General features: G+C 65.5%; 50 protein-coding genes and 1 pseudogene (1 of these 51 running past the window's edge). 29 read left to right on the top strand and 22 right to left on the bottom strand.

What is annotated here, in order from left to right:
* The 3 genes from KBW95_RS15045 to KBW95_RS15035 form a co-directional block, all read right to left on the bottom strand.
* Positions 1-305: the start of a reverse transcriptase domain-containing protein gene (locus tag KBW95_RS15045; protein WP_211528638.1), read on the bottom strand. 709 nt of this gene lie to the left of the window's left edge; only the first 305 of its 1,014 coding nucleotides appear in the window; its start codon is at positions 303-305; its stop codon lies off the left edge, out of view.
* Positions 306-566: 261 nt separating this feature from the next.
* Positions 567-806, bottom strand: a complete 240-nt coding sequence (locus tag KBW95_RS15040) for a hypothetical protein (RefSeq protein WP_211528637.1) — start codon at positions 804-806, stop codon at positions 567-569.
* A 106-nt stretch (positions 807-912) separates the two neighbouring features.
* Positions 913-1,737: a hypothetical protein gene (locus KBW95_RS15035; protein WP_211528636.1), complete on the bottom strand. Its 825-nt coding sequence runs from the start codon at positions 1,735-1,737 to the stop codon at positions 913-915.
* 362 nt (positions 1,738-2,099) lie between these two features.
* On the opposite strand from KBW95_RS15035, the gene KBW95_RS15030 reads away from it, so the two are divergent.
* Positions 2,100-3,161 (top strand): NADP-dependent oxidoreductase, encoded by a 1,062-nt coding sequence (locus tag KBW95_RS15030; protein ID WP_211528635.1) that lies wholly within the window; start codon positions 2,100-2,102, stop codon positions 3,159-3,161.
* A gap of 1 nt (position 3,162) precedes the next feature.
* Here KBW95_RS15030 and KBW95_RS15025 read toward each other — a convergent pair whose 3' ends face one another.
* A complete protein-coding gene (locus KBW95_RS15025; RefSeq protein ID WP_211528634.1) occupies positions 3,163-3,726 on the bottom strand; it encodes a hypothetical protein in 564 nt (187 codons plus the stop codon).
* Between the two features lie 181 nt (positions 3,727-3,907).
* Here KBW95_RS15025 and KBW95_RS15020 point away from each other — a divergent pair, with 181 nt between their 5' ends.
* The 6 genes from KBW95_RS15020 (at position 3,908) to KBW95_RS14995 (ending at position 10,447) form a co-directional block, all read left to right on the top strand.
* Entirely contained in the window at positions 3,908-5,749 is a 1,842-nt protein-coding gene (locus KBW95_RS15020; protein WP_373888809.1) for a glycoside hydrolase family 13 protein, read from the top strand.
* Positions 5,743-6,639, top strand: coding sequence for a carbohydrate kinase family protein (locus KBW95_RS15015; RefSeq protein WP_211524146.1), 897 nt, complete (start codon positions 5,743-5,745; stop codon positions 6,637-6,639). Before KBW95_RS15020 ends, KBW95_RS15015 begins: the two co-directional genes overlap by 7 nt.
* Positions 6,640-6,699: 60 nt before the next feature.
* Positions 6,700-8,397 carry a PQQ-dependent sugar dehydrogenase gene (locus KBW95_RS15010; RefSeq protein WP_229429768.1) on the top strand — a complete coding sequence of 566 codons (1,698 nt, stop codon included), beginning with the start codon at positions 6,700-6,702 and terminating at the stop codon, positions 8,395-8,397.
* Between the two features lie 166 nt (positions 8,398-8,563).
* Positions 8,564-9,055, top strand: coding sequence for a type VI secretion system tube protein Hcp (locus KBW95_RS15005; protein ID WP_211524147.1), 492 nt, complete (start codon positions 8,564-8,566; stop codon positions 9,053-9,055).
* 31 nt (positions 9,056-9,086) lie between these two features.
* On the top strand, positions 9,087-9,590 hold the full coding sequence (locus tag KBW95_RS15000) for a lysozyme (protein WP_211524148.1): 504 nt from the start codon (positions 9,087-9,089) through the stop codon (positions 9,588-9,590).
* A complete protein-coding gene (locus KBW95_RS14995) occupies positions 9,587-10,447 on the top strand; it encodes a hypothetical protein (RefSeq protein ID WP_211524149.1) in 861 nt (286 codons plus the stop codon). Before KBW95_RS15000 ends, KBW95_RS14995 begins: the two co-directional genes overlap by 4 nt.
* Before the next feature lie 31 nt (positions 10,448-10,478).
* Here KBW95_RS14995 and KBW95_RS14990 read toward each other — a convergent pair whose 3' ends face one another.
* Together KBW95_RS14990 and KBW95_RS14985 are read right to left on the bottom strand one after the other, a co-directional pair.
* Complete coding sequence (locus tag KBW95_RS14990; protein ID WP_211524150.1) at positions 10,479-11,135, bottom strand: outer membrane beta-barrel protein; 657 nt, start codon at positions 11,133-11,135, stop codon at positions 10,479-10,481.
* A gap of 9 nt (positions 11,136-11,144) precedes the next feature.
* Positions 11,145-15,833: a Calx-beta domain-containing protein gene (locus KBW95_RS14985; protein ID WP_211528633.1), complete on the bottom strand. Its 4,689-nt coding sequence runs from the start codon at positions 15,831-15,833 to the stop codon at positions 11,145-11,147.
* A 313-nt stretch (positions 15,834-16,146) separates the two neighbouring features.
* Here KBW95_RS14985 and KBW95_RS14980 point away from each other — a divergent pair, with 313 nt between their 5' ends.
* Entirely contained in the window at positions 16,147-17,796 is a 1,650-nt protein-coding gene (locus KBW95_RS14980; protein WP_211524152.1) for a glycosyltransferase family 4 protein, read from the top strand.
* A gap of 108 nt (positions 17,797-17,904) precedes the next feature.
* On the opposite strand, the gene KBW95_RS14975 is transcribed toward KBW95_RS14980, so the two are convergent.
* Complete coding sequence (locus KBW95_RS14975; protein ID WP_211524153.1) at positions 17,905-18,336, bottom strand: DoxX family protein; 432 nt, start codon at positions 18,334-18,336, stop codon at positions 17,905-17,907.
* 140 nt (positions 18,337-18,476) lie between these two features.
* Between KBW95_RS14975 and KBW95_RS14970 the strand changes: the two genes are divergently transcribed.
* Positions 18,477-19,373: a LysR family transcriptional regulator gene (locus KBW95_RS14970; RefSeq protein WP_211524154.1), complete on the top strand. Its 897-nt coding sequence runs from the start codon at positions 18,477-18,479 to the stop codon at positions 19,371-19,373.
* A gap of 252 nt (positions 19,374-19,625) precedes the next feature.
* On the opposite strand, the gene KBW95_RS14965 is transcribed toward KBW95_RS14970, so the two are convergent.
* The gene (locus tag KBW95_RS14965; protein ID WP_211524155.1) at positions 19,626-19,850 is read right to left on the bottom strand and encodes a hypothetical protein; all 225 of its coding nucleotides are present in this window, start codon (positions 19,848-19,850) and stop codon (positions 19,626-19,628) included.
* Between the two features lie 21 nt (positions 19,851-19,871).
* Between KBW95_RS14965 and KBW95_RS14960 the strand changes: the two genes are divergently transcribed.
* Both KBW95_RS14960 and KBW95_RS14955 read left to right on the top strand, forming a co-directional pair.
* Positions 19,872-21,140: a transcriptional regulator gene (locus KBW95_RS14960; protein ID WP_211524156.1), complete on the top strand. Its 1,269-nt coding sequence runs from the start codon at positions 19,872-19,874 to the stop codon at positions 21,138-21,140.
* A gap of 123 nt (positions 21,141-21,263) precedes the next feature.
* Entirely contained in the window at positions 21,264-21,788 is a 525-nt protein-coding gene (locus KBW95_RS14955; RefSeq protein ID WP_211524157.1) for a YggT family protein, read from the top strand.
* 112 nt (positions 21,789-21,900) lie between these two features.
* Here KBW95_RS14955 and KBW95_RS14950 read toward each other — a convergent pair whose 3' ends face one another.
* The 8 genes from KBW95_RS14950 to KBW95_RS14915 form a co-directional block, all read right to left on the bottom strand.
* Entirely contained in the window at positions 21,901-22,842 is a 942-nt protein-coding gene (locus tag KBW95_RS14950; RefSeq protein WP_211524158.1) for a carbohydrate kinase family protein, read from the bottom strand.
* Between the two features lie 13 nt (positions 22,843-22,855).
* Positions 22,856-24,235, bottom strand: a complete 1,380-nt coding sequence (locus tag KBW95_RS14945) for a DUF3426 domain-containing protein (protein WP_211528632.1) — start codon at positions 24,233-24,235, stop codon at positions 22,856-22,858.
* A gap of 3 nt (positions 24,236-24,238) precedes the next feature.
* Positions 24,239-25,195, bottom strand: coding sequence for a 50S ribosomal protein L11 methyltransferase (gene prmA / locus KBW95_RS14940; RefSeq protein WP_211528631.1), 957 nt, complete (start codon positions 25,193-25,195; stop codon positions 24,239-24,241).
* 2 nt (positions 25,196-25,197) lie between these two features.
* The gene (gene accC, locus KBW95_RS14935; RefSeq protein WP_211524161.1) at positions 25,198-26,592 is read right to left on the bottom strand and encodes an acetyl-CoA carboxylase biotin carboxylase subunit; all 1,395 of its coding nucleotides are present in this window, start codon (positions 26,590-26,592) and stop codon (positions 25,198-25,200) included.
* Between the two features lie 102 nt (positions 26,593-26,694).
* On the bottom strand, positions 26,695-27,171 hold the full coding sequence (accB, locus tag KBW95_RS14930; RefSeq protein ID WP_211524162.1) for an acetyl-CoA carboxylase biotin carboxyl carrier protein: 477 nt from the start codon (positions 27,169-27,171) through the stop codon (positions 26,695-26,697).
* A gap of 96 nt (positions 27,172-27,267) precedes the next feature.
* Entirely contained in the window at positions 27,268-27,699 is a 432-nt protein-coding gene (aroQ, locus tag KBW95_RS14925; protein ID WP_211524179.1) for a type II 3-dehydroquinate dehydratase, read from the bottom strand.
* Between the two features lie 165 nt (positions 27,700-27,864).
* Positions 27,865-28,425, bottom strand: a complete 561-nt coding sequence (locus tag KBW95_RS14920) for a TlpA disulfide reductase family protein (RefSeq protein WP_211528630.1) — start codon at positions 28,423-28,425, stop codon at positions 27,865-27,867.
* Positions 28,422-29,066 carry a hypothetical protein gene (locus tag KBW95_RS14915; RefSeq protein ID WP_211524180.1) on the bottom strand — a complete coding sequence of 215 codons (645 nt, stop codon included), beginning with the start codon at positions 29,064-29,066 and terminating at the stop codon, positions 28,422-28,424. The genes KBW95_RS14920 and KBW95_RS14915 overlap by 4 nt, the downstream gene beginning before the upstream one ends.
* A gap of 81 nt (positions 29,067-29,147) precedes the next feature.
* Between KBW95_RS14915 and mpl the strand changes: the two genes are divergently transcribed.
* The 8 genes from mpl to corA all read left to right on the top strand — a co-directional run bounded on the left by mpl (position 29,148) and on the right by corA (position 37,506).
* Positions 29,148-30,533 carry a UDP-N-acetylmuramate:L-alanyl-gamma-D-glutamyl-meso-diaminopimelate ligase gene (mpl, locus tag KBW95_RS14910; RefSeq protein ID WP_211524164.1) on the top strand — a complete coding sequence of 462 codons (1,386 nt, stop codon included), beginning with the start codon at positions 29,148-29,150 and terminating at the stop codon, positions 30,531-30,533.
* The gene (locus KBW95_RS14905; RefSeq protein WP_211524165.1) at positions 30,530-31,123 is read left to right on the top strand and encodes a YqiA/YcfP family alpha/beta fold hydrolase; all 594 of its coding nucleotides are present in this window, start codon (positions 30,530-30,532) and stop codon (positions 31,121-31,123) included. The genes mpl and KBW95_RS14905 overlap by 4 nt, the downstream gene beginning before the upstream one ends.
* Positions 31,120-31,701 (top strand): chorismate lyase, encoded by a 582-nt coding sequence (locus KBW95_RS14900; RefSeq protein ID WP_211524166.1) that lies wholly within the window; start codon positions 31,120-31,122, stop codon positions 31,699-31,701. The genes KBW95_RS14905 and KBW95_RS14900 overlap by 4 nt, the downstream gene beginning before the upstream one ends.
* Before the next feature lies 1 nt (position 31,702).
* Complete coding sequence (locus tag KBW95_RS14895) at positions 31,703-33,730, top strand: RNB domain-containing ribonuclease (protein ID WP_211528629.1); 2,028 nt, start codon at positions 31,703-31,705, stop codon at positions 33,728-33,730.
* Between the two features lie 311 nt (positions 33,731-34,041).
* The gene (locus tag KBW95_RS14890; RefSeq protein ID WP_211524181.1) at positions 34,042-34,896 is read left to right on the top strand and encodes a TonB family protein; all 855 of its coding nucleotides are present in this window, start codon (positions 34,042-34,044) and stop codon (positions 34,894-34,896) included.
* Positions 34,893-35,714 (top strand): shikimate dehydrogenase, encoded by an 822-nt coding sequence (gene aroE, locus KBW95_RS14885; protein ID WP_373888808.1) that lies wholly within the window; start codon positions 34,893-34,895, stop codon positions 35,712-35,714. The genes KBW95_RS14890 and aroE overlap by 4 nt, the downstream gene beginning before the upstream one ends.
* 8 nt (positions 35,715-35,722) lie before the next feature.
* Entirely contained in the window at positions 35,723-36,433 is a 711-nt protein-coding gene (mtgA, locus tag KBW95_RS14880; RefSeq protein ID WP_211524168.1) for a monofunctional biosynthetic peptidoglycan transglycosylase, read from the top strand.
* A gap of 107 nt (positions 36,434-36,540) precedes the next feature.
* Positions 36,541-37,506, top strand: a complete 966-nt coding sequence (gene corA, locus KBW95_RS14875) for a magnesium/cobalt transporter CorA (RefSeq protein WP_211524169.1) — start codon at positions 36,541-36,543, stop codon at positions 37,504-37,506.
* Between the two features lie 63 nt (positions 37,507-37,569).
* Here corA and hemL read toward each other — a convergent pair whose 3' ends face one another.
* Together hemL and KBW95_RS14865 are read right to left on the bottom strand one after the other, a co-directional pair.
* Positions 37,570-38,868, bottom strand: a complete 1,299-nt coding sequence (hemL, locus tag KBW95_RS14870; protein ID WP_211526942.1) for a glutamate-1-semialdehyde 2,1-aminomutase — start codon at positions 38,866-38,868, stop codon at positions 37,570-37,572.
* A gap of 32 nt (positions 38,869-38,900) precedes the next feature.
* Complete coding sequence (locus KBW95_RS14865) at positions 38,901-39,635, bottom strand: hydroxymethylpyrimidine/phosphomethylpyrimidine kinase (RefSeq protein WP_373888807.1); 735 nt, start codon at positions 39,633-39,635, stop codon at positions 38,901-38,903.
* Positions 39,636-39,793: 158 nt separating this feature from the next.
* On the opposite strand from KBW95_RS14865, the gene KBW95_RS14860 reads away from it, so the two are divergent.
* From KBW95_RS14860 to KBW95_RS14835, 6 genes are all read left to right on the top strand, one after another.
* Entirely contained in the window at positions 39,794-39,946 is a 153-nt protein-coding gene (locus KBW95_RS14860; protein WP_029755924.1) for a rubredoxin, read from the top strand.
* A 119-nt stretch (positions 39,947-40,065) separates the two neighbouring features.
* The gene (locus KBW95_RS14855) at positions 40,066-40,464 is read left to right on the top strand and encodes a PleD family two-component system response regulator (RefSeq protein ID WP_211526940.1); all 399 of its coding nucleotides are present in this window, start codon (positions 40,066-40,068) and stop codon (positions 40,462-40,464) included.
* A gap of 19 nt (positions 40,465-40,483) precedes the next feature.
* Positions 40,484-40,894, top strand: a complete 411-nt coding sequence (locus KBW95_RS14850; protein WP_373888806.1) for a PleD family two-component system response regulator — start codon at positions 40,484-40,486, stop codon at positions 40,892-40,894.
* Entirely contained in the window at positions 40,891-41,418 is a 528-nt protein-coding gene (locus KBW95_RS14845; RefSeq protein WP_229429765.1) for a chemotaxis protein CheW, read from the top strand. Before KBW95_RS14850 ends, KBW95_RS14845 begins: the two co-directional genes overlap by 4 nt.
* A 27-nt stretch (positions 41,419-41,445) precedes the next feature.
* Positions 41,446-43,761, top strand: a complete 2,316-nt coding sequence (locus tag KBW95_RS14840) for a methyl-accepting chemotaxis protein (protein ID WP_211526939.1) — start codon at positions 41,446-41,448, stop codon at positions 43,759-43,761.
* Positions 43,762-43,774: 13 nt separating this feature from the next.
* On the top strand, positions 43,775-48,988 hold the full coding sequence (locus KBW95_RS14835; protein ID WP_211528628.1) for an Hpt domain-containing protein: 5,214 nt from the start codon (positions 43,775-43,777) through the stop codon (positions 48,986-48,988).
* Positions 48,989-49,128: 140 nt separating this feature from the next.
* Here KBW95_RS14835 and KBW95_RS14830 read toward each other — a convergent pair.
* Both KBW95_RS14830 and KBW95_RS14825 read right to left on the bottom strand, forming a co-directional pair.
* Positions 49,129-49,785 (bottom strand): annotated as a pseudogene (locus KBW95_RS14830) (deoxyribodipyrimidine photo-lyase); the annotation flags it as partial.
* Between the two features lie 159 nt (positions 49,786-49,944).
* Positions 49,945-50,514: a DNA-3-methyladenine glycosylase gene (locus tag KBW95_RS14825; RefSeq protein WP_211526937.1), complete on the bottom strand. Its 570-nt coding sequence runs from the start codon at positions 50,512-50,514 to the stop codon at positions 49,945-49,947.
* Positions 50,515-50,656: 142 nt separating this feature from the next.
* On the opposite strand from KBW95_RS14825, the gene KBW95_RS14820 reads away from it, so the two are divergent.
* From KBW95_RS14820 to KBW95_RS14810, 3 genes are all read left to right on the top strand, one after another.
* Positions 50,657-51,514, top strand: coding sequence for an HDOD domain-containing protein (locus KBW95_RS14820; protein WP_211528627.1), 858 nt, complete (start codon positions 50,657-50,659; stop codon positions 51,512-51,514).
* Between the two features lie 68 nt (positions 51,515-51,582).
* Positions 51,583-52,752 (top strand): tetratricopeptide repeat protein, encoded by a 1,170-nt coding sequence (locus KBW95_RS14815; protein ID WP_211526935.1) that lies wholly within the window; start codon positions 51,583-51,585, stop codon positions 52,750-52,752.
* Between the two features lie 68 nt (positions 52,753-52,820).
* Entirely contained in the window at positions 52,821-53,825 is a 1,005-nt protein-coding gene (locus KBW95_RS14810) for an alpha/beta hydrolase family protein (RefSeq protein ID WP_211526934.1), read from the top strand.
* On the opposite strand, the gene KBW95_RS14805 is transcribed toward KBW95_RS14810, so the two are convergent.
* Both KBW95_RS14805 and KBW95_RS14800 read right to left on the bottom strand, forming a co-directional pair.
* Positions 53,817-54,368, bottom strand: a complete 552-nt coding sequence (locus tag KBW95_RS14805; protein ID WP_211528626.1) for a DNA-deoxyinosine glycosylase — start codon at positions 54,366-54,368, stop codon at positions 53,817-53,819. The genes KBW95_RS14810 and KBW95_RS14805 overlap by 9 nt on opposite strands.
* A gap of 48 nt (positions 54,369-54,416) precedes the next feature.
* Positions 54,417-55,022, bottom strand: coding sequence for a PH domain-containing protein (locus KBW95_RS14800; protein ID WP_211523479.1), 606 nt, complete (start codon positions 55,020-55,022; stop codon positions 54,417-54,419).
* 247 nt (positions 55,023-55,269) lie between these two features.
* Here KBW95_RS14800 and KBW95_RS14795 point away from each other — a divergent pair, with 247 nt between their 5' ends.
* Complete coding sequence (locus tag KBW95_RS14795; RefSeq protein WP_211528625.1) at positions 55,270-57,531, top strand: TonB-dependent receptor; 2,262 nt, start codon at positions 55,270-55,272, stop codon at positions 57,529-57,531.
* Positions 57,532-57,671 lie beyond the last annotated feature (140 nt).

The raw sequence follows: 57,671 nt of genomic DNA, 5'->3' as shown, positions 1-57,671 counted from the left end.
TTTTCTAAAATATTTTTTAATATCCAGCGTTGAGCTAGAAGCAACGATTCATGTGGGGCGCATATGTTTCGCTTTCCGCCACTGCGTTTCGGAATCGCAAACTCACGATAGAAACTACTAGGAGACGCTATCATTCGAGCCAGCGGTTCAATATTCAAGCCGAGCAAAAGTGATAAGTGCTCAAACTCAAATATTACGGGGAGATTTTTCTTTTGAAGGGAACCAGCATAACTTACATAAGATTTTGTAAGTTCATTCGGTATTCCGCGATCCCTAAAATACGATCGCCATTGGGTAGATTCCATAAATTCGGAGATTTTTTGAGGGAACGTTGTGCTGGAGCTACCTACTGTACGCTAGCTGCATATTAGAGTGGCTTTGTAGGTCGGAACGACCTACAAAGTCAATCAAATACGTGATAATTGGCGAAGCCAATTTCACACCGGGAAAATGGCGAAGCCAATTTCCCGGTGCTGGCATATTTCCGCCTCAGCAACCGGAGCGACACCGCTCCTAAACACTAGCTACTGCGCACTCGTTCCCTCACGTCGAACATTAACACAAGTTTACTTGCTAAGCAAGCTAGCATCTAGCCTTGATCTCGAGGGAACATATGGTTCGCCAGGTGATAATCTAAATTGGCGCAAAAAACCACTTGGAATTCCTTTTTTGTTGTCGCGTTCAGTCTTTGGTCTGCTTTGAATTAAAAATTCTTGTCCAGTGCGCGTGATGCAAAGCCAATCTCCATCAAACTCAAGAAATTTTTCCTCTTCCAGATGAAAGATAGTCTTCATATAGTCGGCCATCGGAATTTTCAACTTCTTGTACACAGAGTAGTTGCCAGCCCGCCCGTTCGCGCTAGATAGATTTCTAAGAATTGCTATTTTTGTCGACTCAAAATTATCCAAATTCCTAATCTCCCAAATAACGAGTAAATAAAGGATTTCTTGATTTTCCTTCGCTGCGCCCTGGCCACCAAAATATCGGGAAAACATTATTTGGAATATTAGAGTTTTCGAATCCAATAAGGCTCTCTGTTTTTCCGTATCCTAATGAATAATCACTAAGCTTATGTTCTCCGTGTTCGGGTGAAAGTTGCTTTTCTATATTTAACATAGACTTCACTTTCTCTTCTATTTTCTCGGTTGTCTCAAAGTCACTAATTCCTCGACTCACGGATTCAATATATGAAAGCCTAATTCCTGCCTCTTCGATTTTCTTTATTCCAGATATTGAGGCGAAAATAACGTTAACAAAAACATTGATATCTATTTGAGCAGTGTTGAATTGTCTTTTGATTTCCGCAACCCGACTCAAAACGGTTTGACCAGAGCCAATGAATTCGTCAACAAGAATGACGTTTCGTCTTTTAAAGTTGTCAGCTTTTAGCTTTTTAAATGCGGCGCCAAATGCGTTGACAATCTGAACTTCTTCCCATCCATTTTGTTGCAGCTTGATTTTAATATTTTGAACTAAGGCTTGCGAACTATCGGGCGAAGAGTTTGCGGCCATTGCGGCAATAATTGTATCTTTGGCTTCGATTCCCGGAATGGTTACGATATCTAGAACCAAGTCATTTATTTTCTGAACAAAATTTTCGGCCGAAATATATTTAAACCTAGACAGCAACTCCGTAATGAGAGTCTGCTCATCAACTGAACTACAGTCATCCATTAGCAATTCGACAAGACTATCTGCCTTACTGCTAAGCCAGCTATTAGCTTTGATGAGTGTCATCACCGCTGAGAACTGCATTTTAGATACGCTATGCACTATTAACTTCCCTCTTGCTAGCTATGCAAGTAATTCCAACCTACAATCATACAATAGAAAGTTTACCAAAAGAACAACTTATTGCAAGTAGGGAAAGTATCAAAATTCCGGTTCGCAAAAGCGTGAGACGGGGGGGAAGGGGCACCGTTGAGGGTGACAGCATTAGATCTTTGCAGGTCGCGGCACGTTGAGCTGGCATTGCTCAGCGTTATTTCTTGTCCCCACCTGTTTGATCGCGGTCAGCCTGGCGGTATCTCAGGCAGGAGGGGGAAAAGAATGCCGATCCGGCGTACCATGTTCGATCCAGCTCTTCAGGAGGACCAACGATGAACCCCGCGCTGAACCAGAAGATCGTGCTCGCTTCCCGTCCGCAAGGCCTGCCGCGGCCGGAGAACTTCCGGCTCGTTGAAGAATCGATTCCCGTTCCGGGCCACGGCGAGCTGCTCCTGGAAACCCTCTACCTGTCGCTCGACCCCTACATGCGCGGACGGATGGACGACGCGAAGTCCTACGCCAGGCCGGTCGGCATCGGCGAGGTGATGGAGGGCGGCACGGTGGCGCGCGTGGCCGCCTCGCGTCATGGCGGGTTCGCAGTCGGCGATATCGTCCTGTCGCATTCGGGCTGGCAGCACTATGCGCTGTCGAATGGCGAGAACCTGCGCAAGCTCGATCCGACCATGGTCCCGCCCAGTACGGCGCTGGGCGTACTGGGCATGCCGGGATTTACCGCCTGGGCAGGATTGCGGGAAATCGGCCGCCCCAAGCCCGGCGAGACGGTGGTCGTGGCCGCCGCGAGCGGCGCAGTCGGCTCGGTGGTGGGACAGATCGCCCGCATCCGGGGCGCCCGCGCGGTGGGCATCGCCGGCGGGCCGGACAAGTGCGCCTTCGTGCACGACGAGCTGGGCTTCGATGCCGTGGTCGACCACCGGGCGCCCGACTTCGCCGCCAGGCTGGCCGATGCCTGCCCGCAGGGCATCGACGTGTATTTCGAAAATGTCGGCGGCAAGGTATGGGACACCGTATTCCCGCTGCTGAACGATTTCGCGCGGGTGCCGGTGTGCGGCCTGATCTCCCAGTACAACGAACTCCCGCAAGCCGCGCCCGGCCCCGACCGGCTGGCCCTCGTCATGCGCGACGTGCTCAAGAAAAGCCTCACCCTGCGCGGCTTCATCCAGCGCGAATTCGCCGACCTGCGGCCCGAGTTCCTGCGCGAAGCCCAGCAATGGATTGCCGACGGCCGGCTGCGCTACCGCGAGGACATCGTCGACGGCCTGGAAAGCGCGCCGGCGGCCTTCATCGACCTGCTGCAAGGGCGGAATTTCGGCAAGCTGGTGGTCCGGGTGGCGGACTGGCAGGACCGCAGCAGCAGCCTCCAGCCGCGCGGCTGAATTACTCGGGCAGGGCCCGGCGCAGCGCGCTGCGCTCCTGCGCGAAGATCGCGAAGGCGAAACCCAGCTCGATGGCGGCGCCGGCGAAGGCGCCGTTCGTCATCGGCGCACCGTTCCCGGCCAGCAGGAAACCGGCAGCGGCCAGGACGCCGCCGCAGGCCCAGTAGATCCGCATCCCGTACACCGTCGCGAACGTGAGGTAGCGTCCGCCGATGGTCAGCAGCATCGCTGGGAAGAACAGTTCGCTGCGCCACTGCGACAGGCTGTAGGCCAGCGCGAAGCCCAGCAGCATCCAGACCGTGCTCGCCATCGCCAGCGATCCCAGCGGGTTGCCCCTGGTGTGATTGCCTGGCCTGCCCAGCAGTTGCGCCAGCAGCATGCCGAGCGGATGGATCGCCATGCCGCCCACGAACAGGGCCAGTACCGCGTGCCGGGCCGATCCGCCCATGGCGACCAATCCGGCGACAATCCATACGAGGCCTGAGACCAGCATCCCGGGCGCGCCGCCGGCATAAGCGTGGCGCATGTCGCGCTGGGCATCGGCGAAAGTCGTCGTCTGTTCCATGCAGGCTCCTGATGAGTAAATACAGCCTACGATAGCAGCATTCGGACTGGCACAGTAATGTTTTGACAATACTCACGATGAATAGGGAGTTTTACTACAAAGTAGGCTGAAAGAAGGTGGATATCGGGTTTATTTCATGTTACTTTGCTACAAGTTATTAATAAAGTAACTTGGGGGAGCCGTGTTCAAACCTGTTTTCGTCATCTCAGCCCTCATGGTCGCCCTGTCGGTCCAGGCAGCGCCCTACCAGATCCAGCACGTCGAGCCGCTGAACTGGTGGACAGGCATGAAACGCACGGACCTCCAGCTGATGGTGCACGGCGAACGGATCGCCGAGCTGCAGCCGACGCTGTCCTACCCCGGCGTGCGCATCGTCGGCACCGAGCGCACCGACAATCCGAATTTCCTGTTCGTGAACCTCAAGATCGAGCGCTGGGCCAAGCCAGGCGAATTCAGGCTCCAGTTCATGCGCGGCAAGGAAGCCGTGGCCAGCCATCCCTACCGGCTCGAACAGCGCCGCCCCGGCTCGGCACAGCGGCGCGGCTTCGATTCCACCGATGCGATCTACCTGATCATGCCGGACCGCTTCTCCAACGCGAACCCGGCCAACGACCAGGCGGGCATGCTGGAAGGCGTCGACCGCAAGCAGCCTAACGTGCGCCACGGCGGCGACCTGGCCGGCATGCAGGCCCAGCTCGACTATATCCGCGGCCTCGGCTTCACCATGATCTGGCCGACGCCGGTGTTGGAGAACAACCAGCCGACCTACTCCTACCACGGCTATTCGCTGACCGATTACTACAAGATCGACCCGCGCTTCGGCAGCAACGAGGACTTCCGCAACTACGTTAAGGCCGCCAATGAACGCGGCATCGGCCTGATCCACGACGTGGTGCTGAACCACATCGGCACCGGTCACTGGTGGATGCAGGACATGCCGGCCAAGGACTGGATCAACCACGGCAAGACCTTCAAGCCGACCAACAACCAGCACACCGTCGCCCAGGACATCCACGTGGCGCCGGAAGAGAAGGCGCGCTTCTTCGACGGCTGGTTCGTCGAGACCATGCCGGACCTGAACCAGCGCAACAAGCTGGTGGCGCGCTACCTGATCCAGAACACACTGTGGTGGATCGAGTACGCGAACCTGGCAGGCATCCGCGAGGACACCTATTCCTATTCCGATCCGGCCTTCCTCAACGAGTGGAACCGCGCCGTGTTCGACGAATACCCGAACCTGAACATCGTCGGTGAGGAGATGGATGCGCGGCCGCACATGGTCGCCTACTGGCAGAAGGGCGTGGTCAACCGCGACGGCTACAAGTCCGAACTGCCGACCGTGATGGACTTCCCGCTGAGCGACACGGCGCCCCTGGCCCTCACCGCGCCGGAGTCCAGCGGCCAGGGCCTGATCCGGATCTACGAGATCCTGGCGGCCGACTACCTGTACGCCGATCCGATGAAGCTGATGGTCTTCCCGGACAACCACGACCGCCCGCGCATCCTGGCGCAAGTCGACAACAACATAGATCTGGCCAAGACCAATCTGATCCTGATGGCGACCACGCGCGGCATCCCGCAAATGTTCTACGGCACCGAGATCCTGATCGGCAGTCCCAAGCAGCGCGAGGACGGCGTGCTGCGCGCCGACATGCCGGGCGGCTGGGCGGGCGATACGACCAATGCCTTCACCGGCGCGAACCTGTCCCCCAGCCAGCGCGACATGCAGCAGCTGGTGCGCACTCTGTTCAACTGGCGCAAGACCAGCTCCGCCGTCAAGCACGGCAAGCTGACCCATTACCTGCCCGCCGACGGGACCTATGTCTACTTCCGCCACGACGGCAAGCAGACGGTGATGGTGGTGCTGAACAAAAACGCGGGACCAACCCAGCTCGACCTGAAGCGTTTCGCCGGCGTGATCGGCAAGGCGCGCCAGGCGCGCAACGTCCTGACCGGCGCCAGCGTGGACCTCAACGCGCCGCTGGCCCTGCCGCCCATGACCTCGGCGGTCATCGAATGGTAGACGTGCTGGTGGCGGGCGGCGTAGGCATCGACACCATCGTGCGCGTGCCGTCGCTGCCGCTGGCGATGGCCGACTCGATCCACGTGCCGCCCGTGATGGATTACGTGGCGCATACCGGCAACGGCGTGGCCCTGGGCTTGCTGGCCCTCGGCCACCGCCCCCTGCTGATCGACTTCATCGGCGAGGATCCCCAGGCGGAGCTGATCCTGGCCCGCTACCGCGAGCGCGGCCTGGAATTCGATTACCTGGTCCACGAGAGCGGCACCCGGCGCAGCGTCAACCTGGTGGGCCCGGACGGACGCCGCCTGTCGCTGTACGACGGCCGCCATCCGGACACGCTGCGCATGCCGCGCGCGTTCTACCTGCCGCGCATGCGCGAGGCGGAGCACGTCCACCTGAGCATCGTGCCCTGGGCGCGCGAACTTTATGACGATGCCCAGGCGCTCGGCCTGCCGGTATCGACCGACCTGCACGACTGGGACGGCTGCAATCCCTATTACCACGACTTCGCCTACCGGTCCGACCTGGTCTTCCTCAGCAGCGCCGTACTGGGCGCGGGCGTGTTCGAGGTGATGCGCGCCATTCTCCGGCAGGGGAGGGCGCAGGTGGTGGTGGCCACGGCCGGCGCGGACGGCAGCTATGTGCTGGAACGCGGGAGCGAAGAGGTGCGCCATACGGCGGCCGCCCGGCTCGACCTGCCGGTCGTGGACAGCAACGGCGCGGGCGACGCTTTTTCGTCCGCCTTCCTGCACGCCTGGCGCGCCGGCCAGCCGGTGGACGCCTGCATGCGGGCCGGCGCCATCAGCGGGGCCTTTGCCTGCGCCTTCCACGGAACGGCCGAGCGGAGCCTGAGCAGGGACGAACTGGACGGCTATCTGGCAAACGGCTGACGGACTGCGCGATCTGTCCTATCATGACGGATTGCCATTTATTCAAATCAGGAGACGTCTTTGCAAGCCAAGCCTTCGCCGTCGCACGCCCTGCTGCTCGCCAGTATGATAGCGGTAACTAGCGTCCACGCCGCCCCGCAATCCCTCAGTGGCCGAACTGTCTTCGACAACAACTGCGCCAGCTGCCACAGCGTCGACGCCAACCTGTCCTCGCGCGCCGGTCCGGGCCTGTTCGGCCTCGTCGGACGCAAGGCGGCGGCCGTCCCCGGCTATAACTACTCGGCCGCATTGAGCAAGGCCGGCGCCGCCGGCAAGACCTGGACCCGCGAGGAGCTGGACGTCTTCCTGCTCGATCCGGGCAAGGCGGTGCCGGGCACCACGATGCCGGTCGGCGTGCCGGACAAGCAGGCCCGCGCCGCGCTGACCGACTACCTGGCGAGCCTGCAGGGAGCGGTGACCGCCGCAGCCGCACCGGCAGCCGCCGCGCCGGCCGAACGCGACGGCGCCTGGGACGAGAACCAGCCCGGCAAGATCCACCACATCAAAGTCAGCGACCTGGCCAAGCCATTCGCCACCGCGAGCGCCGGCAACGGCCCGCGCGTCGAAGCGCGTCCGAACGGCTCCATGCCCGTCGTTCCGAGCGGCTTCACGGTCGGCGTGTTCGCCAGCGACGCCGACAAGCCGCGCCTGCCGCTGCGCGCTCCGAACGGCGACATCTTCCTGGCCGCCACCGCCAAGGGCGAGATCAAGGTGCTGCGGTCGAAGAAGGGCGACAAGGCGGATACGTCCGAGGTGTTCGCCAGCGGCCTGTCGCGCCCCTACGGCATGGCCCTCTACCCATCGGGCGCCAACCCGCAATACTTGTACGTCGCCAACGTCAACTCGATCGTCCGCATCCCTTACCGCAACGGCGACCTGAAGGCGCGCGGCGAGCCCGAAGTCGTGGTGCCGCACCTGAGCGACACGAGCGGCGGCCATACCACCCGCACCTTGGCCTTCTCGAAGGATGGCAAGACCCTGCTGCTATCGATCGGCTCGGCGACCAACATCGCCACCGAGATCGGCGCCACGCCGCCGGAACCGCTGCCGCAATGGGAAGCCAAGCATGGCGTCGGCGGCGCCTGGGGCGTGGAAACCGACCGCGCCACCGTGATGGCTTTCGATCCGGACGGCCGCAACCGCCGCACCTACGCCACCGGTCTGCGCAACTGCGTCGGCATGCTGGTCTATCCGTCCACGGGCGATTTGATGTGCAACGTCAACGAGCGCGACGCGCTGGGCGACAACCTGCCGCCGGACTACGTCACGCGCGTGAAGCAGGGCGGCTTCTACGGCTGGCCGTGGTACTACATCGGCGACCACGAAGACCCGCGCCTGGCGGGCCAGCGTCCCGACCTGAAGGGCAAGGCCATCGCGCCGGACGTGCTGCTGCAGGCGCACTCCGCGCCGCTGGGCATGGCGGTCTATCACGCGCCGAAAGGCGCGAAGAACGCCTTCCCGAAGGAATATGAAGGGGATGTGTTCGTGGCCCTGCACGGCTCGTGGAACCGCGGCGTGCGCACCGGCTACAAGGTGGTGCGGGTGTTCATGAAGAACGGCGTACCCACCGGGCAGTACCAGGACTTCATGACGGGCATGGTGCTGAGCGACCGCGACGTGTGGGGTCGACCGGCCGGCGTGGAAGTGGCGGCCGATGGCGCGCTGCTGGTGGTCGACGACGCCGGCGGCGTGGTGTGGCGCGTGGCGCCGAAGCGTTGACGCCGCTGAACTGATCATCGTTTCACCGGGTGCTGCAGGTGACCAGCACCGTGCACCCGGCACCCCTCAATGGCGCTCACTCATCATTGACGCGCACCAATCTGCTTCCCTTCCAATCGAATAACAATCTCTGCCGGTCATTGGACTTTCTGATGGGGTGGCAGCGATGGCAATCGACGTGTATCTGCAAATCGACGGTATCAAAGGTGAGTCGAGTGACGACAAGCACCACGACTGGATCGAATGCACCTCAGCCGAATGGGGTGTCTTGCAGCCGAGAAGCGCCACCGCTTCGACGGGCGGTGGCCACACCGCCGAAAGGGTCGTCATGGATGAAGTGACCCTCGTCAAATACGCTGACCTGGCATCTCCCATCCTCATGCAGACCTGCTCGATGGGCAAAACCATCCCAAAAGCGAGACTCGACTTCATGCGCGCCGATGGGCAGGGTGTGCGGATTAAATATTTCGAAGTCGAGTTGGAGAATGTGCTGATCGGGCACGTGCAAGCGGCGATCCAGCCCGGCGACATCCTGGCCGAGAGCATTGGACTGAAGTTCTCCAAGATCAGGTGGAAATACACGCAGCAGAAAATCGGCGGAGGTTCCGGCGGTAATACTGCCGGGGGCTGGGACCTTGCCGCCAACAAAATAGTCTGATCGCCGTGCAGCGCGAGCACAGGAGGGCATCATGAACATGAGTAGCGCCGGAAAACTGAGATTGCAGAATCGCGAGAAGAAAGTCATGGCCTATTACGACGACATGGGGCCGGGCAAGGGTAACTGTACTGTCGGCTACGGTTCTCTGGTCCATAAGAATCCATGCACAGATGAAGAGTTAAAGACGCCCGTAACCCACGAGCTGGTGATGAGCCTTTTTTCCGCCAACCTGAGGGAGGCGGAACGGGCGGTCGAGAGGAATGTGCAGGTATCGCTTACGCAGGCTCAGTTTGATGCACTGGTGAGCTATACCTTCAACCGCGGCCCGACCGGAGCGCGACCGGTCTATAGGCTGATCAACCGTGGAGAGTTGCATGCAGCTGGACAGGAGATGCTCAAGAGTACAGCAGTCAGAGTCCGAAAGAAGGGGAAGTTAGTCTCGATCGTTGCACGTGGTCTGATAGACCGTCGCAACGAGGAGAGTGCGCCTTTCTTGACGGCGCCGACCCAGAAGCAAAGGAACCTTACACCATGAGAATCTTTTGGGTGCGGCTACTCCGGATCTTCCTGCTGCCGCTTTGCCTCGTCGGCTTCGGCTGGGCCAAAGCCGACGAGGCAAATGAAGGCGTTTACGGCAAGTGGCGAGTCATCAAGGATCTGACTCCGGAAGGTTCGATCACTTCAAAGAGCGAGCAGCAGATCCGTGCCGTGATTGGAAAAACAGCTGCGATCGGTCCTGATAAATTTGCGTTCAATGGCAGCGAGTGCCGTCGTCCGGAATATAAGCGCAGTGTCGACGATACCGTTGAGTATTTTTATAGAGAGTGGCGTGTGAGTTCCAGCGACTTCCCCTTGGGTGACAGGGTCACTGTTGTGGATGTCACGTGCGATCACTATCTCATATACCCGATAGACAAGAATCGCCTGATCATCGCGATGGACGGCGTTTTCTTCGAGGCGGTACGGCTTGGCGCTGCGGCTGGCGGCGGCACCGCATCGGCCATGCGAGCCAAAGCGGACAGCGGTGTGAATGCCGATATCTTCGGCGCCTGGACTATCGATGGGGTGACGTGGGAAAAGGGACGTGTACTGACTCAGAAACAGGCGAAGATGCTGATGGGGATGCCGGTGTATATCGATGCCGGCAGATTCGTCTACTACGAGCACGTCTGCGACCGGCCATCCTACAAGCGAAGCCAGGAGACAAAGAGCGCGTATTTCCGCGGCGACTGGCGGAGCGACTTTGCGAGACTACCGTTGCCCGACAAGCTGACTGCCGTCGCAACGGAATGTGGGACCATCTATCCGGTCAGCCGGAAGCGCATCCTTATCGAAGATAACAATGGCCTGTTCTTTTCTGCTGTACCGCTACAGGGGAACGAAGCCAGGTGATATCGACAAAAGGAAGACGGTCCGCCGTGCGTCAGAACTGCCGCGAGTAGCCCAGCGAGACCGCTCCGAAGCGCTTGCGTTCGTAGCGGATCTCCGGCGGCCCGCCCGCTTCCGGGGTCGGCAGCTTAAGCAGCGTGTACTGCAAGGACACGCTGGCCTGCTCCGATACCCTGTACCCCAGCCCCGCGCGCACTTGCCAGGCGAAGCCGCTCTTCGAGGCCGGTCCGAAGCAGTCGCAATTGGCGCCCAGCCCCAGGCGCGGCAGCTTGATCCTGCCCCAGCCAATGCCGGCGCCGAAGAAGCTGTCGATCGAATCGCTCAGCCGGTCGGTGCGGTAGGCATTGGCGAACAGCACCTGGTAGCGCCCGCGCGCATCCTTCGGCTCGCTCACCGCGCCCAGGCTCAGGCGCTCCACCTTGAACAGTCCCTGTTCGACCTCCAGCTCGTAGCGCGCATGCTCCGACTGGCGGCCGACCATCAGGCCGCCGTGCAGGCCGCGCTTCAGGTCCGCGTGGCCGTCGAAGGGCGTGCCGGAACCGAAGTCGATCCGCGCATTCATCTCGTCCAGCGTGTTCGCGCCCGCGTGCACGCCCCAGTACTTCACCGGCTCGGCCGCATTGGCCTGCACGGAGACCAGCGCAAGTAGGGAGACCACCGGCGCCAGGCCTGCAAGTTTCAAGTTGCTCATCCGTCCTCCTTAGATACCGAAACCGGTGCCGAACATCGCGTTCAGGTCCGCGGCAGTGGCCGCGGTGCCGTGGGCGACACCGACCAGCTGGATTTGCTGGAAGTAATTTTGTTCGACCGCGTCGATGAAGCCGGCCGCGCTGGTCGACTGGTAGGTCGCCGCCAGCTGCTGGACCAGGGCCTGCACCGAGGCGTTGTCGTGGTTGGCGATCAGGTAGCCTTCCGCGTCGAACGTGAAGGCATTATCCATGGTGGCGCTGAACACCGCGCCACGGTTGGCGTAGCCCTTGGCGCCCAGGCCCAGCTGGGCCGCCTGGGCCACGGTCGCCAGCTCGGTGCGGCCCAAGGCGTCCTGGTACAGGTTCACGTTGACCCCAAGGCCGCTGTTGGCGCCCAGGACCGTGAAGCCCGGCGAGCCCTTGACCAGCTCGTAGCAGGCGTAGGGCATGGCGCCGCCGTCGATGGCGAAGGTGGTGTCCTGGGTGAAGGGCTGGTAATAGGCCGACGCGTGCTTGCCGCTCGGCGCTCCGACCATGGAATCGAAGACCACGCCCTGGAACACGTTGCCGGTGCCGCTGGCGTGGCTCATGGCGTCCTTGACGTCGCCGGTGTAATACAGCTCGCCGTTTGCCATGCGCACGCTGTACACCTGGTCCGGCAAGGTCTTGTCGAAGGACAGCAGGCCCGGGTCGACGATGACGCCGTTGACGATGCCGTCCTCGTCGCCGCGCGCGCCGTCGGTCAGGGTGATCACAATGCGGTCCACGCGACCGTCGTTGTTCAGGTCCACCAGGGTGGCGCCGTCGTCGAAGGTGGCCAGATCCTGGTCGTCCAGGAAGCTGTACCAGGCGCCGCTGGCCTTGTCGAACTTGAGGAAGTCGTTCGAGGCCACGCCCGTCTGGCCCAGTTCGATCACCACGCGGGTCTGCAGGCCGGCGCGGTTCGGGGCGAGATCGGGCAGGCCGGCCACGCCTTCGGCGGCGGTGACGGTAAAGTTGAACACCGGCGAGGCCGCGCGCTGCTCCTGCGGCAGCGCGGCCGGCAAGTCGGTCAGGCTCAGGTCGCGCAACTGGGCGCCGCTGGTGAGCTGGACGGCGTCCAGTTCGCCGCTCACCGAGCCGGCGATCACGGCGCCGAAGGAGGACAGCGGAGCGTTGACGCCCTTGGCGAAGTCGGCCAGCGATCCCAGGGGCAGCAGGGCGACGCCGTTCTGTTGCCAGTCGAGCACACCGTCCTTGTTGTAGTCGCCGTTGTAGGCGGCCAGTTCGACCGAGGGCATGACGCCGTCGCGGTCGGTGACGATGGTCACGCTCACCGGCGCCGAGCCGACCACCTGGCCGCTGGCGTCCATGATCTGCACGGTATATGTATACACGCCGTCATCCAGGGCGCCCGGGGCCACGTTGATCTTGCCGGCGGCGATGTCGGCGGCGGTGACGGCGCTGGTGCCGACCACGGCGCCGTTCGGCGCCAGCAGGCGCACGCTGCCGCCCGCGGTGAGCAGCTGGCCGGCGGCGACGCTGAACTCAGGGGTGCGCACGCTGGTGACGGCGTCGGTGTTGCTGGCGCCGTCGTCGGTGTCTGGATCCAGGCCGGTCTGCAGGGCCGGGGGCTGCACCACTGGAGGCTGTACGACCGGAGGCTGCACCACCGGCGGCAGGGAGTCGTTGTCCACCACGGTGCCGGTCGCATGCACGCCGTTGACGGACAGCAGCGCGCTTTCCGAGGATTCGACCAGGCTGTCGTCCACGGTCGCCAGGGTGGCCGTGAAGCCGGCCACACCGGCCGGGATCACCACGATGCCGGTCGCCGGATCGCCATTCTTCCAGCTCACGCCGTTGCTGAAGACCAGCGCGCCCAGGTCGCTGGCGGACGCGGTGCCGCCCAGCACCAGGCTGAACTCGGCCGGCGCCACCGCCGCGCCGTTGAGCGTGACGGTATACAGCAGGGTGGCGCCCTCGGTCACCACGGAATCGAAGGGGTTCTGGCCCAGGTTGGCGGCATCTTCGGCCACCACCGAGACCACGTTCAGGCTGTCGTTGTCGGCGATGGTGCCGCTTGCGGCCACGCCGCCGATGCTCATGATGGCGCTTTCGGTGGCTTCGATCAGGGCGTCGTCCACGGTCGGCAGGGTGGCGGTGAAGCCGATCACGCCCGGCGGCACCACGATGATGCCGCTGGCCGGGTTGCCGTTCTTCCAGGCCACGCCGGCGCTGAAGACGATCTGGCCCAGGTCGGCGTTTGATGCGCTGCCGCCCAGACTCAGGGTGAACTCGGTGGGCGCCGGGCTGGCGCTGTTGAGGCGCGCGGTGAACAGCAGGGCCGTGCCTTCGACCACGCTGCTGTCGACCGGGGTGGCGCCGAGATGGGCGCTGTCCTCGGCCACCAGGCTGGCGATGCTCTGGCTGTCGTTGTCGGTGACGGTGCCGGAGGCCATGACACCGCCGACGGTGAGGGCCAGCGATTCGGTGAGCTCGATCTCGGCGTCGTCGAAGACGCCCACGGTCACCTTGAAGCTGCCCACGCCGGACGGCACCACCACGATGCCGCTGAGCGGATCGTTGTTTTTCCAGGTCACGCCGTCGCTGAACACGATGCCGGCCAGCTCGGAAGCAGCCAGGGTGCCGCCGACCGCGAGCGTGAACTCGGTGGCGGCGATGGTGGCGGTGTTCAGGTGCACGCTGTAGCGCAGGATGCCGCCCTCGACGATGCTCGAATCGGCCGGCGACAGGCCGACGTTGCCAGCGTCTTCCGCGATCACGGTGGCCACGTTCACGGCGTCGTTGTCGGTGATGGTGCCGGTGGCCTGCACTCCGCCCACGGTCAGGACCAGGGATTCGTTCGCCTCGACGGCGCTGTCGTCCACGGTCGCTACCAGGATGCGGAAGCTGCCGATACCGGCCGGGACCACCAGCAGGCCGGTGCCCGGATCGCCATTCTTCCAGGCGACGCCGTCGCTGAAGCTGATGGCGCCCAGGTCGGTGGCGTCGGCGCTGCCGCCCAGCGCCAGGCTGAGTTCCAGCGGGTAGGGGCCGGCGGCGCTCAGGGTGACGGTGTACTGCAGGGCCGCGCCTTCGATGACGGCGCTGTCCAGCGGAATGGCGCCGGCATTGGCCGCGACCTCGGCCAGCACCGCGCTCACGCCGATGCTGTCGTTATCGGTGATGGTGCCGGTGGCGGCCACGCCGCCCACGTTCAGCACCAGGCTTTCCGCGTTTTCGACCTCGCTGTCGTCAAGGGTCGGCACCAGAATGGTGAAACCGGCCACGCCGGCCGGGACCACGACGATGCCGCTCGCCAGATTATTGTTCTTCCAGGCCACGTTATTGCTGAACACGAAGCTGCCGACGTCCAGTGCGCCGGCGCTGCCGCCCACCGTCAGCGCATGTTCCACCGGGGTGGGGCTGGCGCCGTTGAGCGCCACCGTGACCAGCAGGCTGGCGCCTTCGACCACGCTGGCATCGACCGGGGAGGCGCCGCTGTGCAGGGCGTCCTCGGCGATCGCCGTGGTGACGCCCTGGCTGTCGTTGTCGGTGACGGTGCCGGTGGCGGCCACGCCGCCGACGGTGACGACCACCGTCTCGGCGTTCTCGATCTCGCTGTCGTCATGGGTGGCGAGCGTGATCCGGAAGCTGCCGACGCCGGCCGGCACCACCACGATGCCGGTGGCCGGGTCGCCATTCTTCCACGCGACGCCGTTGCTGAAGCCGATCGCGCCGCGGTCGCTTGCGCCCGCCGTGCCGCCGATCAGCAGGGTGTGCTCGCCGCCGCTGCCGTTCAGGGTGACCGTGTATACCAGGGAGCCGCCCTCGACCACGCTGCTGTCGGCCGGGTTGGCGCCGCTGTTCAGGGCGTCTTCCGCCAGTACGCGGGCGACCGTGGCGCCAGGGGCGCCGTCGTTGTCGTTGATGATCACCACGCCGGTGTTGTCGGTGATCGCCGCCAGGCGGCTGTCGCTCAGCACCACGGTGGCGGTGCGCGCGCCGTCGGCGACGGCGTTGTCGATCAGGGACACCGCAATCTGCTTGCTGGTTTCGCCCGGCGCGAACGTCAGCGTGCCGCTGGCCGCCGCGTAGTCGGTGCCGGCGGTGGCGCTGCCGTTCTCGGTGCTGTACCTGACCGTGATGGTGTCGGTGCTGGTCTTGTTGAGCGTGACGGTGACGTAGGCCGTGCCGTCGGCCTCGTTGACCACCGCGTCGCCCACGCTCAGCTGGGGCTGGGCCGCCAGGTAGGTGTTGAGCGCGGCCAGCAGGCCGGAGGTCGCGGCGTTGCCGGTGACCTTGCCGTCGTTGCTGATGGCCAGGGCCTGGCCGTTGAAGGTCATGCCGATGAAGGTATGCGGGTCGCCGTTGGCTTCCGTGTTCGGGTCGATCGTGTAGGTGCCGCTGTTGGTGGCCAGCACGCGGTTTGTGTTCCCGGTCGCGTAGAACACGATGGTGCTCACTGCGCCGCTGGGCGCGCGCCAGTTGATCACGCCGTCGATCCGGTGCTGGACGCCCGCCGCGTCCGTGATCAGGAGCGTGCCCGATAGGTCGTTGCCCTGGCTGCCGCCGAACTGCCCGGTGGTGGTCGCCTGCTGGAACTGGAAGTTGGACCAGCCCAGCGCGGTCAGGTAGGACGACGCGGACGACTCATTGTTTTTTGTCGCGTTACCGACAAAACCATTGGAAAACGAAACGGAAACGATGGACGTAGCCAAGGCAGGCCTCTGCAGGAAGGTGGTCTAAAAGGGAAGGGAGCGGCGAGGCGGGACGGCGGGCTCGCGGTACGGACGGCGGCAGGGATGAGGCCGCTTGGGGAGTGTAGCGGCTTGTCCTGCCAGCCGCCATGGGATTGATGAACTTTCCCTGCGGCGGACAGATGTGACGGCCGGTCTGTGGCTGGCTGACGACAAGCGGTGCTGCACCTGCTTGCCGATGCGGCAAGGCCCGTCGCCATGCTCGCGCCACCCGGACGGCGGAAACCTTATGATCCCTACAAGCCTGCGGCTTCCCGCAAACCCAGGAGAGGGCATGACCGACCGCTTTGCACTGCACTACCTGCCCGAGGCATTTTCCGTCGCCGGGCAAAAGCTGATGGGCCGGCAGGCGGCCGGCGTCGGGCTGCTGCGCGCGGTCGCGCAGGCGGACAGCCTGGCCGAAGTCGGCTGCTTCGCCGCCGGGAGGCCCTATGCGGACGCCTTCGACGCGGCGCTGCGCGCGGACGGTTACCGGGGCCTGACGCGCTGGATCGCGCCGTCCGCGCCCGAGGAGCTGGCGCATTTCGGCTGCCTCTACCACCCCGGCCCCGGCATCGAGCGCCTGGCCTGGCGGCGCCTGCAGGCGGGCGAGCGCCAGTACAGCCTGTGCGGCGTCGCCCACACCACCGCCAGCCACGACATGATGAGCATGGTGGCCGACCTGCTGGTGGCGCCGGTGCGCGCCTGGGACGCCATCGTCTGCACCTCGCGCGTGGTGCGCGACAGCGTGCGCGTGCTGATCGAGGAGCAGGCCGCTTATCTGGCCGCGCGCCTGGGCGCGACCCGCTTCGAGCTGCCGCAGCTGCCTTTGATTCCGCTGGGCGTGCACTGCGCCGAGCTGCAGGCCGGCGAGGCGCAGCGGGTGGACGCCCGCGCCCGCCTCGGCATCGGGCCGGACGAAGTCGCGGTGCTGTTCCTGGGGCGGCTGTCGCTGCACGCCAAGTCCCATCCCCAGCAGATGTTCGCGGCGCTCGAGCGCGCGGACAAGGGCGGGAAGAAGGTGCACCTGATCCTGTGCGGCTGGTTCGCCAGCGAAGCGATCGGGACGGCCTTCCGCGAAGCGGCGGCGCTGCTCTGTCCTTCAATCCGACTGGTCGAGCTGGACGGGCGGGATGCGGAGCGCAAGCGCGACGCCTGGGCCGCCGCCGACATCTTCACCTCGCTCTCGGACAACATCCAGGAAACCTTCGGCCTGACGCCGGCCGAGGCCATGGCGGCCGGGCTGCCCTGCGTGGTGTCGGACTGGAACGGCTACCGCGACACGGTGCGCGACGGCGTCGACGGCTACCGCATCCCGGCCATCATGCCCGGGCCCGGCGCGGGCGGCGACCTGGCGATGCGCTACGACGACGGGGTGGACAGCTTCGACATGTACTGCGGCCACACCAGCCAGGCGGTGGCGGTGGACGGCGCCGGCCTGGCCCAGGCCTACGGCAGCTTGATCCGCGATGAAGGGCTGCGCCGCCGCATGGGCGAGAGCGGGCGCGCGCGGGCCAGGCAGGAGTTCGACTGGAGCGCCATCCTGGTGCGCTACTGCGAGCTGTTCGACGAGCTGGCGGAGCGGCGCCGCGCCGATCCCTTGCTCACGCCGCCGCTGCCGGACCATGCGCCGGACCGGCCGGATCCTTTCCGTCTGTTCGCCAATTACCCGACGCGCTTGCTGACGGCGGCCTCGCTGGTGGAATTGAAGCCGGATGCCTCGCTGGCGCTGGTGCGCGCCTACCGCGAGCTGGCGATCAACCGCTTCGCGGCGTCGTCGCTGCCGACCCTGGAAGAGTTCGGGCTGATCTTCGGCGCCATCGGGCCGCGGCCGATGCAGGTCGAGGAGCTGATCGATACGCTGGGGCGCTGGGATCGTCCGACCTTGCTGCGCGGCCTGGCGTGGCTGTGCAAGATGGACATGCTGCGGATTACGGAGGGGTAGCCTAAAAACCGTCGCCCCGGCGAAGGCCGGGGCCCAAGTTGGCGTGAGCAGTGTGGACGCTAAACTTAGGTTCCGGCCTTCGCCGGAACGACGTTCATATACTGTGGCTTACGCAAGCTGAGTCGCACCCTTACGGCTGCTCGCCGCATCGACGCTGTACGCACCCGCACCGAAAGCCACCACCTGCAGCAAACCACCAGCCATCGCGATGTTCTTCATCAGATGGATCAGCTGGTTCTGGTCACCCACCGCGCTGTGGAACACCAGGCCCGTCACCACCGAGAACGCCGCCAGCAGCGCGGCCACCAGGCGCGTCTTGATGCCGAGCGCCAGCATCGCGCCGCCGCCCACTTCGATGACTACCGCCGCCACCAGGCCGAGCGTGGCGAAGGGCAGGCCCGCCGACTCGATGTAACCGATGGTCCCGGCCGGCGCGAGCGCCTTGCCGACACCGCTGACGAGGAAGATGGCGGCCATCAGGATGCGGCCGATGGTCGGGATGGCGGACTGGTTGGCGCTGTTGTTCAGGGTGGTGTTCATGATTGTTCCTTTCGTGTCTGTCGTTGAGTGTTCGCTGGTTCGAGCACCCGTTCGTGGAGTGCATGGATCCCATCTTAGGCAGAGGAGACCGATCCAGGAAGCCTATATAATTCGATGACTTGTATCGATGGGGACGATAGATGCTCGACGGGATGTCCATGGACCAGCTGCGCACGTTTATCGCCGCAGCCGACGAAGGCAGCTTCTCCGCCGCGGGCCGCAAGCTGCGCCGCGCGCAATCGGTGGTGAGCCACACGCTCGCCAATCTCGAACTGCAGGTGGGCTTCGCGCTGTTCGATCGCAGCGGCCGCTATCCGCAATTGACGGAAGCGGGCCGCGCGCTGCTCGAAGAAGCGCGCCATGCGGCCGACGGCATGGATGCGTTCAAGGCCAGGGCGCGCACGCTCGCGCAGGGACTCGAGGCCGAACTCGCGGTCGCGGTCGACGTCATGTTCCCCATCGAGACGCTCACCGCCGCCGTGAAGGACTTCCACGATCGCTTTCCCACCACGCCGCTGCGCCTGTATGTCGAAGCGCTCGGCGCGGTGGTGCAGCCGCTGCTCGACGGCCGCTGCCGTATCGCGGTGATCGGTTCGCTGCCCGAGGTGCCGACCGAGTGCGCATCCGAATACCTGCTCGCGGTGCCTTCGGTCGTGGTCGCGGCGCCCGGTCATCCGCTCGCCGCGGCCAGGCGCAAGGTGCTGCGCGCCGAGGCCGCGAAACACGTGCAGCTCGTGCTCACCGATCGCTCGACACTGACCGAGGGGCGCAACTACGGGGTGCTGTCGCCGCAGGTATGGCGGCTCGCGGATCTCGGCGCCAAGCATGCCTTCCTGCGCGCCGGCATGGGATGGGGATCGATGCCGCTGCACATGGTCGAGGGCGATCTCGCGCGCGGCGCGCTGGTGCGCATCGAGCTCGAAGTCCATCCGCTGCTCGGCGCAGGCTTCTCGATGCACGCAATCTATTTGAAGGACCAGCCGCCGGGACCTGCGGGCCGCTGGTTCGTCGAGCGTTTGAAAAGCGAATCGATGTGACCGCGATTTTTTTGTGTGCGTGATCTCACATCTGGTCGCGCATCGATGCGAATCGCAGCGATTTTTTGCGGTCTATCGGTTGCGAACTCACAAAGTTTTCGTGTACTTTACGTGATTGAATTTGTCAAAACGAGAACATGTGTTATTGTCGCGGGCATCCGCACACATAATCGATCAATAATAGGACGCTGATCCACTCGGTATGCACGTAAGCGAAGCGAAAAGAACAAGCCGCACTGCCTGACCTTCAGTTCAGGCAAGGCGGCTTTTTCTTTTCGCGCCCGCAAGGGTAGCGATGTGAAACGCAAATGGACGGTGACCTGTCGACGTTGGCTGAAGTGCTGCAACGATGAGGAGTTGCAGCAGTTCAGCCGGTGCCGGATTCATTGGCGTAAATCGTTTTGGTTTGGGCCGATGAATAATTCGCCGGGACATGGAAGTGACCTGGCGGGTTTCAACCTCGAGCGTAATTTTCATCGCAGATGAAGGAGAAAAAAAATGGCAACCGCTAAGAAACCAGCAGCAAAGGCAGCAGCAAAGAGCGCGCCTTCGTCGTCGACGAAGGCGAGCGCGAAGACCGCAGCAGAGAAACCGGCAGCTAAGAAAGCCACCGCTACCAAGGCAGCGGCTAAACCGGCAGCGAAGTCGGCAGCTAAACCGGCAGCCAAGCCGGCAGCCAAGAAAGCTGCAGCAACCAAGACCGCCGCCAAGTCGACCGCCACCAAGGCAGCCGCAAAACCGGCAGCAAAGAAAACCGCTGCAAAATCGGCAGCCAAGCCGGTAGCGAAGAAAGCGACCGCAACCAAAGCTGCTGCAAAACCGGCAGCGAAAAAAGCGACCGCTACCAAAGCAGCCGCAAAACCTGCAGCAAAGAAAGCCGCAGCAAAACCGGCGGCAAAGAAAACCGCGACCAAAGCCGCAGCAAAACCGGTAGCGAAGAAAGCGACCGCCACCAAAGCAGCCGCTAAACCGGCAGCCAAGAAAGCGACCGCGACCAAAGCCGCCGCCAAGCCGGCAGCAAAGAAAGCCGCCGCCAAGCCAGCAGCTAAAAAGGCCGCTGCCAAGCCGGCAGCTAAAAAAGCCGCAGCAAAGCCGGCAGCTAAAAAGGCAGCCGCCAAGCCGGCAGCCAAAAAGGCCAGCGCTGCAAAGTCGGCAGTAAAGCCGGCAGCTAAAAAAGCCGCCGCGAAACCGGCTGCTAAAAAAGCCGCAGCAAAACCGGCAGCGAAGAAAGCGACCGCAACCAAGGCAGCAGCTAAGCCGGCAGCAAAAAAAGCGACCGCGACCAAAGCCGCCGCCAAGCCGGCAGCCAAGAAAGCCGCCGCCAAACCGGCAGCTAAGAAGGCGACCGCTACCAAGGCAGCTGCTAAACCGGCAGCCAAGAAAGCAACCGCTACCAAAGCAGCTGCTAAACCGGCCGCCAAGAAAGCTGCTGCTCCGGCCAAGGCCGCTGCCACCAAGACCGCTGCCGCCAAGCCTGCCGCGACCAAGACTGCTGCCGCCAAGCCTGCTGCCACCAAGACCGCAGCCAAGCCTGCAGCCAAGCCGGCCGCCAAGAAAGCTGAAGCCAAGCCGGAAGTGAAGGCCGAAGCCAAGCCGGAAACCAAGGCCGAGACCAAAGCCGACGGCAAGGCGGAAGCCAAGCCGGAAGCCAAGGCCGAGAACAAGGCTGACGGCAAGGCGGAAGCCAAGCCGGCATCGACCGCGCCGGCCGCGAAGACCGTGCTGGCTCCGGCCGCATGGCCTTTCCCGACCAGCAGCCGTCCGTAAGGCCGGCAGGCATGAGGCGCGTGGCAGCCAGGCTGTTCCGCGCGTCATAGCCAGTCCTGCCTGGTTCAGGCAAAATACCGCTGTGTGATCGTTCGCACAGCGGTTTTTTTTTGAGGAGTGTTTGTGCTGTCTATTCTTCAGTTTCTCGTCGATACCGCCGCCGGTCTGCTCGGCGGACTGCTGCTGCTGCGTTTCTGGATGCAGGCAATTCGCGTGCGTCCGCCGATGCAGATCGGCCAGTTCACCTTCACCCTGACGGATTGGCTGGTATTGCCGCTGCGGCGCCTGGTGCCGGGAATGGGCGGCTATGACTGGGCCAGCCTGATCGGGGCTTTCCTGATGGTGCTGATCGCGAGCTCGGTGATGCTGCTGGCCGGTGCGACGGGCGAGATGGTGCTGCTGGGGGCGCTCTACCGCTTCCTGAACTGGATCCTGTACGGCTTCATGGCGCTCCTGATCATCGATGCGATCTTCAGCTGGGTGAATCCGAATGCGCCGCTGGCGCCCTTCGTGCACGCGCTGAATACGCCGATTTTGCGGCCGATCCGGCGTGTGGTGCCGCCGATTGGGGGGATTGATCTGTCGGTGCTGGTGGCGCTGGTGCTTATCCAGATCATTCAGTTCATTTTGCGCCAGGTGTTCATGTGATTGCTGAGCTGCGCTGAGAGTGGCGTGGCTCTAGAACGAACTTGGGTTCCCGCGAAGGCGGGAACCCAAGTTTTATGTGCTTAGTGTTGACGCGTGTAACGCGTCCTAACGATCAGCGGAAGGTGTACCCAAACGCCGCTTCAAACCGCTGATCGAACTCTTCCTTCGTAAAGCTGTGGTTCTGCGCCCCCTGGCGCGCGATCTTGATCGAACCCAGCAGGCTGGCGATACGCCCGCTGGTCGGCCAGTCCAGCCCATTGACGATCCCGTACAGCAGGCCCGCGCGGTAGGCGTCGCCGCAGCCGGTCGGATCCAGCACCTCGGCCGCCGGCACAGCCGGGATGCGGTGGTGCTCGCCGCCGGCGTAGATGTCCGAACCTTCGCCGCCGCGCGTGACGATCAGGGCTTCCAGGCGCCCCGCGATATCCGCCAGGGTCAGGCCGGTACGGTCCATCACCATCTCGAATTCGTAGTCGTTGCACGCCAGGTAACTGGCCTGGTCGATGAAGCGGATCAGCTCCTCGCCCGAGAACATCGGCAGCTGCTGGCCCGGATCGAACATGACGGGCACGCCCAGCTCGGCGCAGTCCCTGGCGTGCTTGATCATGCCGTCGCGGCCGTCCGGCGAGATGATCGCCACGCGCAGCGGGCCTTGCTCGGCCACGCTGTTCTCGTGCGAGAACTGCATCGCGCCCGGGTGGAAGGCGTTGATCTGGTTGTTGTCCTGGTCGGCGGTCACGAAGCACTGCGCGGTGTAGGCATCGGCGATGGTGCGGATGCCGCGGGTGGCGATGCCCTGCTTGCCCAGGCGCTCGAGGTAGTCGCCGCCATCCTGGCCGATGGTGCCCATGATCAGCGGATCGCCGCCCAGCAGCTTGAGGTTGTAGGCGATGTTGACCGAGCAGCCGCCGTATTCGGTGCGCAGGGTCGGCACCAGGAAGGAAACGTTCACGCGGTGCAGCTGGTCGGCCAGCAGGGTCTCGGCGAAACGGCCGTGGTACTGCATGATCTTGTCGAACGCGATCGATCCGCAGATCAGGGCGGTGTGAGTCATGGTGTGAAAACTTTCAGGGGTAGAAAACGGCGATATGGTAGCCGGACGGCTCCAGGCCCTCCAGCCGGAAGTGGAGCCTCACCGGCTGCTCGGCGCGGGCGGCGATGCCGGAGCTGGCCGGCACGCTTTGCGGCAGATAATCGCGCGGGCCGAACACGCGCCGCACCAGCGGCTTGTCGTCCGCGTCGGACAGGGTCAGCTCGATGCTCGGCCAGGCCTGCACCAGCGCGCCTTCGTTGCGCAGCAGGGTGGTGTAGCTGTAGGCGTTGCCGCCCAGGGTGGTCAGTTCGCCCGTCTCGATGACGAGCTTCTCGATGTTGGCCGGCAGCCCGACCTGACAGCCCAGCACGCCGCACAGCGAGGCGAGGGCAGGGCGCATGCCCGGATAGCGGGCCGCCAGCGTGTCGCGGAAGGAATAGGCCGCCTGCGTGGCCAGCGCCAGCAGCAGGAGCACGCTGCCCACGGCCAGGGCGATGCGCACGGCCTTGCCGGACTGTTCGCGCTGGCGGCTGCGGCGCACGAACTCCGGCTCGTCGGATTCCGGCACGCGCAGTTTTGGCGGCTCGATCTTGGTCGGCGTGAGCTTGGAGCGGCGCGCGCGCGACTCGGCGGCGCGGGCGCGCGGGGTCTTGGGCGGCGGCGGCGGCGGCTGGAACGGCGCCTGGCCGCCGGAGGATTCGCGCAGCAGCAGGGGAGGCGCGTCTTCCGCGACGGCGCGGCGCGACGGCTTCGGCGCTTCCACGGATTCGTCGTGGACGTCGGGCGGCGGCGCGGCCACCAGTTCCTCGTCGACCGGCAGGTCGAGCACCGCCGTGTCGCCGCCGTCGGCCTCGGCAGCCGCCTGCGCAGCTACTGGCGCCGCAACGGAGGTCTCAACCGGGGCCGGCTCGGATGCCGGAGTTTCGGGCGTCTCGGGAATGATCGGCTCCGCCGGCCGTTCGGGTTCTTCCGCCGGCGTTTCGGCAGGCGGGGTTTCGCGTTCCGGCTCCGGTGGAGCATCTTCGACGTGATGCGCAATGTGATGCGCCTGCTCTTCCGCGCTCACCTTCGGAATGATGCCGAAGGGCGAGAAGGTGCGGTCGAATTCGAGGGTGTAGATGGGAACGCCATCCTCGTCCCGGGCCTCGACGGGCGCGGGCTGCTCGTCGGCTTCGGGAGCCGGAGCGGAAGCCGGAGCAGGAAACGGTTCGGGAGCGGGTGCTGCGGGAACCTGGTCCACCGGAGCTGGCGGAGCAGGGACGGGCGGGGCGGCCGAGAGATCGACCAGCCCCTTGTTACCGTCGAAGACTTGCTGGCAGGCGCCGCAGCGCACGATGCCCCCGCGCAGCTTGAGCTGGTCCGCGGCGACACGGAACATCGTGCCGCAGTGGGGGCATTGGGTGGCCAGCGCCATGCGTCAGCCGCCTGGGGCGGAGCGCGGCGCGGGTAGAGTGTCCTGGCCGAGCGTCCCGTGAAGGGCGACCCAGCCGTCCTGCTCGGCCCAGACGCCCAGCTTGATGAAAGGTGCGTAGGCGGCGGCCACTTCCTCGGCCTGGCGCGCCAGCACGCCCGACAGGATCAGCGATCCGCCCGGCGCCACGCGGCCGGACAGCATCGGCGCCATCAGCTTCAATGGGCTCGACAGGATGTTGGCCACCACGATGTCGAACTGGCCCTTGGCATGGCGCTCGTTCGGCGCGGCGGCAAACGCGTCCGGCAGGTAGTAGTCGATGGCGACCTTGTTGCGCTCGGCATTGGCGCGCGCCGATTCGATGGCTTGCGGGTCGATGTCGACCCCGGCCACGTCGTCCGCGCCCAGCTTCTTGGCGACCATCGCCAGGATGCCCGAGCCGCAGCCGTAGTCCAGCACCGACTTGCCCGGCGCCGGATGGGCTTCCAGCCATTCCATGCACAGGCGGGTGGTCGGGTGACTGCCGGTGCCGAAGGCCAGGCCGGGATCGAGCTCGAGGATGAGCCCGTTCGGGTCCGGCGCCTCGTGCCAGCTCGGCACGACCCAGATGTTCTTGCCGATGTGGATGGGCTCGAACTGCGATTGGGTCAGGCGCACCCAGTCGGCGTCCGCCACCGCGCGGGTGGTGAAGGACGGGACGACCGGCAGCTGGATCGCGTTGGCGGCTTCCTGGACGATCGCGAACTGGTCCGCGTCCGTGTCAGTGAGCGCCACCACGCGGCTGCGGTCCCAGGCGGCCTCTTTCGGCTCCATGCCCGGCTCGCCGAACAGAGGCTTCTCGGCCTCGGTGCCTTCGTCGGCGTCTTCGACCGAGACCGACAGCGCGCCCGCCTCCATCAGGGCGTCGGACAGCGCTTCCGCGTGCTCGCGGGCGATCTCGATGACGACTTCAGTCCAGCTCATGCTTATGCCTTGCTTTCCGATTTGGCGCCGATCGCGGTTTCCTTCGGCAGGTCCGGCTTGGAAGCCAGCTTGTGCTCCAGGTAGTGGATGTTGGTGCCGCCTTCGATGAAGCGCGCATCCACCATCAGCTCGCGGTGCAGCGGGATGTTGGTAAGAATACCTTCGACCACCATTTCGGAGAGCGCGATTTGCATGCGGCGGATCGCCTGCTCGCGAGTGGCACCGTAAGAAATTACCTTGCCGATCATCGAGTCGTAATGAGGTGGCACATAGTAACCCGCATACGAGTGCGAATCGACGCGGATGCCAGGGCCGCCCGGCGGGTGCCAGCCGGTGATGCGGCCTGGCGACGGGGTGAACTTGAACGGGTCTTCCGCGTTGATGCGGCACTCGATCGCGTGGCCCGACAGCATGATGTCGCGCTGGCGGAAGCGCAGCTTCTCGCCGCAGGCGATGCGGATCTGTTCCTGGACGATGTCGACGCCGGTGATCATCTCGGTGACCGGGTGCTCGACCTGGACGCGGGTGTTCATCTCGATGAAGTAGAACTCGCCGTTCTCGTACAGGAATTCGAAGGTGCCCGCGCCGCGGTAGCCGATCTTGCGGCAGGCTTCGGCGCAGCGGTCGCCGATCTTCTCGATCAGCTTGCGCGGGATGCCCGGCGCCGGCGCTTCTTCGATGACCTTCTGGTGGCGGCGCTGCATCGAGCAGTCGCGCTCGCCCAGCCAGACGGCGTTCTTGTGTTCGTCGGCGAGGATCTGGATCTCCACGTGGCGCGGATTTTCCAGGAACTTCTCCATATAGACTTCCGGATTGCCGAAAGCGGTGCCGGCTTCGGTCTTGGTCATCTGGACCGCGTTCAGCAGGGCCGCTTCGGTATGCACCACGCGCATGCCGCGGCCGCCGCCGCCGCCGGCCGCCTTGATGATGACCGGGTAGCCGATCTTGCGCGCGGTCTGGATGATTTCCTTCGGATCGTCCGACAGGGCGCCGTCCGAGCCCGGCACGCAAGGCACGCCGGCCTTGATCATGGCCTGCTTCGCCGACACCTTGTCGCCCATCAGGCGGATCGATTCCGGACGCGGGCCGATGAAGACGAAGCCCGATTTTTCCACGCGCTCGGCGAAGTCGGCGTTCTCGGACAGGAAGCCGTAGCCCGGGTGGATCGCTTCGGCGTCGGTGACTTCGGCCGCGCTGATGATCGCCGGCATGTTCAGGTAGCTGAGCGTCGACTGCGCCGGGCCGATGCAGACGGATTCGTCCGCCAGCTTCACGTACTTGGCGTCCTTGTCGGCCTCGGAGTGAACGACAACCGTCTTGATGCCCAGCTCGCGGCAGGCGCGCTGGATACGCAGCGCGATTTCACCACGGTTGGCGATGAGGATTTTTTCAAACATGGTAGGTTCGGTGTTTCAGTGAAAACCGGCGCGGCTATCAAGCAAGCGCCGGACACGACATGGATGAGCTGGCGGCCGGGAATGCCGCCGGGCCGGGCTGGATTAGCCGATCACGAACAGCGGCTGGCCGAATTCGACCGGTTGGCCGTTTTCCACGAGGATCTTGGTGACAACGCCAGCCACGTCGGCGTCGATTTCATTCAGGAGCTTCATCGCTTCGATGATGCACAGGGTGTCGCCTTCCTTGATGTTCTGGCCGACTTCGACGAAGGCCGGAGCGCCCGGCGCCGACGAACGGTAGAAGGTGCCGACCATCGGCGACTTGACCACGTGGCCGCTCGGTTCGGCGGCGACGGCCGGTGCGGCCGGCGCTGCCGCCGGGGCCGCAGCCTGGGCTGCGTGCTGTGCCGGAGCGGCGAAATGCTGCACGCCCTGCGGCGGCATGACCACCATTTGATTCTGCGGGATTGCGGACGACTTGACGATGCGAACCTTGCTTTCGCCTTCGGTCACTTCCAGTTCGGCGATGTCCGATTCAGCGACCAGGTCGATCAAAGTCTTGAGTTTTCGTAGATCCATGTGAAACCCCTTGGAATTATTCGTTTTAAGAGAGCAGGCCGGCGCGAAGGTGGTGGCCGCGCGGCCGCTGATACATGAAGTTGACGTAGATTAACGCTATTTAAGTGCGAAGTCGATGGCAAACCGATATCCGTCCGGCCCCAGTCCGCAAATCACGCCGCGCGCGATGGCCGACAAATACGAATGGTGCCGGAAGGCTTCGCGTTGATGGATATTCGAAATATGCACCTCCACGAACGGAATCGCCACCGCAGCAAGCGCATCGCGCAGGGCTACGCTGGTATGGGTCAGGCCGCCAGGATTGATGACGATGGCGTCCACGCCTTCCTCGCGGGCGGCATGGATGCGGTCGATCAGGGCTCCTTCATGGTTGCTCTGGAAGCAGGCGATGCTCGCGCCTGCCGCCCGGGCCTGGTCCGCCGCTGCCTTCTCGATGTCGGCGAGGGTGGTCGCGCCGTACACCGCCGGCTCCCGGGTCCCCAATAAATTGAGGTTGGGGCCGTTAAGCAGCAGTAGCTTTTTTGCCATCATAAGGAGTCTGGTTGCCCGAAAGTCAGGCATTGTGCCGCCAAGCTCAGCTATTGGCAAGCGGTAAAATTATCCGTGGATAAACGCAGTTTCGCCGAAGATGGAATCGTACGACCGTTCGATAAGTGTTTGTATTGACGGCTTTTTCTGCGCGCTTCTTCGGGATTATCCGTTCAGTTTGGCGAGATCGGCGCGCAATTCGTCGAACTTCAGTTTGCCCAGGTAAGTCTTGCGTACCTGGCCATCCGCGCCGATCAGCACGGTATAGGGCAGGCCGCCCGCGGTATTGCCGAAGCCGCGCGACAGCTCGGTGCCGCCCATGCCACCCACATATAAAGGATAGGCAATCTTCAGTTTCGTGGCGAATTCGGCCATGGCCGACGGCGAATCGATGCCGATGCCGATCACGTTGAAACGCTTGCCGCCGTCCTCGCCCGCCAGGGCCGAGAGTTCCGGCATTTCCTGTACGCAGGGCGCGCACCAGGTAGCCCAGAAGTTCACCAGCAGCGGCTTGCCCTGCCACTGGGACAGCGCCTGCGGCTTGCCCTCGAGGTCGTTGAGCGATTGCGCGAACAGCTGGCCCACGGCAGTGTGCGGCTTGCCGCCGGTCGGGGCATAGGCCGTGGTCTGCGGGGAAGGTTCTTTCTTGTTGATGGCCACGAGCGCGCCCATCACGCCGAACATGGCGGCGACGGCCGCGTAGGCGGCCATGTGTTTCTTGTTCATTCGTCCTGTTCCAGAGTCTCGTCCGTATTCCCGTCGGTCTTCAAGAGGGCGCGCAGCCCATCCGCGTCGACCCGCTGCAGGCGGCCGTCGGCTCTCGGCTTGAGGGCGCCGCGCAAGTCGTGGAACTCGTAGAGCTCGGCGTGGACATCTTCCTTGCCCCACGTGAAGCTCACGGTCTCGACCGGCGCATGGCGGCCCCCCTTGAAGTGCGGGGTTTCCGAGATCTCAATATTAACATTGCGATTCAGTAAATAGATCTCTACTTCCTTGGCGCTGTCCGCGAACAATTGCAGGTGGATTGCGTCGTGCTCGCCCGCCGTGCCGTTGAGCACGGCGCCAGTAAGATAAGGGCGGAATTCGGAGAGGGCGTCCATCACCTGCAGGGCGGTGGCGCGCAGGCTGCCCAGGCGTTCGCCATGCTCGGGGCCGCCGAACAGGGCCAGGTACTTGCGCACCTCGTCCTCGATCTGGCCGTCGTCCGGCATCATATTGGGCTTGGGATCGTCGACGCCGAGGACCTGGCGCGCCGCCTTGCGCCTTGCCGTCGCGTAGTCGGCGCCATCCTGGGCAATCATGCGCGCGGCCGTGAGGGCGATCTCGGCGCGCAACTGGAGGAGATCGTTGTTCTGAGTCGGCATCATCATGAGGCCAATCATACTCTGAACGGAAAATGACGGCGGCTCGGGTAGAATCGCGTATTCGCCAAACGGACATTACTTGCCATGCACATTCATATTCTTGGTATTTGCGGAACTTTCATGGGCGGCCTGGCGGTCCTGGCCAAGGAAGCCGGCCACCGCGTGACGGGCTGCGACGCCAACGTCTATCCGCCAATGAGCACCCAACTGGAAGCCCAGGGCATTGAATTGATCCAGGGTTATGGCCCGGAACAGGTCTCGCTGAATCCCGACCTGTATGTGATCGGTAATGTCATGACCCGTGGCAATCCGCTGATCGAAGAGATCCTGAACCGCGGCCTGCCATATGTATCCGGCCCGCAATGGATCGGCGAGCACATCCTGCGTAATAAATGGGTGCTGGCCGTGGCCGGCACGCACGGCAAGACCACGACCACCTCGATGCTGGCCTGGATCCTGGAAGACGCCGGTTATGCGCCGGGTTTCCTGATCGGCGGCGTGCCGATGAACTTCGGCATCTCGGCGCGCCTGCACGGCGACAAGCCTAGCGACTTCTTCGTGATCGAGGCGGACGAGTACGACACCGCCTTCTTCGACAAGCGCAGCAAGTTCGTGCACTACCACGCCAAGACGGCGGTGCTGAACAACCTCGAATACGACCACGCCGACATCTTCCCGGACATTGGCGCCATCGAAACCCAGTTCCACCACCTGGTGCGCACCGTGCCGGGCGTCGGCCGCCTGGTCGTCAACGGCGACGAAGCCTCGCTGGCCCGCGTGCTCAAGCGCGGCTGCTGGAGCGAGAAGGAAACGTTCGGCGCGGCCGAAGGCGTGAACTGGAGCCTGATCGAGCACCCGGGCGGCAGCAGCTTCGACGTGCTCTTCAACCGCGGCGGCGGACCGGGCGAGATGCAGGGCACCGTGCACTGGGAACTGACCGGCCACCATAACCGTTCGAATGCCATGGCCGCGATCGCCGCCGCGCGCCACGTCGGCGTGCCGGCCGCCCAGGCCATCGATTCGCTGTCGCGCTTCCAGAGCGTCAAGCGCCGCATGGAAGTGCGCGGCGTGGTCAACAACGTGACCGTCTACGACGACTTCGCCCACCATCCGACCGCGATCGCCACCACCGTGGGCGGCCTGCGCCAGAAGATTGGCACCAGCGGCCGCATCCTGGCCGTGCTGGAGCCGCGCTCGAACACCATGAAGCTGGGCGCGATGAAGGATGCGCTGCCGGGCAGCCTGAAGGACGCCGACCTGGTGTTCGGCTTCGGCAGCCAGCAGGCGCTGGGCTGGTCGCTGGCCGACGCCCTGAAACCGCTGGGCGCGATCGCCCACAGCTTCGACCAGCTCGACTACCTGGTCCAGGCCGTGGTGCAGGCAGCCCAGCCGGGCGACCACATCCTCGTGATGAGCAACGGCGGCTTCGGCGGCGTGCACCAGAAACTGCTCGACGCCCTGGCTCCATGATTTTGTATTTGCACGGATTCCGTTCCTCGCCGCGTTCCTTCAAGGCGCGCGTGGTGCAGAAGAGATTGGAAGAGCTGGGACGGGCGCATGAGCTGATCTGCCCGCAACTGCCGGCCTCGCCGAAGGAGGCGATGGAACTCGCCCTGCTGCTGGCCGAACGCCATGCGCCGCACGACCTGTCCATCGTCGGTTCCTCGCTGGGCGGCTTTTATGCCACCTGGCTGGCGGAACGCCTGGACGTGCCGGCGGTCTTGATCAACCCGGCGGTGAATCCCCTGAAGAACCTGGAAAAGCACGTCGGCGTCACGACTGCCTGGCACTCGGATGAACCCTTCGAGTTCAAGCAGGAATACATCGGCGAGCTGGCCGGGCTGCGCGTGGAAAAGATCACGAAGCCCGAGCGCTACTTCCTGCTGGCCGCGACCGGCGACGAAGTGCTCGACTACCGCGACATGGTGGCCCACTATGCGGGCGCGCGCCAGCATGTGATCCAGGGCAGCGACCATGCGATCCCGGAATTCCCGGAGTATGTGGACGAGGTACTGGCATTCTGTAATCCGCAATTGATGTCAGCGGGCGCGGTGCAGTGAGGGGCGGTTCTTTGCGCCTTGCGGCCTGGCAGCCGCACGTCCTCGCCGTGCGCGCGCCAAGCCGGATGGAAGATTGGCTGACCACCAAAGGCTCGCTGACCGCGCGCCTGATCGCGCACAGCGAGCGTTTCCGGGTGCACCGCCTGCACCAGAACAGCGCCCTCTGCCTGCCCGACGAGGCGCGCGCCATCGGCCTGCCGCGCCCGGAGAAGGTGTGGGAGCGCGAAGTGCTGCTCGAATGCGACGGCCGGCCGGTGGTCTTCGGCCACACCGTCGTGCCGCGCCACTGCAGCGCGAGCGACTGGCCGCTGTTTTCGGCGCTGGGCGAGCGCTCGCTGGGAACGACCCTGTTCTACGACCCCAAGGTCGAGCGGGGGCAACTGGAGTTCGCGCGCCTGCGCGCGGGCCATCCGCTGGTCGAGCGCGTGCGCGCCGCGGCCGGCGGCCTGAAAGAGACTGTTTACTATGCGCGGCGCTGCGTCTATCGCCGCCGTCAAGGACTGCTGCTGGTCACCGAGGTATTCTTGCCGGAGGTGCTGGAGCTGGTGGCGTCCGCACCATTAAAGAACACGAAATAACATGAATCTATTCTTCGAAGAGTCGGGCGATTTCAAGGCCGGCACCGTTTTGTCGACCGCGGGCGAGGCCTACCAGGTCGAGCTGCCGAGCGGGAAGCGCACCAAGGTCAAGGCCAAGGATGTGCTGCTCCAGTTCGACAAGCACGAGCCGGAAGCCCTGATGGACGCGGCCAAGGGCATCGCCGCCGAGGTCGATCTCGACTTCCTGTGGGAAGTGGCGGGCCAGGAGGAGTTCGGCTTCGCCGAGCTGGGCGCCGAGTATTTCGGCCATGCGCCGCTGCCGCCGGAAGCCGCCGGCCTGGTGCTGGCCCTGCACAACGCGCCCATCTACTTCTATAAGAAGGGCCGCGGGCGCTACAAGGCCGCGCCGGAGCAATCGCTGAAGGCGGCGCTGGCCGGCATCGAGAAGAAGAAGCAGCAAGCGCTCATCCAGGCCGCATACGTCGAGGAACTCAAGGCCGGCAAGCTGCCGCAGGCCATGCAGGCCCTGGTGCACCAGCTGCTGTTCAAGCCGGACAAGAACACCATCGAATACAAGGCCCTGGAAGCGGCCGCCGACGAGCTGCAGACCACCGCCCAGCGCCTCATGCTGGGCAATGGCGGCCTGGCCTCGCCGAAGGATCTGCACATGGCGCGCTTCCTGTTCGAGCACTTCCCGCGCGGCGCCGGCTTCCCGGCCGTCGACGTGCCGAAGGCTCCGGGCGACCTGCCGCTGGCCGAGGTGGCCGCCTTCTCGATCGACGACGTGACCACGACCGAGATCGACGACGCCTTCTCGGTGGTGAGGCTGGACGACGGCACGGTGCGCGTGGGTATCCACATCGCCGCGCCGGGCCTGGGCATCCGTCCGGACGACGCCATCGACAAGATCGCGCGCGGCCGCATGTCGACCGTGTATATGCCGGGCGATAAGATCACCATGCTGCCGGACGAGGTGGTGGACGCCTTCACCCTGGCCGAAGGGAACGAGTGCCCGGCGCTGTCGCTGTACGCGGTGCTCAACCCCCAGGACTGGACCGTGGTCTCGACCGTGACCCGCGCCGAGCGCGTGCCGATCAAGAGCAACCTGCGCCACAACGACCTGGATGCGGTGGTCAACGAAGAGACCCTGTCCAACGGGGAAGGGGAGTACCCACACAAGGAGGAACTGGGTTTCCTGTGGCAGTGGGCCCTGCAGCTGGAGGCGGGCCGCATGAAGAAGCGCGAGGCCTTCGGCCTCAAGCCGGAGCAGGCCAACCGCGTGGACTTCAACTTCTACGTGGAAGACGACGTGGTCAGCATCGTGCGCCGCAAGCGCGGCGCGCCGCTGGACAAGATCGTGGCCGAGCTGATGATCTTCGCCAACAGCACCTGGGGCAAGCTGCTGCACGACTCGGGCGTGCCGGGCATCTACCGCTCGCAGACCCCGGGTGCGGGCGGCTGGGCGTCCAAGATGCAGGTGCGCATGGTGACCCACGCGGCCCCGCACCAGGGCCTGGGCGTGGACCAGTACGCATGGAGCACCTCGCCGCTGCGCCGCTATACCGACCTGGTGAACCAGTGGCAGATCCTGGCTTGCGCCGAGCATGGCGTGAGCGCGCCGCTGGTGGCGCCGTTCAAGCACCGGGATGCGACCTTGTTCTCGATCGTGTCGGCGTTTGACGCGGCGTATTCGGCGTACAACGACTTCCAGCAGAACATGGAGCGCTACTGGTGCCTGCGCTGGCTGGGGCAGGAACAGGCCAAGCATGTGGACGCCGTGGTGCTGAAGGACGAGATCGTGCGCCTGGTCGAGATTCCGCTGGTGGTGCGCCTGCCGGGCATGCCGCAGGTGGCGCGCGGGGCGCAGGTGCGGCTCGATATCGTGCGCTGGGATGAAGTCGACCTGACGCTCGAAGCGCGCCTGCTCGAGGTGGCGGCTGCGCCGGCGGCGGATGCGGAGCTGGTGCTCGAGGAAGAAGAGGATACGGGCGAGGCGGCGGTGGCCGAAGTCGTCGAGGCGGAAGGTGTGGTGGCGGCGGTCAGTCCTGATCCGACCACCACCGCTTAATAGATTCCCGAATAGATTCCCGCTGCGCGGGAATGGGAGAGCTTGACTTGGCTCCCGGCCTTCGCCGGGACGACGTGCATATGCTTGCCGAGCGCGCTCGATCCGTCGTTCCGGCGAAGGCCGGAACCTAAGCTCCCCACCGAAGCCGCGCTCTTATCAAATAGCAAACAGCTGCAGAAACCCAACTGTTGCACCCACGCTTCACCCACCCGCTGACCCATCTGGCGCGGTAGAATGTTTGAATTCCCTGATTCAACAGCCCCAGCGGCCCCCCGCAGCGCGTGAAGTCTTTCCAACAAAACCGTCCCCTGATGATCGCCCTGGCCGTCTCCGTCGCGGCCCACGCAGGATTGCTGGCCGTGCGCTTCGCCGCGCCGGAAGCCTTCCGCCAGCAGCCGGCCGACCCGGGGCTGGAAGTGGTGCTGGTCAACGCCAAGCACGCCAAGGCCCCGAGCAAGGCCGACGCCCTGGCCCAGGCCAACCTGGACGGCGGCGGCAACGCCGAAGCAGGCCGCGCCAAGTCGCCGCTGCCCGACCTGCGCAAGGTGGAGGACGGCGACAGCATCAAGGCCCTGCAGCGCCGCATCGCGGAACTGGAACAGCAACAGCAGGACGTGCTCACCCGCGTGCGCCGTTCGCAGTTCACCGCGCCCCCGGTCACGGAAAAGGACAAGCCCGATCCGCAGCGCACCGGCGCCGACAACCTCGAAACGAGCAAGGCGATCTCGCGCGCCGCCGCCGAGATCTTCGAGCGCATCGAGGAAGAAAACCGCCGCCCCAAGCGCACCCAGATCACGCCGAGCACGCGCCAGGTCGGCTACGCCCTCTATTACAAGGCGATGCAGAAGCGCATCGAGGAAATGGGCACGCTCAGCTTCCCGCAGCAGAACGGGCGCAAGCTGTACGGCGAGCTGGTGGTCTACATCCCGATCTTCCAGGACGGGACCATCTATATGAAGGACGGCGGCCCGCGCGTGGAGCGCAGCTCCGGCAACGCGGCGCTGGACAAGGCGGCGCTGGACATCGTGCGCCGCGCCGCGCCCTTCGGCGCCTTCCCGGCCAACATGCGCTCGCGCGGCAAGGACGATCTGTGGGAAGTGGTTACCCGCTTCCGCTTCACCCGCGAGGACAAGATGCAGGCAGAACTGCGCGGAGGCGCTGAGTGAGCGACACATTGACCGACAAGTATTGCGTGATCGGCAACCCGATCGCCCACAGCAAATCGCCCCAGATTCACGCCGCCTATGCGGTGGCCACGCACCAGAACATCAGCTACGAACGCTGCCTGGCGCCGCTCGACGGTTTCGAAGCCACCGTGCGCCGCCTGATCGCCGAGGGTTATCGCGGCGCCAACGTCACCGTCCCCTTCAAGCTGGAAGCCTTCCAGCTGGCCACCCGCCTGCTTGATCGCGCCCGCGCGGCCGGCGCCGTCAACACCCTCGTGTTCGATGATGGGGAGATCATCGGCGACAACACCGACGGCCCCGGCCTGGTGGCCGACATCGTCCGCAATGCCGGCGTGCCGCTCGCGGGCAAGCGCATCCTGATGCTGGGCGCGGGCGGCGCGGCGCGCGGCGCCATGCTGCCGCTGCTGCTGGAACAGCCGCGCGAACTGGTGATCGCGAACCGCACCCTGGCCACGGCCGAAGCGCTGGCGCGGGATTTTCCCGATTACGCGGAGCGGATCGCGGTGCGCGGCTTCGCCGAGGTCGAGGGCGTGTTCGACGTGGTGATCAACGCCACCTCGGCCAGCCTCTCCGCGGATGTGCCGCCGATCCCGCCGTCCGTGTTTTGCCAAGACACCTTGGCATTGGATATGATGTACGGAAACAAACCGACCGTATTCATGGAATTCGCCGCCGGCCACGGCGCGCGGGTGCGCGACGGCCTGGGCATGCTGGTGGAGCAGGCCGCCGAGGCCTTCGCCATCTGGCGCGGCGTGCGGCCCGATACGGCGGACCTCCTGAAATCGATGCGTCAATAAGAATAACGATGAGCAAAGCGCGCAAGGCGGGCTCCCGCCGCTGGGTCAAATGGATCTTCCTGGGCCCGATCCTGCTGGTGCTGTTAATCCAGCTGTATTTCTTCGCCATGGTGTGCTGGTACGCGATGTTCAATCCGTCCTCGACCAGCTTCATGCGCCAGCAGCTGTCGGAACTGCAGGAAAAGAACCCGAACGCCAAACTCAAGCACCAATGGGTGCCCTACGAGCGCATCTCGAACAATTTGAAGCGCGCGGTGGTCGCTTCTGAGGACGCCAACTTCAGCGACCACGGCGGCGTGGACTGGGAAGCGATCGAACGCGCCTACGAGCGCAACAACCGGCGCAGCAAGGTGGTGGGCGGCGGCTCGACCATCACCCAGCAGCTGGCCAAGAACTTGTTCCTGTCCGGTTCGCGCAGCTACCTGCGCAAGGCCCAGGAAATGGTGATCACCTTCATGCTCGAGACCGTGATGAGCAAGAAGCGCATCCTCGAGGTCTACCTGAACGTGGTCGAGTACGGCCGCGGCGTGTTCGGCGCCGAGGCGGCGGCGCGCCACTATTTCAAGACCTCGGCGGCCAACCTGACGTCCGCCCAGGCCGCCCGCCTGGCCGTGATGCTGCCGAACCCGCGCTACTACGACAAGCATCGCAGCACCAATTACCTGGTGCGCCGTACGAACGCGATCCAGCGCCAGATGCGCTTCGCCGACCTGCCTTAAGGCCGGCTGAGCGATTTTCTCTCGGAAATTGTCGTTACGGGGTGGCCGCGTTTGCAGCCTCTCGGTTACACTTGCGCTAGTTTTCGAACCCGGCCGAGAAAAAGCGCATGATCAACGTATTTGTCCTACAAAATGGCCGACTGAACCAGGTAACCATCGCTTCGCGCGAGGATCTCGAGAATGTCGCGCCCGTCTGGGTCGACCTGACCGATCCGACCGAGGAAGAGCGCATCTGGGTCAAGACCGCCTATGGCGTGACCTTGCCGGACGAGGACGAAGTGCAGGACATCGAGGCCTCGGCGCGTTACTACGAAGCCGAGAACGGCGACCTGCACCTGCGCACCGACTTCCTGCTCGAAGAAGAGGACGGCCCTTCGCGGGTCGTGACGGTCGCGTTCATCCTGTCCGGTAAAAAGCTGTTCTCCGTGCATAGCGACGACCTGCCGGTCTTCCGGCTGGTGCGCATGCGCGCGCGTTCGCGCCCGGGCTCGATCGAAGACTACATGGACGTGCTGCTCGACCTGTACGCGACCGACGCCGAGTACTCGGCGGACGCGCTGGAGGGCATCTACGAGAGCCTGGAAGAGGTCTCGACCCGCGTGCTGCAGAAGGAATTCACCGACCAGGACGCGGCCGCCGCGCTGAACGCCATCGCGCACGAGGAAGACTTGAACGGCCGCATCCGCCGCAACATGATGGACACGCGCCGCGCGGTCAGCTTCCTGATGCGCGGCCGCCTGCTGAACGCGGACCAGTTCGAAGAGGCGCGCCAGATCCTGCGCGACATCGAATCGCTGGACGGCCACACGTCTTTCCTGTTCGATAAGGTGAACTTCCTGATGGACGCCACCGTCGGTTTCATCAACATCAACCAGAACAAGATCATCAAGATCTTCTCGGTGGCCTCGGTCGCCTTCCTGCCGCCGACCCTGATCGCCAGCCTGTACGGCATGAACTTCACCATGATGCCGGAGCTGAACTGGCGTCTCGGCTATCCCTTCGCCCTGGCGCTGATGGTGACCAGCGCGATCGCACCGCTGTGGTACTTCCGCCGGCGTGGCTGGCTGAAATAAAATTCCAAAATAAAACGGCCGGTGAAAGAAAATTTCACCGGCCGTTTTATTTTGTGGATGCGATTACGCGATGCGCTTGAACACCCGGCGCGCCGCTTCCACCGTCTCGGCGATCACGCCGTCATCATGCTGCGCCGACACGAAGCCCGCTTCGAACATGGCCGGCGCGAAGTACACGCCTTCGTCCAGCATGCCGTGGAAGAAGCGGTTGAAGCGCTCCTTGTCGCCCGCCATCATCTGCGCATAGGTCGACGGCACGGTGGCCGAGAAATACATGCCGAACATGCCGCCCACCGAGTCGGCGCAGAAGGTCACGCCTGCTTCCTTGGCCGCTTCGGCCAGGCCTTCCACCAGCTTGGCGGTCTGCGCGCTCAAGCGGTCGTAGAAGCCCGGCTCCTGCACCAGCTTCAGGGTAGTCATGCCGGCCGCCACCGCGACCGGGTTGCCCGACAGGGTGCCGGCCTGGTACACGGGACCGATCGGCGCCATCTTCTGCATCAGTTCCGAACGGCCGCCGAAGGCCGCGACCGGCATGCCGCCGCCGATCACCTTGCCCAGCGCGGTCAGGTCCGGGCTGATGCCGTACATCTCCTGGGCGCCGCCCAGGCCCACGCGGAAGCCGCACATCACTTCGTCGAAGATCAGCACTGCGCCATGTTCGGTGCACAGCTCGCGCATGCGGGTCAGGAATTCCGGCGTGGCGCGGATCAGGTTCATGTTGCCGGCCACCGGCTCCACGATCACGCAGGCGATGGTGTCGCCCATCGAGGCGAAGGCGTCTTCCAGCTGCGGGACGTTGTTGTAGTCCAGGACCAGGGTGTGCTTGACGAAGTCTTCCGGCACGCCGGCCGAGGTCGGGTTGCCGAAGGTGAGCAGGCCGCTGCCGGCCTTCACCAGCAGCGAGTCGGCGTGGCCGTGGTAGCAGCCTTCGAACTTGACGATCTTGTCGCGGCCGGTGGCGCCGCGCGCCAGGCGCAGGGCGCTCATGGTCGCCTCGGTGCCCGACGAGACCAGGCGCACCTGCTCCAGCGAAGGCACCAGGCGGCACAGCTCCTCGGCGATCTCGATCTCGCCCTCGGTCGGGGCGCCGAAGGACAGGCCATTGGCCGCCGCATCCTGCACCGCCTTCACCACCTGCGGGTGGGCGTGGCCGACGATGGCCGGGCCCCAGGAGCCGATGTAGTCGATGTAGCGCTTGCCGTCCGCGTCCCAGAAGTACGGGCCTTCGGCGCGGGTGATGAAGCGCGGCGTGCCGCCCACCGAGCGGAAGGCGCGCACCGGAGAATTGACGCCGCCGGGCGTGGATTGCTGGGCGCGGGCAAACAGGATGTCGTTCTTGGAACTGGCGTGTTCTGTGGTCATGGTTGCGATCAAGGTGAAGCCGAAGCGCAGGCTTACGGCCGGTAGAATTTGCTGGGGATGAACTTGCCCATGCCGAAGCGCTGCGCGTGTTCGAGCGCCCCGGTGGTGTATTCCTGGGCGACGTTCAGGGCCGTGGGCGCGTCGAAGCCGCGCGCCATCAGCGCGGTGAAGGCCGCCGAATAGGTGTTGCCGGCCCCGACGAAAGGCCCCGGCAGGTGCTGCCAGTCGACGCGCGCGACTTCGCCGTCGCGGTCGAACAGGGTGTTGGAGCAGGCGCCGCCCTCGTCGCGGGTGCCGGTCACCAGCACGTACTGCAGGCCGGACGATGTCAGTTCGGCCACGTCCTGTTCCAGCGAACCCTCGCCGCCTTCGCGCCAGGTCTCGGCCATGCGGCCCAGTTCCGACTGCGACAGGATCAGGCAGGTGGCCTGGGGCGACAGGATCGAGATCAGGGCCGACATCATCTCCTCGTCGGCCATGCCGGCGTCGGGCAGGGAGGTGAGGAAGGGATCGAGGATCAGGGGCGCGTCCGGATAGTCCGAGACGATTTCGGCGATCGCCGCCAGGTGCAGGGCGCTGGGCACGGCGCCGACCTTGAAGGCGGCCACCGGCATGTCTTCGAGCAGGGTGCGGGCCTGGTCGGCCATCCAGTCGCTGTCGACTTCGTGCAGGTTTTCCACCCGCGCGCTGTCCGACACCAGCAGGCCGGCCACCGCCGTCAGGGCGTGGCAGCCCAGGGCCGCGAAGGCGGCCACGTCGGCTTGCACGCCGAGCGCGCCGACTGGATCGCAGAGCCCGAACGTCAGGATGAGGGGTAACGGTTGGTTTTGCACGACGGGTAGATTAAGATACCTGATTCCGCATTTTACTAGATAGAAGGAACAATACTGTGAGTACTGATTCGACGGCGCCTTTCCAGACCTGGATGTGCTTGATCTGCGGCTGGGTCTACGACGAAGCCGCCGGCGCCCCCGATGACGGCATCGCCCCCGGCACCCGCTGGGCCGACGTGCCGATGAACTGGACCTGCCCGGAGTGCGGCGCCCGCAAGGACGACTTCGAGATGACCGCCATCTGAGCTGCGCGAAGGCTTGATGCCGCTGTATTGACAACCGCGTAGTTGATGCAGCGCAACACTTCGCGCACAAGGGAAGGGGGCTGTGCTATCGTGGCGCTTCATGCCGAAGTGAAACGACAATGACGACATCCCCGCAACCGACGGGCCTGACCATCATGGTGATCGACGACAGCAGCACGATACGCCGCTCCGCCGAGATCTTCCTGACCCAGGCCGGCTACCACGTGGTGCTGGCCGAGGACGGCTTCGACGCGCTGGCGAAGATCAACGACCACCATCCCGCGCTGGTGTTCTGCGATATCCTGATGCCGCGCCTGGATGGCTACCAGACCTGCGCCCTGATCAAGAAGAGCGCACGCTTTTCCGCCACCCCGGTCCTGATGCTGTCGTCGAAGGACGGCCTGTTCGACCGCGCGCGCGGCGCCATGGTGGGCGCCAGCGCCTACCTGACCAAACCGTTTTCCAAAGACAGCCTGCTGGCCGCCGTGCGCGACCACACCGCCGGCAAGGCTGCATGAACCGACCCCGGAGCCGTACGTGGCCATACACAAGATTCTCATCGTCGACGATTCCCCGACCGAACGCTTCTACCTGACCGACATCCTGGCCAGGCAGGGATATGCCGTCAGCACCGCCGTCAACGGCGAAGAGGCGCTGGAGCGCATCCGCGCCGAGCGCCCGGAACTGATCCTGATGGACGTCGTCATGCCGGGCGCGAACGGCTTCCAGATCACGCGCGCGATCGCGCGCGATCCCGAGCTGTCCAAGGTCCCGGTCATCATCTGCAGCAGCAAGAGCCAGGAGACCGACCGCATCTGGGGCATGCGCCAGGGCGCCAAGGACTACCTGGTCAAGCCGGTCGACCCGCAGCAGCTGCTGGCCGCCATCGCCGCCCTCGGCGCCGACGCGGGCGCAGCCGCGGCCATGCCGGTGCGCGCGAGCGCATGATGGACATCGACGGCGCGGAGGGCAGGCCGGACGACGCCGCGCGCCGCACCCGCCTACGCGCCTACCAGGAAGAACTGCTGGAGCGCATGCAGGCCGCCAAGAGCGGCAACGGCGAGCGGGTGCAGCAGCTCGGCCTGGGCATCGCCGGCACGCGCTGGCTGCTCGACCTCACCGAGGCCGGCGAGATCGTGCCGAGCGGCCCGCTCACCCCCGTCCCGCTGACCCGGCCCTGGTACCTCGGCCTGGTCAACGTGCGCGGCGCGCTGCTGGGCGTGATCGACCTGGCGCGCTACCTGGACCAGGATGCGCCCGCAGCGGCCGGCCCGGGACGGCTGGTCACCTTCTCGCCGGCGCTGGGCTTCAATTGCGCGCTGCGGGTGGACCAGGTCTACGGCCTGCGCCAGGCCGGCGCGATGGAGCGCATCGGGGACGCCTTGCGCGACCCGGAGGGCAACACATGGAAGCCGCTGTCGCTGGCGGCACTGGTGCGGGAAGAGCGCTTCCTGCACGTCGCAATTAGCTAACCACGAACAGCAGGACCAGGAGCCGGAATGGGATTCGCCTCGAAACTCAGCACCAATTTCTTCGCCAGGGAGAGCGCCGACGACGACACCGTGCTGTCCTCGCCGGATACCCAGTTCGGCCCCGGCGTCGGCGCGGCGGCGGCAATAGCAACCGCGGCGCCCGCGGGAGGCTCCGCCGAAGCCGCGGCGCGCCGCCTGGGCAACATCCGCCACCGCAAGGGCGCGCCCGGTGAAGACGCCGAGAAGGACAAGCTCAGCCTGCCGCTGATCGGCCACCTGTCGCTGCCGCGCCAGCTGCGCCTGCTGCTGGGCGCCTTCGCGGCCGGCATCCTGCTGACCGTGCTGTCGATGTGGCAGAACGCCGCCCACAATGCCGAAGCCGCGGGCCAGAGCCAGACCGCGAGCGACGCCCTGATGAACGCCCACCGCCTGGGCAAGGTGGCGCCGAAGGCGCTGCGCGGCGACGGCGAGGCCATCGCACAGCTCGAAAGCAGCCGCGCCGACCTGGGGCGCAACCTGGCCCTGCTGGCGCGCGGCGGCAACGCCCCCGCCGGCGACATCCCGGCCGCCAGCGGCGAGGCCGCGGCCCTGGTGTCCAAGGCGCGCAGCATGTGGAGCGCCTCCGACAAGGCCGCCGCGGTCCTGGTCAAGAACAAGCGTTACCTGACCGGCTACGGCGAGAGCCTGGCGCAGCTGTCCACCTTCAGCCCCGAACTGCTCTCGATCGGCGACACCCTGCTCGACCAGCGCACCGAGCGCGGCGGCAGCGCGCGCGAAGTGGCAGCCCTGGGCCGCATGATGAGCCTGACCCAGAGCCTGACGGCCGGCGCCCACGCCTTCGTGACGCCGGGCGCGCCGCGCAGCGGCGCGGCCGAATCGATCGCGCGCGACGCCAGTGCGCTGGGCGCCATCGTCGACGGCCTGCTGGACGGCAGCGCCGCGCTGGGCCTGGCCCCGCTGGCCGACGCCGGCCTGCGCGAGCGCCTGGCCAAGGCGCGCGAAGCCTTCCGCGCCTTCCAGTCCACCGTCGCCTCCCTGCAAAGCAACATCGGCCATTTCCACGCCGCCCGCGTCGCCGAGCAGACCATCGCGCGCGACAACGAGCAGCTGGGCGCCTTGCTGGGACGCCTGCAGAACGGCTACCGCCTGGCCCAGGGCGGCAACAGCCCCTGGTTCTGGGTGCTGGTCGGCGCCGCGATCTTCACGCTGGCGATGGGCGGCAGCATCTCGCGCGTGATGCTGCAGGACCAGCGCAACCGCACCCGCGGCCTGGAAGCGCGCCGCCGCGACGCCGAAGCCATGCGCCAGCTGGCCCAGGCCAAGGAAGAAGAGGCCAAGGCCACCAACGACGCCAACCAGGCGGCGATCCTGCGCCTGATGAACGAACTGCAGGAAGTGGCGGACGGCGACCTGACCGTGCACGCCACCGTGTCCGAGGACATCACCGGCGCCATCGCCGACTCGGTCAACTACACCGTGGAAGAGCTGCGCGGCCTGGTGGTGCGCGTGATCACCACCGCCGAGCAGGTCACGCGCGCCTCGAGCGGCGCGCAGGCGGTGTCGACCCGCCTGCTGGGCGCCGCCGAGGAGCAGTCGAAGGAAATCAAGGACGCCTCCAGCACCGTGCTGCGCATGGCCAGCGAGATCACCGATGTGTCGCGCTCCGCGCTGGAATCGGCCGACGTGGCGCGCCAGTCGGTGGCGGCGGCGGAGCAGGGCGCGCTAGCGGTGCAGAACGCCATCATCGGCATGAACGAGATCCGCGAGCAGATCCAGGAAACCTCCAAGCGCATCAAGCGCCTGGGCGAATCCTCGCAGGAGATCGGCGAGATCACCGACCTGATCTCGGACATCACCGAGCAGACCAACGTGCTGGCGCTGAACGCCGCGATCCAGGCCGCCTCCGCGGGCGAAGCGGGACGCGGCTTCTCGGTGGTGGCGGAAGAGGTGCAGCGCCTGGCGGAACGTTCGGCCGAAGCGGCCAAGGGGATCGGCGCGCTGGTGCGCACCATCCAGGCCGACACCCACGACGCCGTGGCCGCGATGGAAAAATCGACCCAGGGCGTGGTCGAGGGCGCGCGCCTGTCGGACGCCGCCGGCGCCGCGCTGGCCGACATCTCGCGCGTGTCGAACCGCCTGGCGGAGCTGATCCAGGGCATGTCCTACGCCACCGAGCTGCAGGCCACCTCGGCCAACAGCGTGGCGCACAACATGCAGCACATCCTGTCGGTGACCGAGCATACCCAGCAGGGCACGCGCCAGACCGCCCAGTCGATCCGCGAACTGGCGGACCTGGCCCAGGAGCTGAAGGACTCCGTATCCCGCTTCCGCGTTGCAGCCTGATAAACTCTCGCCCATGACGACGACACAGACACGCGCAGGAGGATTCGACACTGGCCCGCTGTCCTGGGTGATCGGCGAGATCCGCGATGCGCTGGACCGTTCCGGCGCCGCGGTGCGCGACGCCGCCGGACGCAGCCAGGAAGCCCAGCCGACCCTGCTGCTGCATGCCAAGACCCACCTGCACCAGGCCCACGGCGCCCTGCAGATGGTGGACGTCGAAGGCGTGGAAGCCTATACCGGCGCCGCAGAGGATCTGCTCGACCGCCTCAAGGACGGCCAGCTGCCCTGCACCGAGGAGAACGCGAAGCTGCTGCAGGACGCCTACGGCGCCCTCGGCGAATACCTCGACGAGCTCCTGGCCGGCGCGCCGCAGCAGCCGGCGCGCCTGTTCCCGTATTTCCGCGACTTGCAGGAGCGCCTGGGCGTGCAGCGCATCCACCCGTCCGACCTGCTGGTCCTGGACTTGTCCACCCTGCCGGAGCTGCCGGTGGAGGGCGAGGCCGGCCCCGCCGACTACGCCGCCTGCCGCGCGCGTTTCGAAAAATCGCTCCTGCCCTACCTGAAGAGCACCGAGCCGGAGCAGATCCGCCTGCATGCGGCCGGCATGCGCGACGCCATCGCGCCGATCGCGGCCGCCCAGCAGGAGCCGCGCGCGCGCCTGTTCTGGCAGGCGATGCACGCCTTCGCCGCCGTGGTGGCGGAGGGCCAGGTCGGCAGCGACCTGTATGCCAAGCAGCTGTTTGGCCAGATCAACCTGCAGGCGCGCCGCCTGTCGCAGGGGCAGGGCGGCACGCCCGAGGCCATGCTGCGCGACGCCCTGTTCTTCGTCGCAGCGGCGCCGGACCCAGCCGCGGGCGGCGAGGCGCAGCGCCTGCGCCAGGCCCTGCACCTGGACGGCGCGGTGCCGCAGGACTACGCCGAGCGCCGCTACGGCAAGATCGACCCGGCCGCGCTGAAGGAGGCGCGCGAGGCCCTGGCCCGCACAAAGTCCGACTGGGACCGCATCGCCCACGAGCCGGACGCCGTGGTCGAGGACGACTTCAACCAGGCGCTGGCCCAGCTGGCCGGCGCCAGCGAAAAACTGGGCGCGCCCGCGCTGGCCCAGCTGCTGCGCGAGCTGGGACGCGCCGCCACCGATTCCATGTCCTCCGGCCGCAGCGACCAGTTCGGCCTGGAGATGGCGGCCGCCATGCTGTTCGTCGAGAACGGCCTGGACCAGCTGCGCCAATTGCCGGGCGACTTCGCCGAGAACGCCGAGGCGGTGGGCGCGCGCCTGCTGGCCCTGGCCGCCGGCGAAACCCCGCCGGACGCCGCGCACTGGCAGGGCGAACTGGCGCGCCAGATCCAGCAGGGCCAGACCGTGGCCGTGCTGGCGGGCGAGATCAAGACCGGCCTGCGCCAGATCGAAAAGCTGCTCGACGACTACTACGACGACCCGTCCAGGCGCCAGGTGCTGGAGCAGAGCACGCCGGTGCTGCACCAGCTGCAGGGCGCCTTCGCCATCCTCGACCTGGAGCAGGCGGTGCAGGCCACGCGCCACGTCGCGGACGAGGTGCGCAAGCTGGCCGAATTCGAGGGCGACGTCACCAGCCAGCACGCGGCGCTGCACAACATCGCACAGAACATCGGCGCGCTGGGTTTCTTCGCCGACCTGCTGGCGCAGGACAGCGAGGCCGCGAAAGGCCGCTTCACCTTCGACCAGGACAAGCTGCTGCTGCGCGAGCTGCCTTACGAGTTCGTCGAGACGCCGCCTGAGCCGGCGCCGGTGGCGCAAGAGGCTCCGGCCCAGGAAAGCAGTATCGAAGCGGAGCTGCTGGACATCTTCATTGCCGAGGCCCAGGAAGTGCTGGGCTTCGTCGCCCAGAACCTGCCGCGCGCGGCCGAGGAGCCGGGCAACCAGGAAACCCTGACCCTGCTGCGCCGCTCCTTCCACACGCTCAAGGGCAGCAGCCGCATGGTGGAGCTGGAGGATTTCGCCGCCACCGCCGCCGCCGTCGAGCGCGTGATGAACGTGTGGCTGGCCGACAGCCGCCCCGCCACCGCCGACCTGCTGGCGCTGCTGGCCCATGCCCATGCCGAGCTGGATGCCTGGGTGGCCGACCTGGCCGCCGGGCGCAAGCCCGCGCGCGACGGGGCCGCCCTCATCGAGGCGGCCGGCCGGGTGCAGGAAGGCGGGCCGTTCGAAGCGGCCGGGGAGGAAGTGCGAGAGGACGACATTCCCGTCCTCGACCAGCCGGTCGACCTGGAAAGCGTCAAGCGCATCGGCGCTCTGCAGGTGCCGGCAGCGCTGTACGACATCTACCTGGCCGAGACCGAGCAGCTGGTCGAGACGCTGGCGCAGGAACTCGACGCCTGGCGCGCCGATCCGCGCCGCACCGTCTCGGAAGAGGGCCTGACGGCCGTGCACACCCTGGCCGGCACTTCGGGCACAGTCGGCTACCTGGCGCTGCGCGACGTGGCCCAGGCGCTGGAACTGAGCCTGGAAAAACTGGTGACGCCGGGCGCCGCCATCGAGGACGGCCAGCTCGAGGTGCTGGACACGGCCCTGTCGCGCATCCGCACCATGCTGCAGGTGTTCGCCCTGGGCGAACTGGCGCCGGAGCAGCCGGACCTGATCGACCAGCTGGCGGGATTGAACGAACGCGTGGCCAGCCAGCAGGCGGCCGCCGTCTACGGCGAAGCCGACCCGGAACTGGCGCAGAAGCTCGACGGCCTGTTCGCCGCCGCCTACGACAGCCTGGTAGCCGAGCCGCCGGCCTTCGACACCAGGCCCGCGCCGGAAGCGCCCGCAGTCAGCGAAGCCGATGACGTCTTCGACCTGTTCCTCGACGACCCGTTCGCGGCGCCCGCCCTCGACCAGGCTGCGCCTGCACCGGCCGTGCCTGTGCCGGACATCGAGGAATTCGTGCCGGAGCTGGACGAGACAGCCTTCGTGGCCGTGACGCCGGACGAAGCGGTGCTGACCGAGCCCGAGGCCGCGCCGGAAGCTGCAAGCGCGCCTGCGCCCGAGCCCGAGCCGGTCCTTGCGGCCGGCCCGGTCTTCGCCGACGAGCTGGACCCGGACCTGCTGCCCGTGTTCCTGGAAGAGGGCACCGACCTGCTGCCGCAGATCGGCAACGGCCTGCGCCAGTGGCAGCAGCATCCGCAGGACATGTCCATCGCCCAGGGCCTGCAGCGCGCCCTGCACACCGTGAAGGGCAGCGCGCGCATGGCCGGTGCGATGCGCCTGGGCCAGCACACGCACGAACTCGAGACGCAGATCGAGAACATGGTGCATGCCGGGACCACCAGCCCGGCCGCCTTCGACGAACTGCTGGCCAATTACGACCAGGCCTTGCTGCTGTTCGAACAGCTCCAGCAGCCGCGCGCCGCAGTGCAGGCCGAGGCCGCGCCGGCGCCGGCGCCGGCGGCGGCCGAGCAGCCGGGCGCGCGTTCGCCGCTGGTGCGCGTGCGCGCCGACATCCTCGACCGGGTGGTGAACCAGGCCGGCGAAGTGTCGATCACGCGCTCCAAGCTGGAAACCCAGGTCGATGCGCTCAAGGGCTCGCTGAGCGATTTCTCGGACAACGTGGCGCGCCTGCGCCGCCAGTTGCGCGAGATCGAGATGCAGGCCGAATCGCAGATCGCCTCGCGCCTGTCGATCGCCGGCGAGCGCGAGTTCGATCCGCTCGAATTCGACCGCTTCACCCGCCTGCAGGAACTGACCCGCATGCTGGCCGAAAGCGTGAACGACGTGGCCTCGTTCCAGGAAAGCCTGGGCCGTACGGTCGACAGCGCGGCCGAGGAGCTGGCGGCGCAGTCGCGCCTGACGCGCGACCTGCAGCGCGACCTGATGCGGGTGCGCATGGTGCCTTTCGCCAGCCTGTCGGAACGCCTGTTCCGGGTGGCGCGCCAGACCGCCAAGGAAACCGACAAGCGCGTCAACCTGGACATCCGCGGCGGCTCGGTCGAGGTCGACCGCGGCGTGCTGGAACAGATGGCCGCGCCTTTCGAGCACCTGCTGCGCAACGCCATCGTGCACGGCGTCGAGCCGCGCGCCCAGCGCCAGGGCGTCGGCAAGTCCGAGACCGGCGAAGTGCTGGTGCAGGTGAGCCAGCACGGCAACGAAGTCGTGATGCAGTTCAGCGACGACGGCGCCGGCCTGGACCTCGAGCGCATCCGCGCCAAGGCGCGCGCGGTGGGCCTGCTGGGCGAGCTGGACGAAGTCTCGGACCAGGATGCGGCCGAGCTGATCTTCGAGCCGGGCTTTTCGACCGCCGACACCCTGACCGAACTGGCCGGCCGCGGCGTCGGCATGGACGTGGTGCGTTCCGAGGCCCAGGCGCTGGGCGGCCGGGTGGCGATCGAGTCGCAGCCCGGACAGGGCACGCGCTTCACCATCCACCTGCCGCTGACCCTGGCCGTGGCCCAGGTGGTGCTGGTGTCGAACGGCAGCCGCACCTACGCGATTCCGGCCACCCTGGTGGAGCAGATGCAGCAGGTGCGCGACGCGGACCTGGAGGCGGCCCGGCAAGAGGGCAGGATCGTGGCCGGCGGCGATACGCTGGCTTTGTACGAGCTGCAGGATTTGCTGGGCGAGGAAGACGAGCGCCTGCCGCTGCAGCGCTCGAATCCCGTCATGGTGCTCAACAGCGGCAGCCGCAGGATTGCCCTGTGCATCGGCGAGGTGGTGGGCAACCGCGAAGTCGTGGTCAAGAACATCGGGCCGCAGCTGTCGCGCGTGCCTGGGATCGCGGGCGCGACGGTGCTGGGTTCGGGCGAGATCGTCCTGATCCTCGATCCGGTGGCGCTGGCGCAGCAGCCGGTCAAGGCGCGGCGCGTGCAGCCTGAGGTGGTACCGCAGCCGCCGAAGGCGGTCGTGATGGTGGTGGACGATTCGATCACCGTGCGCAAGGTGACCCAGCGGCTGCTGGAGCGCGAGGGCTACCAGGTGCTGCTGGCCAAGGATGGCGTGGACGCGCTCGAGCAGATCGCGCAGCTGGGGGCGCCGGACCTGATGCTGGTCGATATCGAGATGCCGCGCATGGATGGGTTCGATCTCACGAGGCAGATTCGCGGGAGTTCGGCGACGCAGGGTGTGCCGATCATCATGATCACGTCGCGTACGGCGGACAAGCACCGCAACTATGCGCTGGGGCTGGGCGTGAATGCCTATTTCGGCAAGCCGTATCAGGAAGAGGTGTTGCTGGCGGCGATAGGGAGCTTGCTGGGGCGCGAGGCGGCTTGATGCGTTAGCGGCTGCTCCACGAACTTGGGTCCCGGCCTTCGCCGGGACGACGGTCTCCGAGCTAGAGGTAGAGGAAACCCTGTGTTAGCTCCAGCACGTCGTTCCGGCGAAGGCCGGAACCCAAGTTTCCGTGCACATCGTTAGCTCTGTTTTTTCACCACACTAAACCGCTCCAAGGTCCTCTGCCGAGCCTTGTCATGATCGACAACCGGCCCTGGATAATCTCTCCCCAGCACCACCCCTTTCTCAGCGAGCTTTTGAGGCGCCACCAGCCACGGCGCATGAATCTCCTTCGCATCCAGCGCCTGCAGCTGCGGCACCCAGCGCCGAATGAACTCCCCCTTCGCATCAAACTTCTGCGACTGTGTCACCGGATTGAAAATCCTGAACCACGGCTGCGCATCGCAGCCCGTCGACGCCGCCCACTGCCAGCCGCCGTTGTTCGAGGCCATGTCGTAATCGTTGAGCTTGAGCGCAAAGTAGCGCTCCCCGCGCCGCCAGTCGATCCCCAGGTCCTTGACCAGGAAACTGGCCGTCACCATCCTCAGCCGGTTGTGCATGAAACCGGTGCGATTGAGCTGCGCCATCGCCGCATCCACCAGCGGATACCCGGTCCGCCCCTCGCACCAGGCCGCGAACAATGCCTCTGCCTCCGGCCCATCCTCCCACCGCACCGCATCGAAGGCCGGCTTGAAGGCCCGCGTCGCCACCTGCGGATGCCGGTACAGGATCATGGCGTAGAAATCCCGCCAGATCAGCTCGGACAGCCAGGTCGAGGGGCCCGCCCCCCCCCCCCCCCCCCCCCCCAAAACCCCCCCCCCCCCCCCCCCCGCCCCCGGCCCCCCCGGGGGGGGCCCCCCCCCCCCCCCCCCCCGCGGCGACAGCCACCGCCTCCGATTTCTTGCGGGATGATCTCGCCGCCGACGATCACCGCGTGGACGGCAAAGCCGTCCACCCTACCTGAACGGCCTGCTCACGAAGCGCGACCCGGCCAGCCCGAAGCGCCACGGCACGTCCACCGCCTTCGAGATGCCGATGCGCGGCCCCTCCACGACCGGCAGCTCGCGCGGCGCCGGCAGCAGCTCGAAAGGCGGCGCCGACAGCGGCATGCCGTTGAGCGCCCGCGTGACGCCCAGCGCCTGGCACAGCTTGCCCGGCCCGGAACACAGCAGCCACTCGTCGTCCGCATCGCGCCGCGCGCGCATCACGTCCAGCCCCGCCACCGGCTCCAGCGCCCGGATCAGGACCCCTGCCCCATGCCCCGCTTCGCGGCACACGAAGTTCAGGCACCAATGGATGCCGTAGGAACGGTAGACATAGGCATGTGCCGGCGGCCCGAACATGGAGGCATTGCGCTCGGTGGGACCGGAATAGGCGTGCGAGGCCGGGTCTTCGCGGTCGTAGGCCTCGGTCTCGACGATGCGCCCGCCGACCCCGTCGACCAGCACCGTGACCCCGATCAGCTGGCGCGCCACGATCTCCGCCGGCGCCGAAAAATCAATTCCCGCAATTATCGAAATAGCCATGCTTCGATTCTATCCCGGGTCAGATTGACCCGGCGTTTTGGTGAAATTGACACACAGATCGCATTGCTTTGCTGCAAGTTAATTCTTGCTGGGTTATAGTGACGCCTGTTGTTGCCTTTCCCAGAAGCACCCATCCTTTCCCATGAACACCGTCGCCGAACCCATTCAGCAGGTCGATCAGGTCGATGCCCTGATCAAGTCGATCCGCATTCCGCCGCGTCCCAGCCTGCTGGCCGACATGCAGCGCGAGCTGGCGTCGGAAGATCCGTCGCCTGAGGCAATCGGCAAGATCGTGGCGAGTGACGTCGGCATGTCCGGCGCGCTGCTCAAGCTGGCCAATTCCTCGATCTTTGGCGGACGCCGCAAGGCCAAGTCGGTCGAGCAGGCCATTCTGTTCCTGGGCATCAACCAGGTGGCGGCCCTGATGACGGGCCTGCTGGCGCGCCAGGCGATTCCCGCCAATAGTGCCGAACTGGCAAGCTTCTGGGACATCTCCTCGCGCCGCGCGCAAGCCATGGTGTTCCTGTCGCGCCGCCTGCGCATCGGCGAGCCGGACGTGGCCCACACCTTCGGCCTGTTCTGCGACACTGGCGTGCCGCTGCTGATGGACCGCTTCCCCGACTATGCCGCGACCTACGCCGCCGCCTCGCTGGAAATGGTGCGCCCGTTCACGGCGCTGGAGGACGAGCGCCACAACACCAGCCACGCGGCGGTCGGCTGCCTGCTGGCGCGCAACTGGGGCCTGTCGGGCGATGTCGGCTGGGCCATCCTGCACCACCACGATTTCAGCGTCCTCGACGACGCCTCGACCGCATCCACCGTGCGTTCGCTGGTGGCGCTGTCGGTGCTGGCGGAAAGCGCCCTGTGCAGCTACCAGGGCCAGCCCGAGTCGCTGGAATGGGGCAAGGCAGGCGACGCCGCCTGCGCTTATCTTGGCCTTTCCGGCGAGGAAACGGCCGAATTGTTCGACGAATTGCTCGAAGCTTTTCACGAAGAATAAATACATACTTTTGACTTCCTCTCCCTTCAGGCAGATACTTGGCTAAAAGTAGTTGCGCAGGAGGAGACATGAAGCGCCTGATTCTGTTGCTGCTGTCGGCAGCACTCGCCGGATGCGCCAGCGTGGCGCCGCCACCCGCCCCGACCGCCCTGTTTGCCGACGCCGGCTTCGCGCCGCCGTCCGAGCCCGTGAGCGCCGACGAGCTGTTTACGCTCAGTCCGGCCATGAAGGCCTACATCAGCAGTCCCGCGTTCACGCAGACCCTGCGCTCGCGCGGCTCGCGCCATGGCCTGGTCGATGCGCTGTACAGCAAGACCGACCTGAAGCTCGAATACGAGTCCACGACCACCCGCACCGCCGCCCAGACCTATGCGGTGCGCTCGGGCAACTGCCTGTCGCTGGTGATCATGACGGCCGCGTTCGCCAAGGCGCTGGGCATGCCGGTGCAGTTCCAGAGCGTCACCACGGACGAGATGTGGAGCCGCATGGGTGGCTTGTACCTGGCCAGCAACCACGTTAACATCAGCATCGGCGACCGGATCGGCGACGTCCAGAACGGCTTCGACACCAGCCGCCACCTGGTGGTGGACTTCCTGCCGCCGGCCGACGCGGCCAAGCTGCGCAGCCGCGCGCTGGAAGAGGAAGACATCGTCTCGCTCTACCTGAACAACCGCGCCGCCGAAGCCCTGGTGCAGCAGCGCGTCAACGACGCCTACTGGTGGGCCAAGGCGGCGGTGTCGGCGCGTCCCGGCGCGGTACAGCCGCTCAACACGCTCGGCGTGGTCTACCAGCGCCATGGCGACATGACGCTCGCCGAGCAGACCTTCCGCGCCGCGCTGTCGCGCGAACCCGAAAACGTGTCCGTGCTGCGCAACCTGCAGCCGGTGCTGCTGGCCCTCGGCCGCCCGCTGGAAGCGCAGGAACTGGAAAAGCGGATCGCCAGCATCGAGCCCTATCCCCCCTACTACTTCTTCGACAAGGGGATGGCGGCGCTCAAGGCCGGCGATAACGACGAGGCCAAGGACTTGTTCGAACGCGAGATCAAGCGCTCGCCCTACAACGACGAGTTCCGCTTCTGGCTCGGCATTGCGCACCTGCGCCTGGGCGAACTGGTCGACGCCCGCGAGCACATCGCGCTGGCGGTCGACAACAGCACCAGGAAGAGCAACCGCGATATCTATTCGGCCAAGCTGGCCTACCTGCGCAGCATTGCGCAGACGGGGGCTCGGCTGCGCTGACGGCGGATGCCATGGCGGGGGAACGCGACTGCTATACTTGAGCGTCCCCTTGCCTCGCGAATCCACCATTGAGCTCGTCCGGCCGCATCGTCCTCGATACCTTCGACAGTACCGTCCTCGCCAACAATGCGATGGGCGATCCCGCGCGGCGCATCGTGCCGGTCTACCTGCCGCCGGGATACGACGAGAACCCGTCGCAACACTATCCCGTCGTCTACCTGCTGGCTGGATTCAATGGCCGCGGCACGACCTTCCTGAACGACACGGTATGGGATGAGAACATCGCTCAGCGCATGGACCGCCTGATCGCCGGCGGCACGGTCCGCCCCTTCATCGTCGTCATGCCGGATTGCCTGACCCGCCTGGGCGGCAGCCAGTACATCAATTCACCGGCCACCGGCCGCTACGAAGACCATCTCGTCGACGAACTGGTCCCCTACATCGACCGCAGCTACCGCACGCTGGCGCGGCGCGAGTACCGCGCGGTGGCGGGAAAAAGCTCGGGCGGCTATGGCGCGCTGATGCTGGCGATGCGTCATCCCGACATATTCGCGCTGACGGCCTCGCACAGCGGCGACCTGTATTTCGAGCTGTGCTACAAACCGGCCTTCGTCACCTGCGCGCGTTCGATCGGCCGGCTGGGCGGACTCGATCGGCTGATGCGCGACCTGCATACCCACCGTCCACGCGACGCCGCCTACCGCGCGGTCGTCAACACCCTGGCCATGGCTTCGTGCTACTCGCCCGACCCTGCCCTGCCGCACGGATTCGCGCTGCCCTTCGATCCGCACACGGCGGAAATCAACGACGCCGTGTGGGCGCAATGGCTGCGCCACGATCCCGTGCACCTGGTGGACGAATATCTGGAGGCCCTGGCCTCGCTGCGCCTGATCTACCTGGACGCCGGCACCCAGGATGAATTCAACCTGCAGTTCGGCGCGCGCATCTTCCGCGACCGCCTGGCCCGGCACGGCATCGCCGTCGTCCACCAGGAATTCGACGACAGCCACCTGAACATCCCCTACCGCTTCGATACCTCGTTCGCCGCGATCTCGCAGGCAATGTCAGAGTAGCGATCCCTGCACCGGTGATGCGCGATCCTCGCCGGGATCCACGGCCAGCTGGCGCCATACCTGCAATTTCTGCTCAAAACTCAGCGCCATGTGCGCAGGCGAGGACGACGGCAGGACCACGGTGCGGTAGCCGTGCTGCGCGAACTGGGGCGCGAACTTGCCCGAGGCCTGGCCATTGAATCCCACCGTCTCCAGCCGCGGGCATAGTGCGCGCAGGCGCTCGAAATCGTTGGCGGCCGGCTTGCGGATCGCGGAATCGAGGCTGCCTTCGCGCTCGCAGGCGGCCAGCACGTCCCACAATCCCACGTGGTGCGCGAGCAGGCGCGGCAGGCGCTCGGCGTAAGGCAGCGCGGCCAGGTCTTCGCCGATGACCGAGGAAATCAGGCGCCAGAACTGGTTGCGCGGATGGGCGTAATACTGCTGGGCGGCGAGCGAGGCGGCGCCGGGGAAGCTGCCGAGGACGAGGATGCGGGTCCCGGCGTCGATGACCGGGGCAAGCCCGGTAAGGGTCGCGGAAGTCGGGGTATCGAGGGGGTTCGGCATGGGGGCATTGTAGCCTCGCGATGCCGAACCCGATGCGCGCTTCGTGGATCAGTTATGGATGTATTTGCTGAACACGTCGCTGAAGTCGCATTTGGTGTGCGTCTCCAGCATCGCAGTGTTCACGGCGGCCAGCAGTTCGCCGAACTGGCCCGCCACGCCGCCCGCCGGCGCCGTATTCAACTTGTGCATCGACGCGGTGGCGTCCAGCGCGCGCAGGGCGTTGTCGCGGCCGACGGCATCGCGGTGCTGCTGCTTGCCGATCGAGATCAGGGCCTTGTAGATGTCCTTGAGCTGTTCGATGTGGGATTTCTTGACGTCGATGCTGAAGGTCGTGTCGCCGGCCCGGAATTTGAGTTCGACGTCCATGTCGAGCGTACCGGCGGTTTCGATGCTGACGTCGGAGATATGGGTGGACGCGTATTCGTAGCGCTTGATCGAGCGCTTCGAGGACACGGCGGAATCGCCGTCCACGTGGATCAGCGCCACGTTGGTGAAGCAGTACTCGTCCTTCTTGCTCTTGATGAGGAAGAAGATCTGCTCGCCGTCTTCCGAGAACAGGTAATCGTCGGCGTCGACCTTGTCGTAATCCTTGGGCGAGACGATCACGCCGATATCGCTGATGCCGAGGGCCTCTGCGGCCAGCTTCTTGAACATGTCCAGGACTCCATCGCTGTGAAAGATGTCCTTTTATACACGTAAATCTGCGTCTTGCGCCCTCCTTCTCCCGACACGATGTTGCTCTCTCACAACGAACTTCTGTATTTTATGTCTTTACGCTTGATTAACCCTCGACCACTTAGTCAAACTACAAGTTTTGCTCATCCTGTCTATGCAACAGGCGCCAGGCGCATGACGCGTGCCGGCGGCAGCGAGTGACTTTTCTTATAGATTGGACATCGGTATGGATACACGCTTCAAGCATTCCCTGCTCGCCCTGGCCGTCGCCAGCGCTTTCCCGCTGCACGCCAGCGCCCAGGAAACCCCGCCCGCCGAGGAGGCGAAGAAGCCCGGCCAGCTGGAGACCGTGATCGTGACCGCACAGCGCCGCGCGGAAAACATCCGTGACGTGCCGATGTCCATCGCCACCGTGAAGGGCGAGAAGCTGGACGTGCTGACCTCGGGCGGCCAGGACATCCGCTTCCTGAGCGGCCGTTCGCCGTCCGTGTCGGTCGAATCGGACTATGGCCGCACCTTCCCGCGCTTCTACATCCGCGGCCTGGGCAACACCGACTTCGACCTGAACGCGTCGCAGCCGGTCGGCCTGGTGATGGACGACATCGTCCAGGAAAACCCGATGCTGAAGGGCTTCCCGGTGTTCGACGTGGACCAGATCGAAGTGCTGCGCGGCCCGCAGGGCACCCTGTTCGGCCGTAACTCGCCGGCCGGCGTGATCAAGTTCGACTCGGCCAAGCCGGTGTTCCGCAAGGAAGGCTACGTCAACGTCGGCTTCGGCAAGGACCGCGTGCGCAACATCGAAGGCGCCATCAACATCCCGGCCAACGACGTCTTCGCCACCCGTATCTCGGTGCAGTCGCAGCACCGCGGCGACCGCGTGCACAACGACCGCCCGAACGCGCCGACCCGCGACTTCGAAGGCTACAAGGACAACGCCGGCCGCATCCAGTTCCTGCTCAAGCCGACCAAGGACTTCAGCGCGCTGCTCAACCTGCACGCCCGCGACATGGACGGCAACGCCACCCTGTTCCGCGCGAACATCCTGAAGAAGGGCACCAACGAGCTGGTCGACAACTTCGACTACAAGTCCTACCCGACCGACGGCCTGAACACCCAAAGCCTGAAGAACAAGGGCGCCAGCCTGCGCCTGCGCTGGGATACCCCGGGCCTGACCTTCCACTCGATCACCGGCTACGAGACCCTGGAATTCTTCAGCCGCGCCGACGTCGACGGCGGCTACGGCGCCGTCTATGCGCAGCCGATGGGTCCGGGCTTCATCCCCTTCGTGGTGGAGACCGCCGACCTGATTCCGGACCATAAGCAGCTGTCGCAGGAATTCCGCGTCGAGTCCAACAACAAGGGCCCGCTGCAGTGGATCGCCGGCCTGTTCTACTTCGACGAGCAGATCCAGATCGATTCGATCTCCTTCGACTCCCTGGCGCCGGGCAATCCGCAGAACTTCAACTACGCGACCCAGAACCAGGACGCCAAGTCGTGGGCGGTGTTCGGCACCGTCAACTACACCGTCACCGACGCGTTCAAGCTGCGCGCCGGCCTGCGCTACACCAAGGACAAGAAGGACTTCGTGGCGCGCCGCATCGAGACCGGCGGTTCGACCAACCTGCCGCTGCACGATTCGTCGAACAACGTGAGCTGGGACCTGAGCGGTACCTACACCCTGAACAAGGACACCAACCTGTTCGGCCGCATCGCGACCGGCTACCGCGCCGCCTCCATGCAGGGCCGCCTGTTCGACCTGACCTCGCTGCCGTCGCAGGCTGACGCCGAGAAGATCGTGTCGGTGGAATTCGGCGTCAAGCAGGACCTGTTCGACCGCCGTGCGCGCATGTCGGCCACCGTGTTCGACTACCGCATGAAGGACAAGCAGCTGACCGCGGGTTCCGGCACCGTCAACATGAACCAGCTGGTCAACGCCGACAAGGTCACCGGCCGCGGCGTCGAACTGGACTTCCAGGCCAACCTGAGCGACGCCTGGAGCATGACCTTCGGCACCAGCTACAACGACACCGAGATCAAGGACCCGAACCTGTTCGTGCAGTCCTGCGGCAGCGGCTGCACCACCCTGGATCCGCGCCGCACCTTCACGGACGCGAACGGCAACGTGATCGGCTCCGCCGCCATCATCGACGGCAACCCGCTGCCGCGCGCACCGAAGTGGCAGCACAACCTCACCCTGCGCTTCAGCCAGCCGCTGGGCAACGGCGAGATCTACGCCTTCACCGACTGGGCTTACCGCACCTCGTACAACTTCTTCCTGTACGAAGCGGCCGAGTACAAGGCGAAGGAACTGCTGGAAGGCGGCCTGCGCGTGGGCTATCGCTGGAACGACGGCAAGTATGAAGTGGCAGCTTACGGCCGCAACATCACCAACCGTATCCAGGCGCTGGGCGCGATCGACTTCAACAACCTGACTGGTATCGTCAACGAGCCGCGCACTTATGGTGTGCAGTTCAAAGCGAACTTCTAAGTCAGCCTAAAGACCGTCGGGGGGGGGGGGGGGCGGGGGGGGGGGGTTGGGGGGGGGGGGGCGGGGGGCCGGGGGGGGGCGCCCCCCCCCGGGGGGTGGCGGGGGGGGGGGGGGGGGCGGCCCGGGGGGGGGGGGGGCGG

The sequence above is a fragment of the Massilia sp. ZL223 genome (assembly GCF_018119395.1).
Lineage (GTDB): Bacteria > Pseudomonadota > Gammaproteobacteria > Burkholderiales > Burkholderiaceae_D > Telluria.
Note: the sequence above shows the minus strand (reverse complement) of the source record. Positions and strands in the feature narration are given on the sequence as shown.

Bases quoted from the DNA above. Each gene is read 5' to 3' on its own strand.
- KBW95_RS15040 (WP_211528637.1), bottom strand. From the start codon at position 806: ATGGCCGACTATATGAAGACTATCTTTCATCTGGAAGAGGAAAAATTT.
- KBW95_RS15035 (WP_211528636.1), bottom strand. From the start codon at position 1,737: ATGACACTCATCAAAGCTAATAGCTGGCTTAGCAGTAAGGCAGATAGT.
- KBW95_RS15030 (WP_211528635.1), top strand. From the start codon at position 2,100: ATGAACCCCGCGCTGAACCAGAAGATCGTGCTCGCTTCCCGTCCGCAA.
- KBW95_RS15025 (WP_211528634.1), bottom strand. From the start codon at position 3,726: ATGGAACAGACGACGACTTTCGCCGATGCCCAGCGCGACATGCGCCAC.
- KBW95_RS15015 (WP_211524146.1), top strand. From the start codon at position 5,743: ATGGTAGACGTGCTGGTGGCGGGCGGCGTAGGCATCGACACCATCGTG.
- KBW95_RS15005 (WP_211524147.1), top strand. From the start codon at position 8,564: ATGGCAATCGACGTGTATCTGCAAATCGACGGTATCAAAGGTGAGTCG.
- KBW95_RS15000 (WP_211524148.1), top strand. From the start codon at position 9,087: ATGAACATGAGTAGCGCCGGAAAACTGAGATTGCAGAATCGCGAGAAG.
- KBW95_RS14995 (WP_211524149.1), top strand. From the start codon at position 9,587: ATGAGAATCTTTTGGGTGCGGCTACTCCGGATCTTCCTGCTGCCGCTT.
- KBW95_RS14990 (WP_211524150.1), bottom strand. From the start codon at position 11,135: ATGAGCAACTTGAAACTTGCAGGCCTGGCGCCGGTGGTCTCCCTACTT.
- KBW95_RS14980 (WP_211524152.1), top strand. From the start codon at position 16,147: ATGACCGACCGCTTTGCACTGCACTACCTGCCCGAGGCATTTTCCGTC.
- KBW95_RS14975 (WP_211524153.1), bottom strand. From the start codon at position 18,336: ATGAACACCACCCTGAACAACAGCGCCAACCAGTCCGCCATCCCGACC.
- KBW95_RS14970 (WP_211524154.1), top strand. From the start codon at position 18,477: ATGCTCGACGGGATGTCCATGGACCAGCTGCGCACGTTTATCGCCGCA.
- KBW95_RS14965 (WP_211524155.1), bottom strand. From the start codon at position 19,850: ATGAAAATTACGCTCGAGGTTGAAACCCGCCAGGTCACTTCCATGTCC.
- KBW95_RS14960 (WP_211524156.1), top strand. From the start codon at position 19,872: ATGGCAACCGCTAAGAAACCAGCAGCAAAGGCAGCAGCAAAGAGCGCG.
- KBW95_RS14950 (WP_211524158.1), bottom strand. From the start codon at position 22,842: ATGACTCACACCGCCCTGATCTGCGGATCGATCGCGTTCGACAAGATC.
- KBW95_RS14945 (WP_211528632.1), bottom strand. From the start codon at position 24,235: ATGGCGCTGGCCACCCAATGCCCCCACTGCGGCACGATGTTCCGTGTC.
- prmA (WP_211528631.1), bottom strand. From the start codon at position 25,195: ATGAGCTGGACTGAAGTCGTCATCGAGATCGCCCGCGAGCACGCGGAA.
- accC (WP_211524161.1), bottom strand. From the start codon at position 26,592: ATGTTTGAAAAAATCCTCATCGCCAACCGTGGTGAAATCGCGCTGCGT.
- accB (WP_211524162.1), bottom strand. From the start codon at position 27,171: ATGGATCTACGAAAACTCAAGACTTTGATCGACCTGGTCGCTGAATCG.
- aroQ (WP_211524179.1), bottom strand. From the start codon at position 27,699: ATGGCAAAAAAGCTACTGCTGCTTAACGGCCCCAACCTCAATTTATTG.
- KBW95_RS14920 (WP_211528630.1), bottom strand. From the start codon at position 28,425: ATGAACAAGAAACACATGGCCGCCTACGCGGCCGTCGCCGCCATGTTC.
- KBW95_RS14915 (WP_211524180.1), bottom strand. From the start codon at position 29,066: ATGATGCCGACTCAGAACAACGATCTCCTCCAGTTGCGCGCCGAGATC.
- mpl (WP_211524164.1), top strand. From the start codon at position 29,148: ATGCACATTCATATTCTTGGTATTTGCGGAACTTTCATGGGCGGCCTG.
- KBW95_RS14905 (WP_211524165.1), top strand. From the start codon at position 30,530: ATGATTTTGTATTTGCACGGATTCCGTTCCTCGCCGCGTTCCTTCAAG.
- KBW95_RS14895 (WP_211528629.1), top strand. From the start codon at position 31,703: ATGAATCTATTCTTCGAAGAGTCGGGCGATTTCAAGGCCGGCACCGTT.
- KBW95_RS14890 (WP_211524181.1), top strand. From the start codon at position 34,042: ATGATCGCCCTGGCCGTCTCCGTCGCGGCCCACGCAGGATTGCTGGCC.
- mtgA (WP_211524168.1), top strand. From the start codon at position 35,723: ATGAGCAAAGCGCGCAAGGCGGGCTCCCGCCGCTGGGTCAAATGGATC.
- corA (WP_211524169.1), top strand. From the start codon at position 36,541: ATGATCAACGTATTTGTCCTACAAAATGGCCGACTGAACCAGGTAACC.
- hemL (WP_211526942.1), bottom strand. From the start codon at position 38,868: ATGACCACAGAACACGCCAGTTCCAAGAACGACATCCTGTTTGCCCGC.
- KBW95_RS14860 (WP_029755924.1), top strand. From the start codon at position 39,794: ATGTGCTTGATCTGCGGCTGGGTCTACGACGAAGCCGCCGGCGCCCCC.
- KBW95_RS14855 (WP_211526940.1), top strand. From the start codon at position 40,066: ATGACGACATCCCCGCAACCGACGGGCCTGACCATCATGGTGATCGAC.
- KBW95_RS14845 (WP_229429765.1), top strand. From the start codon at position 40,891: ATGATGGACATCGACGGCGCGGAGGGCAGGCCGGACGACGCCGCGCGC.
- KBW95_RS14840 (WP_211526939.1), top strand. From the start codon at position 41,446: ATGGGATTCGCCTCGAAACTCAGCACCAATTTCTTCGCCAGGGAGAGC.
- KBW95_RS14835 (WP_211528628.1), top strand. From the start codon at position 43,775: ATGACGACGACACAGACACGCGCAGGAGGATTCGACACTGGCCCGCTG.
- KBW95_RS14825 (WP_211526937.1), bottom strand. From the start codon at position 50,514: ATGGCTATTTCGATAATTGCGGGAATTGATTTTTCGGCGCCGGCGGAG.
- KBW95_RS14820 (WP_211528627.1), top strand. From the start codon at position 50,657: ATGAACACCGTCGCCGAACCCATTCAGCAGGTCGATCAGGTCGATGCC.
- KBW95_RS14815 (WP_211526935.1), top strand. From the start codon at position 51,583: ATGAAGCGCCTGATTCTGTTGCTGCTGTCGGCAGCACTCGCCGGATGC.
- KBW95_RS14805 (WP_211528626.1), bottom strand. From the start codon at position 54,368: ATGCCGAACCCCCTCGATACCCCGACTTCCGCGACCCTTACCGGGCTT.
- KBW95_RS14800 (WP_211523479.1), bottom strand. From the start codon at position 55,022: ATGTTCAAGAAGCTGGCCGCAGAGGCCCTCGGCATCAGCGATATCGGC.
- KBW95_RS14795 (WP_211528625.1), top strand. From the start codon at position 55,270: ATGGATACACGCTTCAAGCATTCCCTGCTCGCCCTGGCCGTCGCCAGC.